The sequence below is a fragment of the Ottowia sp. genome (assembly GCF_016703145.1).
Classification (GTDB): Bacteria; Pseudomonadota; Gammaproteobacteria; order Burkholderiales; family Burkholderiaceae_C; genus Ottowia.
Map to the genome: position 1 here is coordinate 168,868 of NZ_JADJCO010000005.1, position 54,281 is coordinate 223,148.

The 54,281-nt window shown below is 69.1% G+C and carries 62 protein-coding genes (1 of these 62 running past the window's edge); 27 read left to right on the forward strand and 35 right to left on the reverse strand.

The window, feature by feature from the left end; genetic code table 11:
- Positions 1-1,183: the end of an alanine--tRNA ligase gene (gene alaS / locus IPG65_RS13865; protein ID WP_293192978.1), read on the forward strand. Its footprint begins 1,457 nt before the window's first position; only the last 1,183 of its 2,640 coding nucleotides appear in the window; its start codon lies beyond the left edge, outside the window; the stop codon is at positions 1,181-1,183.
- A gap of 200 nt (positions 1,184-1,383) precedes the next feature.
- Positions 1,384-2,412: a 2-dehydropantoate 2-reductase gene (locus tag IPG65_RS13870; protein WP_293190869.1), complete on the forward strand. Its 1,029-nt coding sequence runs from the start codon at positions 1,384-1,386 to the stop codon at positions 2,410-2,412.
- Positions 2,413-2,434: 22 nt separating this feature from the next.
- Here IPG65_RS13870 and IPG65_RS13875 read toward each other — a convergent pair whose 3' ends face one another.
- From IPG65_RS13875 to IPG65_RS13930, 12 genes are all read right to left on the reverse strand, one after another.
- Positions 2,435-3,376 carry an MBL fold metallo-hydrolase gene (locus IPG65_RS13875; RefSeq protein ID WP_293190871.1) on the reverse strand — a complete coding sequence of 314 codons (942 nt, stop codon included), beginning with the start codon at positions 3,374-3,376 and terminating at the stop codon, positions 2,435-2,437.
- Positions 3,369-4,361 (reverse strand): pseudouridine synthase, encoded by a 993-nt coding sequence (locus IPG65_RS13880; protein ID WP_293190873.1) that lies wholly within the window; start codon positions 4,359-4,361, stop codon positions 3,369-3,371. The genes IPG65_RS13875 and IPG65_RS13880 overlap by 8 nt, the downstream gene beginning before the upstream one ends.
- A gap of 5 nt (positions 4,362-4,366) precedes the next feature.
- The gene (trmB, locus tag IPG65_RS13885; protein WP_293190875.1) at positions 4,367-5,101 is read right to left on the reverse strand and encodes a tRNA (guanosine(46)-N7)-methyltransferase TrmB; all 735 of its coding nucleotides are present in this window, start codon (positions 5,099-5,101) and stop codon (positions 4,367-4,369) included.
- A complete protein-coding gene (locus IPG65_RS13890) occupies positions 5,098-6,057 on the reverse strand; it encodes an inositol monophosphatase family protein (RefSeq protein WP_293190877.1) in 960 nt (319 codons plus the stop codon). The genes trmB and IPG65_RS13890 overlap by 4 nt, the downstream gene beginning before the upstream one ends.
- 192 nt (positions 6,058-6,249) lie before the next feature.
- Complete coding sequence (gene asd, locus IPG65_RS13895; RefSeq protein ID WP_293192980.1) at positions 6,250-7,380, reverse strand: aspartate-semialdehyde dehydrogenase; 1,131 nt, start codon at positions 7,378-7,380, stop codon at positions 6,250-6,252.
- 299 nt (positions 7,381-7,679) lie between these two features.
- Entirely contained in the window at positions 7,680-10,292 is a 2,613-nt protein-coding gene (gene ligD, locus IPG65_RS13900) for a DNA ligase D (protein WP_293190879.1), read from the reverse strand.
- A gap of 7 nt (positions 10,293-10,299) precedes the next feature.
- Positions 10,300-11,178, reverse strand: a complete 879-nt coding sequence (locus tag IPG65_RS13905) for a Ku protein (RefSeq protein ID WP_293190881.1) — start codon at positions 11,176-11,178, stop codon at positions 10,300-10,302.
- Positions 11,179-11,306: 128 nt separating this feature from the next.
- Positions 11,307-12,377 (reverse strand): 3-isopropylmalate dehydrogenase, encoded by a 1,071-nt coding sequence (gene leuB, locus IPG65_RS13910; RefSeq protein WP_293190883.1) that lies wholly within the window; start codon positions 12,375-12,377, stop codon positions 11,307-11,309.
- Positions 12,378-12,449: 72 nt separating this feature from the next.
- Positions 12,450-13,100, reverse strand: a complete 651-nt coding sequence (gene leuD / locus IPG65_RS13915) for a 3-isopropylmalate dehydratase small subunit (RefSeq protein WP_293190885.1) — start codon at positions 13,098-13,100, stop codon at positions 12,450-12,452.
- 13 nt (positions 13,101-13,113) lie between these two features.
- Positions 13,114-13,239 (reverse strand): entericidin A/B family lipoprotein, encoded by a 126-nt coding sequence (locus tag IPG65_RS13920; protein WP_293190887.1) that lies wholly within the window; start codon positions 13,237-13,239, stop codon positions 13,114-13,116.
- Between the two features lie 12 nt (positions 13,240-13,251).
- Entirely contained in the window at positions 13,252-14,706 is a 1,455-nt protein-coding gene (gene leuC, locus IPG65_RS13925) for a 3-isopropylmalate dehydratase large subunit (protein ID WP_293190889.1), read from the reverse strand.
- Positions 14,707-14,739: 33 nt separating this feature from the next.
- Positions 14,740-15,675 (reverse strand): LysR family transcriptional regulator, encoded by a 936-nt coding sequence (locus IPG65_RS13930; RefSeq protein WP_293190891.1) that lies wholly within the window; start codon positions 15,673-15,675, stop codon positions 14,740-14,742.
- Between the two features lie 266 nt (positions 15,676-15,941).
- Between IPG65_RS13930 and IPG65_RS13935 the strand changes: the two genes are divergently transcribed.
- Complete coding sequence (locus IPG65_RS13935; RefSeq protein WP_293190894.1) at positions 15,942-16,445, forward strand: DUF3011 domain-containing protein; 504 nt, start codon at positions 15,942-15,944, stop codon at positions 16,443-16,445.
- 6 nt (positions 16,446-16,451) lie between these two features.
- Here IPG65_RS13935 and IPG65_RS13940 read toward each other — a convergent pair whose 3' ends face one another.
- The gene (locus IPG65_RS13940; RefSeq protein ID WP_293190897.1) at positions 16,452-17,045 is read right to left on the reverse strand and encodes a hypothetical protein; all 594 of its coding nucleotides are present in this window, start codon (positions 17,043-17,045) and stop codon (positions 16,452-16,454) included.
- 122 nt (positions 17,046-17,167) lie between these two features.
- On the opposite strand from IPG65_RS13940, the gene IPG65_RS13945 reads away from it, so the two are divergent.
- The gene (locus tag IPG65_RS13945) at positions 17,168-17,614 is read left to right on the forward strand and encodes a lysozyme inhibitor LprI family protein (protein ID WP_293190900.1); all 447 of its coding nucleotides are present in this window, start codon (positions 17,168-17,170) and stop codon (positions 17,612-17,614) included.
- Between the two features lie 4 nt (positions 17,615-17,618).
- Here the strand turns inward: IPG65_RS13945 and IPG65_RS13950 are convergent, their stop codons facing one another.
- Complete coding sequence (locus IPG65_RS13950) at positions 17,619-18,029, reverse strand: VOC family protein (RefSeq protein WP_293190903.1); 411 nt, start codon at positions 18,027-18,029, stop codon at positions 17,619-17,621.
- 229 nt (positions 18,030-18,258) lie between these two features.
- Here IPG65_RS13950 and IPG65_RS13955 point away from each other — a divergent pair, with 229 nt between their 5' ends.
- On the forward strand, positions 18,259-18,699 hold the full coding sequence (locus IPG65_RS13955; protein ID WP_293190906.1) for a thermonuclease family protein: 441 nt from the start codon (positions 18,259-18,261) through the stop codon (positions 18,697-18,699).
- A gap of 63 nt (positions 18,700-18,762) precedes the next feature.
- Here the strand turns inward: IPG65_RS13955 and IPG65_RS13960 are convergent, their stop codons facing one another.
- On the reverse strand, positions 18,763-18,924 hold the full coding sequence (locus IPG65_RS13960) for a hypothetical protein (protein ID WP_293190908.1): 162 nt from the start codon (positions 18,922-18,924) through the stop codon (positions 18,763-18,765).
- Positions 18,925-19,057: 133 nt separating this feature from the next.
- Between IPG65_RS13960 and IPG65_RS13965 the strand changes: the two genes are divergently transcribed.
- Positions 19,058-19,969 carry a hypothetical protein gene (locus IPG65_RS13965; protein WP_293190910.1) on the forward strand — a complete coding sequence of 304 codons (912 nt, stop codon included), beginning with the start codon at positions 19,058-19,060 and terminating at the stop codon, positions 19,967-19,969.
- Between the two features lie 23 nt (positions 19,970-19,992).
- Here IPG65_RS13965 and IPG65_RS13970 read toward each other — a convergent pair whose 3' ends face one another.
- Entirely contained in the window at positions 19,993-20,139 is a 147-nt protein-coding gene (locus IPG65_RS13970; RefSeq protein ID WP_293190912.1) for a hypothetical protein, read from the reverse strand.
- Between the two features lie 535 nt (positions 20,140-20,674).
- On the opposite strand from IPG65_RS13970, the gene IPG65_RS13975 reads away from it, so the two are divergent.
- Genes IPG65_RS13975 through IPG65_RS13990 form a run of 4 tightly spaced genes read left to right on the forward strand, consistent with a single transcriptional unit; the run spans position 20,675 to position 22,272 of the window.
- Entirely contained in the window at positions 20,675-21,391 is a 717-nt protein-coding gene (locus IPG65_RS13975; RefSeq protein WP_293190914.1) for a DUF1566 domain-containing protein, read from the forward strand.
- Between the two features lie 34 nt (positions 21,392-21,425).
- On the forward strand, positions 21,426-21,599 hold the full coding sequence (locus IPG65_RS13980; protein WP_293190916.1) for a hypothetical protein: 174 nt from the start codon (positions 21,426-21,428) through the stop codon (positions 21,597-21,599).
- A complete protein-coding gene (locus IPG65_RS13985; protein ID WP_293190918.1) occupies positions 21,596-21,970 on the forward strand; it encodes a DUF1566 domain-containing protein in 375 nt (124 codons plus the stop codon). Before IPG65_RS13980 ends, IPG65_RS13985 begins: the two co-directional genes overlap by 4 nt.
- Before the next feature lie 2 nt (positions 21,971-21,972).
- Positions 21,973-22,272, forward strand: a complete 300-nt coding sequence (locus IPG65_RS13990) for an IPTL-CTERM sorting domain-containing protein (RefSeq protein WP_293190920.1) — start codon at positions 21,973-21,975, stop codon at positions 22,270-22,272.
- Between the two features lie 435 nt (positions 22,273-22,707).
- On the opposite strand, the gene IPG65_RS13995 is transcribed toward IPG65_RS13990, so the two are convergent.
- From IPG65_RS13995 to IPG65_RS14025, 7 genes are all read right to left on the reverse strand, one after another.
- Complete coding sequence (locus tag IPG65_RS13995) at positions 22,708-24,003, reverse strand: citrate synthase (RefSeq protein WP_293190922.1); 1,296 nt, start codon at positions 24,001-24,003, stop codon at positions 22,708-22,710.
- Between the two features lie 10 nt (positions 24,004-24,013).
- Positions 24,014-24,322: a succinate dehydrogenase assembly factor 2 gene (locus IPG65_RS14000; RefSeq protein WP_293190924.1), complete on the reverse strand. Its 309-nt coding sequence runs from the start codon at positions 24,320-24,322 to the stop codon at positions 24,014-24,016.
- A 25-nt stretch (positions 24,323-24,347) separates the two neighbouring features.
- Positions 24,348-25,052 (reverse strand): succinate dehydrogenase iron-sulfur subunit, encoded by a 705-nt coding sequence (locus IPG65_RS14005; protein ID WP_293190926.1) that lies wholly within the window; start codon positions 25,050-25,052, stop codon positions 24,348-24,350.
- Positions 25,053-25,079: 27 nt separating this feature from the next.
- Positions 25,080-26,885: a succinate dehydrogenase flavoprotein subunit gene (gene sdhA, locus IPG65_RS14010; protein ID WP_293190928.1), complete on the reverse strand. Its 1,806-nt coding sequence runs from the start codon at positions 26,883-26,885 to the stop codon at positions 25,080-25,082.
- A 49-nt stretch (positions 26,886-26,934) separates the two neighbouring features.
- Entirely contained in the window at positions 26,935-27,300 is a 366-nt protein-coding gene (sdhD, locus tag IPG65_RS14015) for a succinate dehydrogenase, hydrophobic membrane anchor protein (RefSeq protein ID WP_293190930.1), read from the reverse strand.
- Between the two features lie 22 nt (positions 27,301-27,322).
- Positions 27,323-27,754 (reverse strand): succinate dehydrogenase, cytochrome b556 subunit, encoded by a 432-nt coding sequence (gene sdhC, locus IPG65_RS14020; RefSeq protein WP_293190932.1) that lies wholly within the window; start codon positions 27,752-27,754, stop codon positions 27,323-27,325.
- 200 nt (positions 27,755-27,954) lie between these two features.
- Complete coding sequence (locus IPG65_RS14025; RefSeq protein ID WP_293190934.1) at positions 27,955-28,737, reverse strand: GntR family transcriptional regulator; 783 nt, start codon at positions 28,735-28,737, stop codon at positions 27,955-27,957.
- A 209-nt stretch (positions 28,738-28,946) separates the two neighbouring features.
- On the opposite strand from IPG65_RS14025, the gene IPG65_RS14030 reads away from it, so the two are divergent.
- The 13 genes from IPG65_RS14030 (at position 28,947) to IPG65_RS14090 (ending at position 38,902) form a co-directional block, all read left to right on the forward strand.
- Complete coding sequence (locus IPG65_RS14030) at positions 28,947-29,933, forward strand: malate dehydrogenase (RefSeq protein ID WP_293190936.1); 987 nt, start codon at positions 28,947-28,949, stop codon at positions 29,931-29,933.
- A gap of 14 nt (positions 29,934-29,947) precedes the next feature.
- Positions 29,948-30,742 (forward strand): trans-aconitate 2-methyltransferase, encoded by a 795-nt coding sequence (gene tam / locus IPG65_RS14035; protein ID WP_293190938.1) that lies wholly within the window; start codon positions 29,948-29,950, stop codon positions 30,740-30,742.
- Positions 30,739-31,740 (forward strand): aldolase/citrate lyase family protein, encoded by a 1,002-nt coding sequence (locus tag IPG65_RS14040; protein WP_293190940.1) that lies wholly within the window; start codon positions 30,739-30,741, stop codon positions 31,738-31,740. The genes tam and IPG65_RS14040 overlap by 4 nt, the downstream gene beginning before the upstream one ends.
- Positions 31,741-31,796: 56 nt before the next feature.
- The gene (locus IPG65_RS14045) at positions 31,797-32,357 is read left to right on the forward strand and encodes a hypothetical protein (RefSeq protein ID WP_293190942.1); all 561 of its coding nucleotides are present in this window, start codon (positions 31,797-31,799) and stop codon (positions 32,355-32,357) included.
- A gap of 85 nt (positions 32,358-32,442) precedes the next feature.
- Positions 32,443-35,034, forward strand: a complete 2,592-nt coding sequence (acnB, locus tag IPG65_RS14050; RefSeq protein WP_293190944.1) for a bifunctional aconitate hydratase 2/2-methylisocitrate dehydratase — start codon at positions 32,443-32,445, stop codon at positions 35,032-35,034.
- A gap of 107 nt (positions 35,035-35,141) precedes the next feature.
- Complete coding sequence (locus IPG65_RS14055; RefSeq protein WP_366819844.1) at positions 35,142-35,381, forward strand: AbrB/MazE/SpoVT family DNA-binding domain-containing protein; 240 nt, start codon at positions 35,142-35,144, stop codon at positions 35,379-35,381.
- Between the two features lie 3 nt (positions 35,382-35,384).
- Positions 35,385-35,807, forward strand: coding sequence for a type II toxin-antitoxin system VapC family toxin (locus IPG65_RS14060; protein ID WP_293190947.1), 423 nt, complete (start codon positions 35,385-35,387; stop codon positions 35,805-35,807).
- 75 nt (positions 35,808-35,882) lie between these two features.
- Positions 35,883-36,143, forward strand: coding sequence for a hypothetical protein (locus IPG65_RS14065; protein ID WP_293190948.1), 261 nt, complete (start codon positions 35,883-35,885; stop codon positions 36,141-36,143).
- 47 nt (positions 36,144-36,190) lie between these two features.
- Positions 36,191-36,502: a hypothetical protein gene (locus tag IPG65_RS14070; protein ID WP_293190950.1), complete on the forward strand. Its 312-nt coding sequence runs from the start codon at positions 36,191-36,193 to the stop codon at positions 36,500-36,502.
- Positions 36,474-36,662, forward strand: coding sequence for a YlcI/YnfO family protein (locus IPG65_RS14075; RefSeq protein ID WP_293190952.1), 189 nt, complete (start codon positions 36,474-36,476; stop codon positions 36,660-36,662). Before IPG65_RS14070 ends, IPG65_RS14075 begins: the two co-directional genes overlap by 29 nt.
- A 52-nt stretch (positions 36,663-36,714) precedes the next feature.
- On the forward strand, positions 36,715-38,256 hold the full coding sequence (locus IPG65_RS14080; RefSeq protein ID WP_293190954.1) for a transposase: 1,542 nt from the start codon (positions 36,715-36,717) through the stop codon (positions 38,254-38,256).
- 14 nt (positions 38,257-38,270) lie between these two features.
- Complete coding sequence (locus tag IPG65_RS14085) at positions 38,271-38,408, forward strand: DUF1778 domain-containing protein (protein ID WP_293190956.1); 138 nt, start codon at positions 38,271-38,273, stop codon at positions 38,406-38,408.
- 137 nt (positions 38,409-38,545) lie between these two features.
- Positions 38,546-38,902, forward strand: a complete 357-nt coding sequence (locus tag IPG65_RS14090; RefSeq protein ID WP_293190958.1) for a GNAT family N-acetyltransferase — start codon at positions 38,546-38,548, stop codon at positions 38,900-38,902.
- A 223-nt stretch (positions 38,903-39,125) separates the two neighbouring features.
- Here the strand turns inward: IPG65_RS14090 and IPG65_RS14095 are convergent, their stop codons facing one another.
- Positions 39,126-39,551: a putative toxin-antitoxin system toxin component, PIN family gene (locus IPG65_RS14095; RefSeq protein ID WP_293190960.1), complete on the reverse strand. Its 426-nt coding sequence runs from the start codon at positions 39,549-39,551 to the stop codon at positions 39,126-39,128.
- Complete coding sequence (locus IPG65_RS14100; protein WP_293190962.1) at positions 39,541-39,792, reverse strand: type II toxin-antitoxin system prevent-host-death family antitoxin; 252 nt, start codon at positions 39,790-39,792, stop codon at positions 39,541-39,543. The genes IPG65_RS14095 and IPG65_RS14100 overlap by 11 nt, the downstream gene beginning before the upstream one ends.
- An 80-nt stretch (positions 39,793-39,872) precedes the next feature.
- Between IPG65_RS14100 and IPG65_RS14105 the strand changes: the two genes are divergently transcribed.
- A complete protein-coding gene (locus IPG65_RS14105) occupies positions 39,873-43,178 on the forward strand; it encodes a DEAD/DEAH box helicase (protein WP_293190965.1) in 3,306 nt (1,101 codons plus the stop codon).
- 17 nt (positions 43,179-43,195) lie between these two features.
- On the opposite strand, the gene IPG65_RS14110 is transcribed toward IPG65_RS14105, so the two are convergent.
- Entirely contained in the window at positions 43,196-43,399 is a 204-nt protein-coding gene (locus IPG65_RS14110; protein ID WP_293190968.1) for a hypothetical protein, read from the reverse strand.
- An 82-nt stretch (positions 43,400-43,481) separates the two neighbouring features.
- Here IPG65_RS14110 and IPG65_RS14115 point away from each other — a divergent pair, with 82 nt between their 5' ends.
- Positions 43,482-44,384, forward strand: a complete 903-nt coding sequence (locus IPG65_RS14115) for an EamA family transporter (RefSeq protein WP_293190970.1) — start codon at positions 43,482-43,484, stop codon at positions 44,382-44,384.
- A gap of 158 nt (positions 44,385-44,542) precedes the next feature.
- Here IPG65_RS14115 and IPG65_RS14120 read toward each other — a convergent pair whose 3' ends face one another.
- The 8 genes from IPG65_RS14120 to IPG65_RS14155 form a co-directional block, all read right to left on the reverse strand.
- Positions 44,543-45,259 (reverse strand): YafY family protein, encoded by a 717-nt coding sequence (locus IPG65_RS14120; protein ID WP_293190973.1) that lies wholly within the window; start codon positions 45,257-45,259, stop codon positions 44,543-44,545.
- 65 nt (positions 45,260-45,324) lie between these two features.
- Entirely contained in the window at positions 45,325-45,765 is a 441-nt protein-coding gene (locus tag IPG65_RS14125; protein ID WP_293190976.1) for a PaaI family thioesterase, read from the reverse strand.
- A gap of 13 nt (positions 45,766-45,778) precedes the next feature.
- Positions 45,779-46,150: a VOC family protein gene (locus IPG65_RS14130; protein ID WP_293190978.1), complete on the reverse strand. Its 372-nt coding sequence runs from the start codon at positions 46,148-46,150 to the stop codon at positions 45,779-45,781.
- Between the two features lie 171 nt (positions 46,151-46,321).
- Positions 46,322-47,761, reverse strand: coding sequence for a nucleobase:cation symporter-2 family protein (locus IPG65_RS14135; protein WP_293192982.1), 1,440 nt, complete (start codon positions 47,759-47,761; stop codon positions 46,322-46,324).
- Positions 47,762-49,033, reverse strand: a complete 1,272-nt coding sequence (locus tag IPG65_RS14140; protein ID WP_293190980.1) for a M20/M25/M40 family metallo-hydrolase — start codon at positions 49,031-49,033, stop codon at positions 47,762-47,764.
- A 53-nt stretch (positions 49,034-49,086) separates the two neighbouring features.
- The gene (gene uraD / locus IPG65_RS14145; protein WP_293190982.1) at positions 49,087-50,877 is read right to left on the reverse strand and encodes a 2-oxo-4-hydroxy-4-carboxy-5-ureidoimidazoline decarboxylase; all 1,791 of its coding nucleotides are present in this window, start codon (positions 50,875-50,877) and stop codon (positions 49,087-49,089) included.
- Between the two features lie 75 nt (positions 50,878-50,952).
- A complete protein-coding gene (gene puuE, locus IPG65_RS14150; RefSeq protein WP_293190984.1) occupies positions 50,953-51,954 on the reverse strand; it encodes an allantoinase PuuE in 1,002 nt (333 codons plus the stop codon).
- Between the two features lie 5 nt (positions 51,955-51,959).
- A complete protein-coding gene (locus IPG65_RS14155) occupies positions 51,960-52,655 on the reverse strand; it encodes a GntR family transcriptional regulator (RefSeq protein ID WP_293190986.1) in 696 nt (231 codons plus the stop codon).
- Positions 52,656-52,728: 73 nt separating this feature from the next.
- Between IPG65_RS14155 and uraH the strand changes: the two genes are divergently transcribed.
- Together uraH and xdhC are read left to right on the forward strand one after the other, a co-directional pair.
- Positions 52,729-53,082, forward strand: coding sequence for a hydroxyisourate hydrolase (uraH, locus tag IPG65_RS14160; protein ID WP_293190988.1), 354 nt, complete (start codon positions 52,729-52,731; stop codon positions 53,080-53,082).
- A gap of 16 nt (positions 53,083-53,098) precedes the next feature.
- A complete protein-coding gene (gene xdhC, locus IPG65_RS14165; RefSeq protein ID WP_293190990.1) occupies positions 53,099-53,908 on the forward strand; it encodes a xanthine dehydrogenase accessory protein XdhC in 810 nt (269 codons plus the stop codon).
- Between the two features lie 62 nt (positions 53,909-53,970).
- Here the strand turns inward: xdhC and IPG65_RS14170 are convergent, their stop codons facing one another.
- Positions 53,971-54,129: a hypothetical protein gene (locus tag IPG65_RS14170; protein ID WP_293190991.1), complete on the reverse strand. Its 159-nt coding sequence runs from the start codon at positions 54,127-54,129 to the stop codon at positions 53,971-53,973.
- Between the last annotated feature and the right edge of the window lie 152 nt (positions 54,130-54,281).

Genomic DNA, 54,281 nt, shown 5'->3' on the forward strand with positions numbered 1-54,281 from the left:
GAAAGCCGGCCAAAGCGGCGTGGTGGTGCTGGGCGTGACGCCTTTCTACGCCGAAAGCGGCGGCCAGGTGGGCGATGCCGGCACCCTCGGCGCCGAGGGCGTGCTGTTCAACGTCGAGGACACGCAGAAAATCAAGGCCGACGTGTTCGGCCACCACGGCGCGCTGGCGCAAGGCACGCTGAAGGTGGGCGACACCGTGCGCGCGGCGGTCGACGGCGCGCGCCGCGCCGCCACCATGCGCAACCACAGCGCCACGCACCTGATGCACAAGGCGCTGCGCGAGGTGCTGGGCGGCCACGTGCAGCAAAAAGGCTCGCTGGTCGATGCCGACAAGACGCGCTTCGACTTCGCGCACCACGCGCCCGTCACGGCGGCGCAGATCGCCGAGATCGAGCGCCTGGTCAACGCCGAGGTGCTGGCCAACACGCCCACCCAGGCGCGCGTGATGGGCATGGAAGACGCGCAGAAGACCGGCGCCATGATGCTGTTCGGCGAGAAGTACGGCGAGAGCGTGCGCGTGCTCGACATCGGCAGCAGCCGCGAGCTGTGCGGCGGCACCCACGTGCAGCGCACGGGCGACATCGGTCTGTTCAAGATCGTGGGCGAGGGCGGCGTGGCCGCCGGCGTGCGCCGCGTCGAGGCCATCACGGGTGCCAATGCGCTGCGCTACCTGCAGGACCTGGAAGGCACCGTGCACGGCGTGGCCGCCACCCTGAAGAGCCCCGCCGCCGAGCTGCAGCCGCGCCTGGCGCAGGTGCTCGACCAGGTGCGCGCGCTGGAGAAGGAGATCGGCGCGCTCAAGGGCCGGCTGGCCTCGTCGCAGGGCGACGAGCTGATGAGCCAGGCCGTGGATGTGAAAGGCATCAAGGTGCTGGCCGCCCGGCTCGACGGCGCCGACGCCAAGACCCTGCGCGACACCCTGGACAAGCTCAAGGACAAGCTCAAGAGCGCCGCCATCGTGCTCGCCACGGTCGATGGCGACAAGGTGCAGATCGCCGCCGGCGTGACCAAGGACCACACGGCCAAGATCAAGGCCGTCGAGCTGGTCAACTTCGTCGCCCAGCAGGTGGGCGGCAAGGGCGGCGGCAAGCCCGACATGGCCATGGCCGGCGGCACGGATGCCAGCGGCCTGCCCAAGGCGCTGGCGGGCGTGCAAGCCTGGGTGGCCGAGCGCGTGGAATGAGCCACCCCCGTGTCTGCACTCGCTGCGCGATGTTTCGCCTCCCCCCTTGAAGGGGGCGCACCCACTGGCATGGCTTGCTCCGCAGCCATTCGAGCCATTGGTGTTTCATGCGTTGCGGGTGGCGTGGGATGTTACGGATAATGGGATTGCTCCTATAAAAATAGCTGCTGGCGCATATTCCGAGCCGGCTGGAGACTGATATGACCCTGAATTCATCCGACGTGCCCGGCCCCGTGCTGGTGATGGGCGCCGGCGCCGTGGGCTGCTACATCGGCGGCTGCCTGGCGGCCGCTGGCGTGCCGGTGACCTTCGTCGGGCGTCCGCGCGTGCTGCAGGCGCTGGCCGGGCACGGCCTGACCCTCACCGACCTCGACGGCGCGCGGCGCGTGGTGCCGGCGGCCCAGCTGTCGTTGTCCGAGGCCGTGCCCGCCGGCATGCGGCCGGCGCTGGTGCTGCTGTGCGTCAAGGGCGGGGCCACCGGCGACGCGGCGCGGCAACTGGCCGCCGCGCTGCCCGCCGGCATGGTGGTGCTGTCGCTGCAGAACGGCGTGGGCAACGCCGACACGGCCGGCCAGGCCGCGCCGGCCTTGCGCGCGCTGCCGGGCATGGTGCCCTACAACGTGGCCGAGCTGAGCCCCGGCGCCTGGCACCGCGGCACCGACGGCGAGCTGGCCGCGCCGCAGGACGCCGCGCTGGCGCCCTGGGTGCCGGTGTTCGCCAAGGCCGGCGTGCCGCTGGCGCTGGTGCCCGACATCAAGGCCGTGCAGTGGGGCAAGCTGCTCATCAACCTCAACAACCCGGTCAACGCGCTGTCGCGCCTGCCGCTGCAGGGCGAGTTCATGCACGCCGGCTGGCGCCGCTGCTTCGCCGGGCTGATGGAGGAGGGCCTGGAGGTGCTGGAGGCCGCCGGCATCCAGCCCGCGCAGTTCGGCGCCCTGCCGCAGCGCCGCCTGATGGCGCTGCTGCGCCTGCCCGACGAGCAGTTCGCCACCGTCGGCGCGCCCCTGCTGCGCATCGACCCCCAGGCACGCTCCAGCATGGCGGACGACCTGGCGCTGGGCCGCCGCACCGAGGTGGACATGCTCTGCGGCGAGGTGGTGCGCCTGGCCCGGCGCCACGGCGTGCAGGCGCCGCGCAACGCCAGGATGGTCGAGCTGCTGGACGGCGGCTGGCCCGCGCCGCCACCGGTGCTGACGGCCGACGAAGTGCTCGGCGCGCTGGGGTTGTAGGCTCGGCTGGCGACGGCCGCCGTCACCGGCCGTCGCGGACGTGGGTGGCATCCTGCCGCAGCACGCCCTTGTCGAACATCGGCGCCAGGACCACGTCGCGCACCCAGCGCTCGGGCGCCAGGTCGGGCCGGTGCTGCCGGTGCAGCAGGCGCAACAGGGGCGCGCCAGCCAGCCAGGCGTCGAATTCGGCGCGCGGCAACTGCCCGAAATCCATCATCTGGTACTTGATCAGCACCTTGGCCGCGTACAGCGCGTGCTGCGCCGGGTGGGCCTGGAAGTGGCGGATGCGCTCGCGCGCCTGCGCCAGCGCGGCCTCCAGCGCACCGCCGGCGCGGACGATGGCCGGGCCGTGGCCGGGGATCACCCAGTCGGGCCGCAGCGCCTCGACGGCCTGCAGCGTGCGCTCGAACGCGTCGAAGCCGCCCGAGCCGTCGATGTGCGGAAAGATCACGCCCACGCCGTGTTCCCACAGGGCGTCGCCGGCGACCAGGATGCGCCGCGCGGGCTCGAACAGCAGCACCGCCAGCGCGTCGTGCCCCGGCGCGGCGTGCACCTGCCAGTCGCGCGCGCCCAGGCGCACCGTCTCGCCCGGCCGCAGCGCGTGCCCGGCGGCAAAGCGCTCGCAGCGCTGCCCGGACGCGCCGAAGGTCAGCGCCGCCTCGTCCCAATCGCGCACGTGCGGCAGCGAGGGCTCGGGCACCCAGGTGGCCGTCTCGGGCCAGGCGGCCTGCAGGGCCTGGGTGCCGCCGCAGTGGTCGCTGTGCAGATGGGTGTGGGCGATGCGCGCCAGCGGCTGGCCGCCCAGGGCCTCGCGCACCAGGGCCACGGTCCGCGCGGCGTGCTTGGCGTGGCCGGTGTCGATGAGCGCCGGCGCCTCGCCCAGGCACAGCACGTTGGTGGACGAGAGCCAGCCGCGGTCGAACACTCGCAGGTCGGCCGGCAGCGGGTGCGCGGGTTCACCCATGGCCGCTGACCGATGTGTCGCCGCTGGGCGAGGGCTGAAGTCCCGCGTCGTCCGGGGCGGGCCAGCGCCCCTCGGCCGCCGCCAGGCGGCGCGTGGACTCGAAATGGCGCGCCTGCCCGGTCACCGGGTCGGTGAAGGCGATGCCGCGCGCCAGCAGTTGCAGCGGCCGCCGCCAGTCGTCGGTGCCGGCGGCGTGGCGCACCTCGGGGTAGAAGGCGTCGCCCAGGATCGGCAGGCCCAGCGCCGCCATGTGCAGGCGAAGCTGGTGGCGCTGGCCGGTGACGGGGTGCAGGCGGTACAGCGCGTGCTCGCCGTGCACGGCGAGCCGCTTCAGGTCGGTCAGGCTGTTGGGCGCGCCCGGCACCTCGCGGCTGACGAAGAAGCGGTCGGGGTCGGGCTCCAGACGGCTGGCGTGGCGGCGTGGAAAGTCCAGCGCCGGCCGGTGCGCCGCCACGGCCTCGTAGACCTTGCGCACGGCGCGGTCGCGGAACAGCGCCTGGTAGGCGCCGCGCGTGCGCGGCTGCACGGCGAAGACGACCAGCCCGGCGGTGTCGCGGTCGATGCGGTGCACGGGGCTGAGCGCGTCCAACCCCAGCCGGCGCCGCAGCCGCGCCAGCAGGCTCTGCCGCGCGAAGCGGCCGGCGGGCGTGACGGGCATGAAGTGCGGCTTGTCGGCCACCACCAGCCACTCGTCCTGGTGGACCACGTGCTCGTCTTGCGGCAGCGCGGGTTCGTCGGCGTGCCAGCGGTAGTAGTGCAGGTGCTGGCCGGCCGGGCAGGGCGCGTGCGGCGCCAGGGGCCGGGCGTCATCGCCGAACACCTCGCCGGCCTGCAGGCGGGCCTGCCAGCCGGCGCGGCCGAGCACCGGCAGGCGCTCGGCCAGGAAGTCCAGCACCGTCGGCCACGGGCCGGCCGGGACGGCGACCGCGCTGGCGCCGATGCCGTCGCGCAAGGGCAGGGCGATGGCGCGTGGCGGCCGGGCCATGGGGATCAGACGCGCCGGAAGACCAGGTCCCACACGCCATGGCCCAGGCGCAGGCCGCGCAGCTCGAACTTGGTGAGCGGGCGGTAGGCCGGGCGCGGGGCGTAGCCGCCGGTGGTGTTGGCCAGCAGGGGCTCGGCGCCCAGCACGGCCAGCATCTGCTCGGCGTAGGGCTGCCAGTCGGTGGCGCAGTGCAGATAGCCGCCGGGCTTGAGGCGTTCGGCCAGCTCGCGCACGAAAGGGGGCTGGATCAGCCGGCGCTTGTGGTGGCGCTTCTTGTGCCAGGGATCGGGGAAGAAGACGTGCACGCCGTCCAGGGAGGCGGGGGCGATCATGTGGCGCAGCACCTCGACCGCGTCGTGCTGCACGAGGCGGATGTTGCGCAGCTCCAGCGCGCCGGCCAGCTTGAGCAGCGCGCCCACGCCGGGCTCGTGCACCTCGCAGCCGATGAACAGCGTGTCGGGCATCAGCCCCGCGATGTGCGCCGTGGCCTGGCCCATGCCGAAGCCGATCTCCAGCACGGTTTTTGAATAATTTTGGCCTCTGACCCACGCCGAATCTGCGCAGGCAGCTACCAAATCAGGAGTATCCGGGTCGAAGGGCAGCAGATGGGCGGGGCCCAGGTCGGCCAGCGCGCGGGCCTGCCCGGCGGTCATGCGGCCGGCGCGGGTGACGAAGCTGCGGATAGCGCGCGGGTGTGCCACGCCGGCGGGGGTGGCCGGCGGCGGGTCGGCGGCGGTCATGGCTGGGCGTCGTCGGGGGCGGCGGCCTTGGCGGCGTCGGCGGCCGCTTCGTCGGCGGCGTAGGCGGCGCCGACCTCGTGCCTGCGCAGCGACATGGCGCCCTTGCGCTCGCCCGGCTCGCGCGGCGCGGTGTCCGTCAGCGGCGCCGTGGCGAAGCGCGAGTGGGGGCGCAGCACCGCCACCAGCTGCGCGTAGATGCGTGGGTTGGCGGCCAGGCACTCGGCCTGCTCCAGGTGGCCGGCCTCGCCGGTGAAGTTGCCGATCAGCCCGCCGGCCTCGGTCACCAGCAGCGAGCCGGCGGCCACGTCCCAGGGCTTGAGGCCGGTCTCGAAGAAGCCGTCGGTGAAGCCGGCGGCGACGTAGGCCAGGTCCAGCGCGGCGGCGCCGGGGCGGCGCAGGCCGGCGGTGCGCTGCATCACGTCGCCCATCATCTTCAGGTAGGTGGGGAAGTCGTCGCCCTTGCGGAACGGGAAGCCGGTGGAGACCAGGCATTCGGGCAGGTGCGTGCGCTTGCTGACGCGGATGCGCCGCTCGTTCATGTAGGCGCCGCGCCCGCGCGTGGCGGTGAACAGGTCGTTGCGCGAGGGGTCGTAGATGACGGCCTGCTCGATGCGGCCCTTGACGCTGAGCGCGATGCTCACGCAATAGACCGGAAAGCCGTGGATGAAGTTGGTGGTGCCGTCCAGCGGGTCGATGATCCAGACGTGGTCGGAGCGGGGGTCGCCGTGCGCGCGGCCCGATTCCTCGGCGTGGATGCCGTGCCGCGGGTAGGCGGTCAGCAGGGTGTCGATGATGGCCGCTTCGCTGGCGTGGTCGACCTCGGTGACGAAGTCGTTGACCTGCTTCTGCGAGATGCGCACGGCCTCGACGTCGAGCGCGGCGCGGTTGATGATGGCGCCAGCGGCGCGTGCGGCCCGGATGGCCACGTTGAGCATGGGGTGCAGGGTGGACGACATGGATTGTGCGAAGAACGCGGTGTCAGGGCGCGCCCGATGGCGGCGTGGACCGTATTGTCTCCTATGCGTGTGCCCGGCCGTGGTGGGTGGTTTTTTGGCCGGGCTGCCACCGGGTTCGGTCCTTGTCAGGCTATTGCCCCGTGACCACGGGCGGCCCCACTCGCGCCGCCCGCCGCTGGGGAAGGCCGGCCCTCAGGCCTGCAGCAGGATGCGCAGCATGCGGCGCAGCGGTTCGGCCGCGCCCCAGAGCAACTGGTCGCCGATCGTGAAGGCGCCGACGTATTCCGGCCCCATGGCCAGCTTGCGGATGCGGCCCACGGGGATGGCCATGGTGCCGGTCACGGCCACGGGGGTCAGGTCGCGCACCGTCGCGTCCCTGGTGTTGGGCACCACCTTGACCCATTCGTTGTCGGCGGCGATCAGGGCCTCGATGTCGGCCACGGGCACGTCCTTCTTCAGCTTGAAGGTGAGCGCCTGGCTGTGGCAGCGCATCGCGCCCACGCGCACGCAGAAGCCATCGACCGGCACGGCGGGGGTGCCGAAACCCTCGCCCAGGCCCATGATCTTGTTGGTCTCGGCCATGCCTTTCCATTCCTCGCGCGAGGTGCCGTCGCCCAGGTCCTTGTCGATCCAGGGGATGAGCGAGCCGCCCAGCGGCACGCCGAAGTGGGCCACCTCGTCGCCGCCCAGCGCGCGCTGGCGGGCGATCACCCTGCGGTCGATCTCCAGGATCGCGCTCCGGGGATCGGCCAGCAGCTCGCGCACCTCGGCATGCAGCGTGCCGTACTGCGTCAGCAACTCGCGCATGTGCTGCGCGCCGCCGCCGCTGGCGGCCTGGTAAGTCTGGGTGCTCATCCATTCCACCAAGCCGGCCTTGTACAGCGCGCCCACGCCCATCAGCATGCAACTGACGGTGCAGTTGCCGCCGATCCAGTTGTTGCCGCCCTGGGCCAGGGCGTTCTGGATCACGGGCATGTTCACCGGGTCCAGCACGATGACCGCGTCGTCCTGCATGCGCAGGGCGGAGGCGGCGTCGATCCAGTGGCCCTTCCAGCCGGCGGCGCGCAGCTTGGGAAACACCTCGTGGGTGTAGTCGCCGCCCTGGCAGGTGAGGATGATGTCGCACTGGCGCAGCGCGTCGATGTCGTGCGCGTCCTTGAGCGTGGTCTCGTTCCGGGCCATCGCCGGCGCCGCGCCGCCGGCGTTGCTGGTGGAGAAGAAGAGGGGCTCGATCAGGTCGAAGTCGTTTTCAGCCTGCATGCGGTCCATGAGGACCGAGCCGACCATGCCGCGCCAGCCGACGAGGCCTACCGTGTTGCCGATGTTCATTTTCTTTCGCGCCTTTCAAACAAATGGAATTGTCTGACCTGCCGGGCTCGTCTGGCTCCGGAAGGCGCGCACGACGAACCCGAGCTGGATCAGCCCTTTTGGGTGGTCGTGGTAATGAGGGGGGCGATGAACGCGCCCGCACCCGGCGCGGGGGCCGACGTGGAGGGATCGAAGCGATCTGGCGTGTTCATGGTGCGCACGATTGTAAGGCAGCACGGGCGTGCAAGCGGTGCGCCATGCCGTGTCCCTGCCCTCCGACTGGACAAGCGCGCCGTTTCCACGAGAAAAAGCACTCAGGCCAAGGAGGATATTGCGCCAGCCGCTATGAAAACAGGATGGAAGGCGCAGCCGCTCGCGCGTTCGATCTGGCGCAGGGCCGGGCCGATGGACCGCGCCGCGCCGCCGTAGTCCTTCCACACCGAGTTGCCCACGCGCAGCCGTTCGCCGATGTTGCCCAGGTGCCACTGCGCGGCGCTGGCGACGTCGCCCAGCTCATCCCACGCCAGCGGCACCGACACGCCCATGCCCGGCCGGGCGCGCGCCGACCAGGCGCACACGGTGGTGGCGCCGCGGCCGTTGCGCAGGTAGTCGGCGTAGATCTTTCCCACGCGGTTCCTGGGGCCGCTCACCGCCACGAAGCGCGCGGGAATCACGCGCGCCAAGTGCTCGCACAGCGCCTTGCTGAACGACTTGACCGCGTCCCAGCCGTGCAGCCGCTTGATCGGCACCACCACGTGCAGGCCCTTGCCGCCGCTGGTCTTGAGGAAGGGCACCAGCTCCAGCTCGGCCAGCAGGGTGCGCGCCAGCAGCGCGGCTTCCCGCACCTGCGGCCAGGCCACGCCCTCGCCGGGGTCGAGGTCGAGCACGAAGCGGTCGGGTCTTTCGATGCGGTCGGTGCGGGCGTTCCAGGTGTGCAGCTCCACGGTGTTCATCTGCGCGGCGCCCAGCAGGCCGGCCTCGTCGGCGATTTCCAGCAGGCCGGCGTGGCCGGGGTCCAGCGCCCGGTCCAGCACCCGCACGCCCGGGATCCGGCGGCCTTCGATGTGCTTCTGGAAGAACTGCTCGCCCGCGATGCCGTCCGGCGCGCGCAGCAGGGCCACGGGGCGCCCCGCCAGATGCGGCAGGACCAGCGGCGCGACGGTGGCGTAGTAGCGCGCCAGGTCGAGCTTGGTGCGGCCGGTGCCGGGGTCGATGACGCGTCCGGGGTGCGTGATGGACTGGTCGGCCAGGGCCTTGATTTCCATGGATTTCATAGCGGATACAGATTGCTGGACGCGGGCTTCAGCCAGATCTGGCGTTGAACCGGCATCGGCGCGCAGGTCGTCCGGGGTCTTGTCCTGGCGCAGGCCGCGAAACACCGCGTGGCGCAGGCGGCCCTCGCGCGTGGTGCCTGCGTACGTCACCTGCGCCACCAGCTCCGGCCGCACCCAGGCCACGGGCGCGGGCGCCTGGACCTGCGCCGCGTCGGCCAGCGCGCTGCGCGGCGTGGCCAGCGCGGACAGGCGCTTTTTCAGGCGGGCCAGCGTCGCGCCGTCGAAGCCGCTGCCCACGTTGCCGGCCCAGCGCAGCCGGCCCTGGGCGTCGGGCGTGGCCAGCACCAGCGCGCCGACGTCCGCCGTCGCCGCGCGCGCCCCCCGGCCGGCCGTGTAGCCGGCGACGATGAATTCGCCGCCCTGCCCGCACTTGAGCTTGATCCAGTCGCCCGAGCGCCCGCTGCGGTAGCCGGCGTCGGCGCGCTTGCCGATGATGCCCTCCAGGCCCAGCTGGCAGGCGCTGGCCAGTAGGCGGGTCGGGTCGGCCTCCAGCGGCTCGGACAGGCGCAGCAACGGTGAATCCACGCCCCGCAGCAGTTCGGCCAGGCGCGCGCGGCGCGCCCGCAGGGGCTGGCCGCGCCAGTCGTGGCTGTCCAGATGCAGCAGGTCGAACAGGTAGTAGAGGGGCGCGGTCGCCGCGCCGCCCTCGAACGCGGCCTGCAGCGCGCCGAAGTCGGGCAGGCCGTCCGGGCCCGGCATCACCACTTCGCCGTCCAGCCAGGCGCCTTGCACTGGCAGCGCGGCCAGCGCGCGCGCCAGCGCCGGCAGACGCCCGGTCCAGTCGAGCCCGTTGCGCGTGAACAGGTGCGCCCGGCCGCCCTCCAGGCGCGCCAGCAGGCGGTAGCCGTCCAGCTTCAGCTCCCAGATCCAGCCGTCGGCGGGCGAGGGCGGGGCGTCCGCCAGCGTGGCCAGTTGCGGTGCCAGGGTGTCGGGCAGCGGCGACGCCGCAGGCGCGGCGCGCGGGCCGGCGGGGCCGACCGAATCGGGCAGCGCCTCGGTCACCTCGAACTCGGACGCGGGCCGCGCGGCGGCGTCCTTTTCCTTGATCAGCAGCCAGTTCTTGCGGCCGCCGTCCTTCAGCCGCACCAGCGCCCAGCCGCCGTTTAGCTTCAGGCCGTGCAGGGTGAACTTGAAGTTGCCCGCCGACAGCCCCTGGTCGGTGTCGTGCCCCGGCGTGGGCGACCAGGTGCCGCGGTCCCAGATGATGACGCGCCCGCCGCCGTACTGGCCGGCCGGGATCTGGCCCTCGAAGTCGTTGTAGTCGATAGGGTGGTCTTCCACCTGCACCGCCAGGCGCTTGTCGCGCGGGTCCAGGCTGGGGCCCTTGGGCACGGCCCAGCTGCGCATGGCGCCCGCCACTTCCAGCCGCAGGTCGTAGTGCAGGCGGCTGGCCCAGTGCTTGTGGATGACGTAGCGAAAGCCCGCCTGCCCCACGGGGGCGCCGCCCACGGGCTCGGGCGTCCGGCTGAAGTCGCGCTTGGCGCGGTAGCGGGCCAGCGGGGCGTCGGCGGCGCGCTTTGCTTCTGGTTTGATAGCTGACCGTGCACGGCCGGCGGTCGTTGCGGCCTGTTCTGGCTTTGAACGGGAGGCCACGCGCACCTCAGGCGCGCTGGCGGCCGGGCCTGGCTTTGGCGGGCGCCTTGCCGCCGCCTTGCAGGCTGCGCTTGAGCAGCTCGGTCAGGTCGATCACCTCGGCGTCGGCGTCGGCGTGGGCGCTGGGGGCGTCGGCCTTCTCCACGCTCCGCACCTCGCCGGCGTCGGCCTTTTGCCGCACCAGGCGCATGATCTCGTCCTTGAACGAGTCGCGGAAGTCGTCCGCGTCCCAGGGCGAGGACATTTCCTCGATCAGCTGGCGCGCCATCTTCAGCTCGCCCTCCTTCAGGCCGGCCGCCTTGGCGCCGGCCGGCGGCAGCTTCAGCGCCTCGAACGACTTGATGTCGCCGCCCCAGCGCAGCAGGTTCAGGATCAGCGCCGGCCCGCTGGGCACCAGCACCGCCAGGTGCTGCCGGGTGTTGATGACCACGCGCGCCACGCCCACGCGGCCGGTCTCCAGCAGCGCCTCGCGCAGCAGCGCGTACACCTTCTCGCCCCGGTTGATCGGCGCCAGGTAGTACGGCCGCTCCAGGTAGACGAACGGGATCTCCGCGGCCGTGATGAAGCTCTCGATCTCGATCGTCTGCGTGGTCTTGGGAAACGCTGCCTTGATCTCGTCGGCGGTCAGCACCACGTAGTGGCCGTCCTCCACCTCCACGCCCTTCACGATGTCGGCCGCGGCGATCTCCTGGCCGGTCTTCTTGTTGACGCGCTTGTAGCCCACCGGCTCCATGCTGCGCCGGTCCAGCCAGTCGAAGTCCACGCCCGAAGCCTGCGTGGCCGTGTACAGCGCCACCGGGATGTGCACCAGCCCGAAGCTGATGGCGCCCTTCCACACCACGCGGGCGGGGGCGGCGGCTTCTTCTTGGTCAGGGGCTTCGGCCATGGGGTCTCCCGCGGGACGGAGGAGCCAGCTTACGCCACGCAAGCGGGCGCGCGGTGTAGGACGCTGCCCGCGGCGCGCCGGCGAAAAAAAGCGGCGCCGCCGCCGCTTTTCGTCAAGCGCGCCGGACTTTAGCCCAGCGCCTTCAGCACCGCCTCGCCCATTTCCCGCGTGCCCACCCGGGTGGTGCCCGGGCTGTGGATGTCGGGCGTGCGCAGCCCCTGCGCCAGCACCGCCTTGACGGCGGCCTCGATGCGGTCGGCGGCCTCGGGCTGGTTCAGCGAGAAGCGCAACATCATCGCCGCGCTCAGGATGGTGGCCAGCGGGTTGGCCACGCCTTGCCCGGCGATGTCGGGCGCGCTGCCGTGGCTGGGCTCGTACAGGCCCTGCTTCTTGTCGTTCAGGCTGGCCGAGGGCAGCATGCCGATGGAGCCGGTGAGCATGGAAGCCTCGTCCGACAGGATGTCGCCGAACATGTTGCCGGTGACCACCACGTCGAAGCGCTTGGGCGCCTTGACGAGCTGCATGGCGGCGTTGTCCACGTACATGTGGTCGAGCGCCACGTCGGGGTACTGCTGGCCGACCTCGGTGACCACGTCCTTCCAGAACTGGAAGGTTTCCAGCACGTTGGCCTTGTCCACGCTGGTGACCTTCTTGCCTCGCTTTTGCGCCGCCTGGAAGGCGACGTGGGCGATGCGCTCGATCTCGGGGCGGGTGTAGCGCATGGTGTCGAAGGCTTCCTCGGCGCCGGGGAAGTGCCCGTCCACCGCCGTGCGGCGCCCGCGCGGCTGGCCGAAGTAGATGTCGCCGGTCAGCTCGCGGATGATGAGGATGTCCAGGCCTGCCACCAGCTCGGGCTTGAGGCTGGAGGCGTGCGTGAGCTGCTCGTAGCAGATGGCGGGGCGGAAGTTGGCGAACAGGCCCAGGTGCTTGCGCAGGCCCAGGATGGCCTGCTCGGGGCGCAGCGGGCGGTCGAGCTTGTCGTACTTCCAGTCGCCGACGGCGCCGAAGAGGATGGCGTCGGCGGACTGCGCCAGCCTGAGCGTGGTCTCGGGCAGCGGGTGCCCCGAGGCTTCGTAGGCGGCGCCGCCGACGGGCGCTTCTTCCAGCTCGAATTTCAGGTCCAGGGCCTTCAGGACCTTGACGGCCTCGGCGGTGATCTCGGGACCGATGCCGTCGCCGGGCAGGACTGCGATGTTCATTTTTGCTTCTGAATTAATAGCTACCGGCGCAACAGGGGTGCCGGCTGGAGCCTGTTTTTGCTTGAAATGGCCTCACCCGTTCAGGGTGTGCGCCAGCCAGGGCTTCGCCGCCAGGCGCTCGGCCTCGAAGGCCTTGATCTTGTCCTGCTGGCGCAGCGTCAGCCCGATGTCGTCGAAGCCACCCTGCAGGCAATACTTGCGGAACGGCTGCACGTCGAAGGCGATCTCCTCGCCACCGGGCTGGACGATGGCCTGCCGCTCCAGATCGACGGTGAGCTGGTAGCCGGGAAAGGCCGCCACCTCGTCGAACAGCCGCGAGATCGTCGATTCGGGCAGCACGATGGGCAGCAGCCCGTTCTTGAAGCAGTTGTTGAAGAAGATGTCGGCGAAGCTGGGCGCCAGGATGGCGCGAAAGCCGTACTGGTCCAGCGCCCAGGGCGCATGCTCGCGGCTCGATCCGCAGCCGAAGTTCTTGCGCGTCAGCAGGATGGAGGCGCCGGCGTAGCGCGGCTGGTTCAGCACGAAGTCCGGGTTGGGCCTGCGGCTGGCCGGGTCCATGCCCGGCTCGCCGTGGTCGAGGTAGCGCCACTCGTCGAACAGGTTGGGACCGAAGCCGGAGCGGTGAATGGACTTCAGGAACTGCTTCGGGATGATCGCGTCGGTGTCGACGTTCTCGCGGTCCATCGGGGCGACGAGGCCCTGGTGCACGGTGAATTTCTGCATCGCGGTCTTCAGGTTACTTGGCGGCGCGCTCGATGGCGCCGCCGGCCCGCTGCACGTCCTGCCCCACGCCCTTGACGGTGTTGCAGCCGGCCAGCACGAAGGCCAGCGCGAGGGTGACGAGTGCGAAAGTCTTGCTCATGGTGATGCTCCTTCAGGCGAATTGGCGGATGTCCACGAAGTGGCCGTGCACGGCGGCGGCGGCGGCCATGGCGGGGCTGACCAGGTGGGTGCGGCCGCCGTTGCCCTGGCGGCCCTCGAAGTTGCGGTTGCTGGTGGAGGCGCAGCGCTCGCCGGGCTCCAGCCGGTCGGCGTTCATGGCCAGGCACATGCTGCAACCGGGCTCGCGCCATTCGAAGCCGGCGGCGGTGAAGATCTTGTCCAGGCCCTCGGCCTCGGCCTGCCGCTTCACCAGGCCGGAGCCGGGCACCACCAGCGCCAGCCTGACGCCCGGCGCCACCTTGCGGCCCAACCGCTTGACCACGGCGGCGGCCTCGCGCATGTCCTCGATGCGGCTGTTGGTGCAACTGCCGATGAAGACCTTGTCGATGGCGATGTCGTCCATCGCCTTGCCCGGCTGCAGGCCCATGTAAATCAGCGCGCGCTCGATGGCGCCGCGCTTGCTGGCGTCCTTCTCCTTGTCGGGGTCGGGCACGCGGCCGTCGATGCCCAGCACCATCTCGGGGCTGGTGCCCCAGGTGACCTGCGGCACGATCCGGGCGGCGTCCAGCTCGACCACGGTGTCGAAGCGCGCGCCCGCGTCGGAATGCAGCGTGCGCCAGTAGGCCGCGGCCTGGTCCCACTCGGGGCCGCCGACGAAGCGGCCGCTGGCCGCGTCGGTGCCGGGCGCCAGCAGGCGGCCCTTGACGTACTCGATGGTCTTGTCGTCCACCGCCACCAGCCCGGCGCGCGCGCCGGCCTCGATGGCCATGTTGCACACGGTCATGCGGCCTTCCATGCTGAGCGCGCGGATGGCGCTGCCGGCGAACTCGATGGTGTAGCCCGTGCCGCCAGCGGTGCCGATGCGGCCGATGATGGCCAGCACGATGTCCTTGGCCGTCACGCCGGGGGCGGCGCGGCCCTCCACCTTGATCAGCATGTTCCTGGCCTTCTTGGCCAGCAGGGTCTGCGTGGCCAGCACGTGCTCGACCTCGCTGGTGCCGATGCCATGCGCCAGCGCGCCGAAGGCGCCGTGCGTGCTGGTGTGGCTGTCGCCACAGACCACCGTCATGCCGGGCAGGGTGGCGCCGTTCTCGGGGCCGATCACGTGCACGATGCCCTGGCGCTTGTGCAGGAAGGGGAAGAACGCCGCCGCGCCGTTGGCCCGGATGTTGGCGTCCAGCGTGGTCACCTGCAGCTTGCTGATGGGGTCGTCGATGCCGTCGTAGCCGCGGTCCCAGCCGGTGGTGGGCGTGTTGTGGTCGGCGGTGGCGACGACCGAGCTGACGCGCCAGACCTTGCGGCCGGCTTGGCGCAGGCCCTCGAAGGCCTGCGGGCTGGTCACCTCGTGCACCAGGTGGCGGTCGATGTAGAGGATGGCGGTGCCGTCCTCCTCGGTGTGGACGACGTGCTCGTCCCAGATTTTGTCGTACAGCGTGCGTGCGGTCATGGCGGGTGAAGCTCTCTCGTGGTGTCTCAAATTTTATGTCGATGGCGCCTGCGGCGCCGGGTACTCGACCAGGTGCTCAACCAGAGCACGCGCGGTCGGCGGCAGGGTGTCGAAGTCGCGCGCCACCAGGCTGATCCGGCGCGCCGCCCAGGCGTCGCGCAGCGGCACGCAGCGCAGGTTGCCGGTGCCGTGCATCAGGCGGAAGGCGCGCTCGGGCATCACGCCCACGCCCAGGCCGTTGTCGATCATGCGGCACATGGCGTCCAGCCCGGTGACGCGGATGCGCAGCCGCACCGCCCGCCCGGCCCGCGCGGCGGCCTGGTGCAGCGCCAGCGAGATCGAGCTGTTGGCGTGCAGCCCGACGTGGTCGAAGTCCAGCGTATCTATGAAATCGATAGCTGCAAGCGCAGATTCGGTGCGGGCTGCGGGCAGGATCAATGCCAAACGATCGTGCCGGTACGGCCGCACCTGCAACCGCGGCGCGGCGCCGCTGGCGTTGCACAGTCCCAGGTCGGCCGCGCCCTCGGCCACGGCGCGCTCGACCTCCGACGACAGGTGCTCCTCCAGGTCGATCTTGACCCGCGGATGCCGCCCGATGAAGCGCCCCAGGTCCTCCGGCAGGAACTGCACGATCGCCGACATGCTGGCATGCACCCGCACGTGGCCGCGCACGCCGTCGGCGTACTCGCTCAGCTCGCCCTGCATCTTCTCCAGCCCATAGAGCACGCTGCGCGCGTGGTGCAGCAGGCTCTGCCCGGCGGGGGTCAGCTCGACGCCGCGCGCATGGCGGTAGAGCAGGGCCGTGCCCAGCGTGCTCTCCAGGTCCGCCACGCGCTTGCTGACGGCCGAGGCGGCGATGAACTCGCGCTCGGCCGCGCGCCCGATGCTGCCTTCCTCGCCCACGGCCACGAAGAGCTGCAGCGAGGTCAGGTCGATGCGGCGGGCGAAGCTGCGTTCGGTGGGTTTCATGAAGACGAATGAACCATCACGATAGGAGATGGATGATGGATATTTTCCTTCAGAAGTAGATGCTTTGCATCGTGAATGGAGATGGGTGACCTGCGGCATCGGGATGGCTCGGTGCGGGCCGGAAGCGCTGAAACCGGATTCAGGTTCGAAATCGATTCCAGCCGGTGCCAGTATTGCGTGGGAAGCTATTAATTTAATAGTGTTCAATCACCTGCCATCTGCCTAGAATGAAACCGGCTCCTCACCATCCCACGAAAGGATTTCCCATGCGCCATTCCCTCACCGCCGCCGCGCTGCTCGCCGGGTCGTTCGGTTTCGTGGCCGAAGCCGCGGCCCAGGCCACGGTCGAATGCCGATCACGCGACTACCAGTACACCGAGTGCTACGCCGGCGATTTGTCGCGCCCGCAGCTGATCCATCAGATTTCCAGTAGCGCCTGCATCCTCAACCGCAGTTGGGGCTACAACCCCGGCAGCGGCTACGTCTGGGTGTCGCAAGGGTGCGCCGGCACCTTCGCCGACGTGGGCGGCTACCACCACGGCCGCGGCGACACCTACGACTCGGGCGCGCGCCACTACGACGATCGGGGCCGCGATGCCGGCGCCGTCATCGGCGGGCTGGTGCTCGGGGCGATCCTGGAGGGCGCGGCCTCGGGCGGCCATCGGCACAACCGGTCCAGCGACGGCGGCTACGACGGCTGCCATGGCAGCGGCTGCCTGGTCACCAACCCGGACGGTCCGCCGGAGCCGGGCCAGACCGAGATGCGGTGAATCAGGTCAGTTCAGGGTATCGAACAGCCTGAAAATCCACGACAACTGATAGGCCAGCGCCGCCGCGACGAAGGCGACGTGAAACCGCACCGAGGCCGTCCGCGCCGCCACCACGCACAGGGCCACGAGGATGGGCGTGCGGATCAGGTATTCCTGGGCGAAGCGCGAAAAATGCGCTTCGCCCTTGATCAGCGTATCGACGACGTCGAGCAGGTAGGTGACCGCCAGCAGCCCGAAGAACCAGGCGCGGCGCGCGTGGAAGTAGTCCTCGTAGCCCGCGTAGTCGTGCATGCTGTCGGGAAACAGCAGCGCGCACAGCAGGAACAGCACGATCGCGTAGCCGATGATGAAGAGGTAGGTGCCGAAGGTCCAGTTCTCGACTTGGTACAGGCCGATCTGCCACCACCAGAAATGCACCAGCGCCAGCAGCAGCGAGGCCGCCCAGGCCAGGTGCACGGGATAGAGCCGGTACTGGGCCGGGTGTTGCACGATGCGCGCGACGCCCGACAGCAGCCGCGTCACGCCCAGCCCGATGACCATGCCCATCACCACGCGGATGTGCGGAAAGATGTCGTGGGCGGAAAGAGCGTGTTCTTGCATGTGGGAGTGTCAGCCGCCGTGCGGCCCGGGTGTCGCTGCGCGCCGATGGTACGGCTCCTTCAGTAGGTGGCCCTGTAGACTGTCTTTCGGTTTTCCCCATTCGGATTCGGCAAAGGATGATCATGCAGATCCCACTCAAGCGTTCTGCCCTGGTTCTGGGCGCCGTCGCCCTGATGTCGTCGCTGCCCGCGCAGGCCGCCGACGACATGTGCTTCGAGAAAGCCCAGAACCAGAGCCAGATGACCGAATGCGCCGTCAACGCCTGGAAGCGCGCCGATGGCGAGTTGAACACGCTTTATCGGCAGATGCAGGCGCGCCTGAAGGACGACCGCAAGGCAAGCGGCCTGCTGGTGGATGCCCAGCGCAAATGGCTGGCCTATCGCGATGCCGAATGCGCCTTTCAGACCGTGGGGACGGCCGGAGGCAGCATCAACGCCATGAACCTCAACAACTGCCTGGCCGAGGTGACCCGCGGCCGCGTCACCGACTTCCACAACGCGCTGGCCTGCGGCCAGGCGTCGGGCGAGCAGGGCGCCAGCGAATGCGCCGTCCCCCGCGCGGGCCGGTGACGGGTCAGCCCGCCGCGCCGGTCTCCCGGCGCTCGTAGCTGCGGGTGAGGACCTCCCACACGTGGCCGTCCGGCTCGCCCCAGTACACCAGGCGGCCACCGAAGGCCGGGTTGACCTGCCCATCGTCCGGCCCGTGCGGCGTGCCGCGGCAGGCAATGCCAGCCGCGCGCAGGCGGCTGAGAATGGCGTCGAAGCGCGCGTCGTCCACCCGAAAGCAGAAATGCAGCCGGGGCAGGGCGGCGCCGGGCTCGTACTGGTCGAAGTCCAGCGTCAGCCCGTCGGTCACGTACACCGGCGAGAACGGCCCGACGGGGCCTTGCGCCGCCCAGGGCACGTCGAGCAGCGACGCCAGCAGGCGGGCCGCCGCCGCGCGGTCGCGGGACGGGACGATGGCGTGGTCCAGTTCCAGGGGCATGGCGATCCTCCTTGCGCGGGGTTGATAAGGCCCGACTTATACCCGCCCGCTGTGGGCTGACCTGTGGACAATCCCCAGGACAACTCCGGCAAGCCGCGCCAGCCCTGGCTGGGCGGCCGATGCCCATTTTTTGGGCAGGGCATCACGGGCCGCGCCTGGCGGGCGCGGCTATAGTGTGCGCCCGCCCGGCCACGGGCCGATGTCCTCCTGTTTTCCGGATTCTCTCCGCTTGCCAGCCGCTGTCCTGCTCTGCCTCGTCGTCGCCATCGCCGACGGCGACACCCTCACCGCCCGCTGCGGCCCACCCGGCGCGTACCACCAGCTTCAGGTGCGCGTCGCCGCCATCGACGCGCCCGAGCGCCGCCAGGCCTTCGGCCAGCGCGCCTGCCAGCAGTTGGCAACACTGTGCTTCAGGCAGCAGGCCCGCATCCAGCCGCTGAGCCAGGACGCCTACGGCCGCGCCGTGGCCGACGTGCAGTGCCGCGGCCAGGACGCGGGCCAGAGCCAGGTCCGCGCCGGCATGGCCTGGGTCTACACCGCCTACGCGCAAGGGCACCCGCGGCTCGCGCCGCTGCAGCGGCAGGCGCGCGCCCAGCGCCTGGGCCTGTGGTCGCAGCCCAGGCCGGTGGCGCCGTGGGTGTATCGGCACCGGTACGCCACGGCGCGCTGAGCGCGACCCTCTCCCCGATCTCCATCCGCCTTCGGTGGCCAGGTGCCCGACGCCACTTGGTCTTCATTGATGCAGGGCCTGCAACGCCTCGGCCAATGTCTTGCCATCCGTGGTGCCGGGCTTGCTGACGTCGATTTCCAGCGCTCCGGCCACCTTGACCTGGCCGGGCGGAGAATCAGGGTATTTACTTACCTCGCTTGCAGGATGGCGTTTTGGGCGTGTCATTGCGAATATCGGCGCCAGGTGCCGACAATGAAATGGCGAGAACCACATTCTGGGTGCAGTCGGCTCAACCCAAGTTCAGCCGCGCTGCGGTCCTGCACTGGAATCCCTCGCGTTACACGAATGGAGACACGTCATGAAACCCCTTGTCTACCCCGCGGACTGGATTGCCCGCCCCGACCCGCCACCGCTGTCCGACTTTGGCCGCCGGCTGCTGGCCGAGGGGGATTCATGGTTCACCATCGGCACGCTGAATCTGATGGCCGCGTCCAACGTGCTGTTCAAGATGCAGGTGAGCCAGACGACGGCCATCGTCAACTGCGCCTATCCCGGCGATACCTTGCAGCACGTGGTGGAGTGGTTCGACGATCCGTTCTTCGATCGCATGCTGTGCCAGCCGAGATTCCAGCGCTACTGGGAAGGCATCCTGATCTCGGGCGGGGGCAACGATCTGATCGACGCGGCGCAGGTGCCGCCGCAAGACGCGCAGGGCGCCCCGGTTGCGCCCCACAAGCGCCTGCTGCTCACCGCGCATGAAGCCGCCGCCCAGCCTGTCATGGGGCCGGCGCGCTTCATCAGCGAGCCGGGCTGGGACACCCTGGCCTCGTACCTGCTCGCCAACTTTGCCGAACTGGTGGCGCACCGCGACCGGGGGATCAACAAGGCGCGGCCGATCTTTGTGCACACGTATGCGATGCCGATGGTGCGCCCGTCGGGCACGGTGGGCGCGCCGCAGGGGTGGCTGTATCCGGCCATGCAGGGCTACGGCCTGGCTGGCGCTGATGCCCAGGCCGTGAGCGACCTGCTGTTCGGCCGCCTGCGCGCCCTGTTGCTGGCGCTGGACCAGGACAGCGGCCAGCCCGAAGCGTTGCCGCACGTGCACGTGTTCGATTCGGCGGCGCTGCCGGACATCGTGCCCGCCAGCGCCGGTGCCACCGGCGCTTCAGGCGACTGGGTGAATGAAATCCACCTGACCCCGGCCGGCTACGGCAAGCTGGGACAAGCGTTCGGGCCCTGGATGGAAGGCTGGCTGGCAAGGTATCCCTGAATACCAGGGCCAGGTGCTGGCGGTCACGCGGCCCAGGGGTCGAGGACAGGCACCCCAAGACCTTCGAAGTCTTTGGTATGGCGCGTGACCAGCGTCAGATCGTGCTGCAAGGCCGTGGCAGCCGGCAGGCCGTCGATGACCGGCAGCGTGCGTCCGGCGCGGGCCTGCACGCAACAGCGCCGTATTTCACCTTGCATCTGGCGTTGCCCGTGGCGCCAGCCGGCGCGGGCAGGGCGGCGGGGCCTTGGGGCCGATCGCGGCCAAGGCCGCATCCGCAAACCAAGGGTTAAAACGAACAAAAAAACAGAGGCATTGCCTTTACATTTCGACGCCATACGCATCGTAAAAAAATACGTCGTCCTGCAACTTAATGCTTGACACGCGCACCCTCACGGCCACGCTTGCAGCCGAGCCGAGCCGAGCCGAGCCGAGCCGAGCCGAGCCGAGCCGAGCCGAGCCGAGCCGAGCCGATGACGTTGCGTTCAGCGTAGCGGCCCTTCCTTCTTTTTCTCATCACGCAGCAAAAAGCGCCTGCCGGGCAAGCCCGGCAGGCGCTTTTTGCTGCGCCGCGCTGGCGCGCGGGAAATTTCATCCGACCCCATTTATTGCCACGCAACGGTATTTGCTATGAAAATGAGAGCTTCCATCACACGCCCAGCCAACGATGGAGCCAGAAAACACCTCAATAAACACAACCCCGCCGCCATGCTGGCGGCCGCCGTCGCCCTGGCCCTGTTGCTGCCGGCCTTGGCCGCCGCGCAAACCGCCCCGCTCAACGACACGGGCCAAACCCTGTGCTACGACGGCAGCGCGCTGGTCGCCTGCACCGCCGGCAACACCGGCAACGCTGCCACGCACCCCGGCCAGGACGGGCGCTTCGGCCGCGATGCCGCCCAGGCCGCCGGGGCGCTGCCGCCCAAGACCGGCGGCGGCGCAGCGGGCTTTGACTTCACCCGCCTCTGCTGGAACGGCCATCCCCAGGGCCATGCCCAATGCGCCGGCACTCTGGTCGCCAACACCACGGGCACCGTCAGCGCTCCCCCCGCCACCGACTGGACCTGCACGCGCGACAACGTCACCGGCCTGGTCTGGTCGCTGCAAACGCAATCCGCCACCTGGAACGCGGCCACGGCATCCACCTATCCCGATGCTGGCCACAACACCCCGACGCGCTGCGGCTACGACACCGGCTGGCGCTTGCCCACGCGGCGCGAGCTGCTGTCCATCGTCCACAACGGCGCCTACAGCCCCGCCATCGACCAGACGTACTTTCCTGGCACGGCATCCAGTTGGTACTGGTCGTCGGATACCTACGCACCCGATCCAGCCGTTGCGTGGGGCGTCTTCTTCTACGACGGCTTCGCCGGCGCCGACGGCAAGGCCGGCACCAACTCGACTCGCCTGGTGCGAAGCGGACAGTGATTTTTCCCTTTTTTGTCCCTCTACCGTAACGGCCATGGCCTACGCCCGCCAACTGCCCCTGTGGAGGGCCGCCATGGATCTGGCCGTGCACCTGGAGCAGGCCGTTCGCCGCTTTCCGCGCCACCACAAGTACACCCTGGGCAACCGACCTGCGCCGCTGCGCAGCGGCTGTGCCGCCTGCCCACGCCTTCATCGCCTACACCCATGACCAGCACGACCACCCTTCGCACCGTCCTGCGCGCCTGCGGGGCTTCCTGGAGCCTGGCCGCCGCGCTGCTGGCACCCGCCGCCTGGGCCGCGCCCTTCACCGTCGATACCGTCAATGGCACCGTGACCGACGCGGCCACCGGCCTGATGTGGGACCGCTGCGCCTGGGGCCAGACGGGGACCAGTTGCTCCGGCAGTCCCGCCGCCAGCACCTGGGCGCAGGCGCTCACCGCCGCGCAAACGGCCAATACCACTGCCCACAAGGGCTATACCGACTGGCGCCTGCCCAACAAGAACGAGCTCGAATCGCTGGTGAAGATCGATGCGGTCTGCTGGACTTCGTGCTGTCGGGCTGCGACCAGAGCGATGTGACGATGACGGTGACCTACCCGCAGGCGCTGGCGCAGGGCACGCAGTACTGGAAGCTGCACGCCGGCGACTGGGGGCAGTACCCGGCGCAGGTGGACGAGGCGGCGGGCACGGTGATGTTCACGCTGCGCGACGGCGGCGCGGGCGACGACGACGGCCTGGAGAACGGCCGCATCGTCGATCCCTCGGGCGCGGCGCACCGGGTGGCCGCCAGTGCCGCCGCGCCGGTGCCCGCGCTGGGGCCGTGGGCCTTGGCGGTGCTCGGCCTGGGGCTGGGGCTGCTGGGCTGGCGCCGGCGGGGGTGAGCCTGGGCCGGGCGGTTCGTCAGCGCTTTGCTGTCATCCGACCGGCTTGGGCCTTCTGCTGTGATTCTTGACTGAGAACTACAAAAATGAGAGCTGTTGCCGTTTGTCCAGCACTGGGCGAGGGGGCGCCGGGGCTGCTGTCCGCGCTGCTGGCTGGCGCGGCGACGCGGCGGCGAACCATCAAATTTGATAGCTGCCTGCGCAGTATTCATGCAGGCCACTACCCAATCCGGCATGAAAATCAAGCCGCCGCCGGTCTCCACTGAACGTCAGCAGTCTGCTGCTCATGCCCTCTGAATTGCTATCTAGATGATAGCTATACAGGTATATTCAGAGCGGGCCAGAGGCTGATTTCTTGTGAGATCCCGTCCCGGGCGGAGAACCACCAGCAGAAGCCGCCCGAAGGCGGCTTCTGCTTTTGGCGCGGACGACGGATCAGGGCACGTCGCGGCGCGGGGCGCCGGTGTAGAGCTGGCGGGGGCGGCCGATCTTGTACTCGGGGTCGCCGATCATCTCGTTGAGCTGAGCGATCCAGCCCACGGTGCGGGCCAGGGCGAAGATGCCGGTGAACAGCTTGACGGGGATGCCGATGGCGCGCTGCACGATGCCGGAGTAGAAGTCCACGTTGGGGTAGAGCTTGCGCTGCACGAAGTAGTCGTCCTCGAGCGCGATCCTTTCGAGCTCCTTGGCCAGCTTGAACAGCGGGTCGTTCTCGAGGCCCATCTCGGCCAGCACTTCGTTGCAGGTTTCCTGCATGAGCTTGGCGCGCGGGTCGTAGTTCTTGTAGACGCGGTGGCCGAAGCCCATGAGCTTGACGCCGCTGTTCTTGTCCTTGACCTTCTCCATGAACTCGCCGACCTTGGCCACGCCGCCGTTGCGCTGGATGTCTTCCAGCATGTTCAGGCAGGCCTCGTTGGCGCCGCCGTGGGACGGGCCCCACAGGCAGGCGACGCCGGCGGCGATGGCGGCGAAGGGGTTGGTGCCGGAGCTGCCGCACAGGCGCACGGTGGAGGTGGAGGCGTTCTGCTCGTGGTCGGCGTGCAGGATGAAGATGCGGTCCATCGCCTTTTCGAGCACGGGGCTGACCACGTAGTCCTCGCACGGCGTGCCGAACATCATGCGCAGGAAGTTGCCGGCGTAGCTGAGGTCGTTCTGGGGGTACATGAAAGGCTGGCCGACGCCGTACTTGTAGGCCATGGCGACCAGCGTGGGCATCTTGGCGATCAGGCGGATCGCGGCGATGTCACGGTGCTCGGCGTTGTGCACGTCGGTGCTGTCGTGGTAGAAGGCCGACAGCGCGCCGACCAGGCCCGTCAGCACGGCCATCGGGTGCGCGTCGCGGCGGAAGCCCCGCAGGAAGAACTGCATCTGCTCGTTGACCATCGTGTGGTTGATGACGAGCTTGTGGAAGGCCTCGCGCTGGTTGCCACTGGGCAGATCGCCCTTGAGCAGCAGGTAGCAGGTGTCGAGGAAGTCGCACTTTTGCGCCAACTGCTCGATGGGGTAGCCGCGGTAAAGCAGTTCGCCCTTGTCGCCGTCGATGTAGGTGATGGCCGATTCGCACGACGCTGTCGACAGGAAGCCTGGGTCGTAAGTGAACATCCCCGTCTGGGCGTAAAGCTTGCGGATGTCGATGACGTCCGGACCGATCGAGCCCTTGTACACCGGCAGCGCGACTTCGGGGCTGCCATTGGAGAACGACAGGGTGGCTTTGATGTCGGAGAGGTTCATGTCCAGGTTCCTAGAGGTTGGCGGGCGAGTGAATGTGCGACGGGCTGGCTTGCGGCGGGGTCCGCAACAGGCCGAGCACCTGGCGCACGTCGGGTGAGTCGAGATCGTCTCCAGGCTCTTTCCGCCGCAGCAGCAGATCGAGCAGGTCGTTGTCCGAGAGGTCCATCAGCCGCGTCAGCGCCTCGGCCTGGCCGATGGTGAGCTGGTCTTCATGGCGGGCGAAGAAGCGCTCGATGAACAGGTCGTTCTCGAGCAGGCCCCGGCGGCAGCGCCACTTGAGCTTGCTGAGCGCGCGTTCGTCGATGCGTTCGGTCACCATGCGGCGCAACCCGTGGATGGCTCGGTCAGACAGCGCGGCGCACCATCAGCTCCTTGATCTTGCCGATGGCCTTGGTGGGGTTCAGGCCCTTGGGGCACACGTCCACGCAGTTCATGATGGTGTGGCAGCGGAACAGGCGGTACGGGTCTTCGAGGTTGTCGAGCCGCTCGCCCGTGGCGGTGTCGCGGCTGTCGGCGATGAAGCGGTAGGCCTGCAGCAGCCCGGCCGGGCCGACGAACTTGTCGGGGTTCCACCAGAAGCTGGGGCAGCTGGTGGAGCAGCTGGCGCACAGGATGCATTCGTACAGGCCGTTCAGCTCCTCGCGCTCCTCGGGCGACTGCAGGCGCTCGGTCTCGGGCGGCGGCGTGTCGTTGACGAGGTAGGGCTTGATCGAGTTGTATTGCTTGAAGAACTGCGTCATGTCGACGATCAGGTCGCGCACTACCGGCAGGCCGGGCAGGGGCCGGAGCACGATCGGGTCCTTGAGCGTGCGCATGTTGGTCAGGCAGGCCAGGCCGTTCTTGCCGTTGATGTTCATCGCGTCGGAGCCGCACACGCCTTCGCGGCAGGAGCGGCGGAAGGCGATGGTGGGGTCCACTTCCTTGAGCTTGATCAGCGCGTCGAGCAGCATGCGTTCATGCCCCTCGAGCTCCAGCTCGATGGTCTGCATGTAGGGCTTGGCGTCCTTGTCCGGGTCGTAGCGGTAGATCTTGAAAGTACGTTTTTGCATGTTGGTTGTCCTCGAGACCCGTTGTACTTAGAACGTGCGCACCTTCGGCGGCACCATATCGACCGTCAGCGGCTTCAGGCGCACCGGCTTGTAGGTGAGGCTGTTGCTGGCCGAGTGCCACAGGGTGTGCTTCATCCAGTTGGCGTCGTCGCGGCCCAGCGGCGCGACCGGGTCGTCGGCGGGGCGTTCGTAGTCGAGCACCGTGTGGGCGCCGCGGCATTCCTGGCGGGCGGCGGCGGAGACCATGGTGGCCTGGGCGACTTCGATCAGGTTGTCCACTTCCAGCGCCTCGATGCGGGCGGTGTTGAACACCTTGGAGGTGTCTGTCAGGCCCACGCTCCTGGCGCGCCCGCGCAGCTCGGCGATCTTGGCCACGCCCTCGTTCATGCTGACCTGGGTGCGGAACACGCCGGCGTGCGCCTGCATGGTGGCGCGGATGTCGTTGGCGACGGCCTGCGCGTATTCGCCGTCCCGGGCGTTGTCCAGGCGGTTCAGGCGGGCGAGGGTAGTGTCGACGGCGTCGGCGGGCAGCGGCTTGTGCGTGGTCTGGCGGTGATAGTCGACGATGTGGTTGCCGGCGGCGCGGCCGAACACCAGCAGGTCGAGCAGCGAGTTGGTGCCCAGGCGGTTGGCGCCGTGAACGCTGACGCAGGAGCACTCGCCCACGGCGTACAGGCCGTTGACCACCTTGTTGTGCTCGGCGCCGTCCGGCACCACGACCTGGCCGTTGATGTTGGTGGGGATGCCGCCCATCTGGTAGTGGATGGTGGGCACCACGGGAATCGGCTCCTTGGTGATGTCCACGTTGGCGAAGTTGTGGCCGATTTCCTCCACCGAAGGCAGGCGCTTGCGGATGGTTTCGGCGCCCAGGTGGTCGAGCTTGAGCAGGATGTAATCCTTGTTGGGACCGCACCCCCGGCCCTCCTTGATTTCCTGGTCCATGGAGCGCGAGACGAAGTCACGCGGCGCCAGGTCCTTCAGCGTGGGGGCATAGCGCTCCATGAAGCGCTCGCCGTTGCTGTTGAGCAGGATGGCGCCTTCGCCGCGGCAGCCCTCGGTGAGCAGCACGCCCGCGCCTGCCACGCCGGTGGGGTGGAACTGCCAGAACTCCATGTCCTGCAGCGGGATGCCGGCGCGCGCCGCCATGCCCAGGCCGTCGCCGGTGTTGATGAAGGCGTTGGTCGAAGCAGCGAAGATGCGGCCCGCGCCGCCCGTGGCCAGCAGCACGGTCTTGGCGTGCAGCACGTACAGGTCGCCCGTCTCCATCTCCAGCGCCGTCACGCCCACGACGTCGCCCGCGGCGTCGCGAATCAGGTCCAGCGCCATCCACTCGACGAAGAAGGTGGTGTTGGCGGCGACGTTCTGCTGGTACAGCGTGTGCAGCATGGCGTGGCCCGTCCGGTCGGCGGCGGCGCAGGCGCGCTGCACCGGCTTTTCACCGTAGTTGGCGGTGTGCCCGCCGAAGGGGCGCTGGTAGATCGTGCCGTCCGGGTTGCGGTCGAAGGGCATGCCCATGTGCTCGAGCTCGTAGACCACGTGCGGCGCCTCGCGGCACATGAACTCGATGGCGTCCTGGTCACCCAGCCAGTCGGAGCCCTTGATCGTGTCGTAGAAGTGGTAATGCCAGTTGTCCTCGCTCATGTTGCCCAGCGAGGCGCCAACGCCGCCCTGGGCGGCCACGGTGTGCGAACGGGTCGGAAAGACCTTGGATAGCACGGCGACGTTCAGGCCGGCGCGCGCCAACTGCAGCGAGGCGCGCATGCCGGAGCCGCCCGCGCCGACGATCACCACGTCGAACTTGCGGACGGCAATTTGATCTTTGGTGTAGCTCATGGTCGTGGTTGATTTCGTTCTAGTCGTTCTAAACGTTGAAAAGCGCGGCTCAGAGGCGCCACAGCACCTGCAGGGCCCAGCCGCCGCAGCCCACCAGCCAGATGATCGAGAGCACCTGCAGCAGCAGGCGCGTACCCACCGGCTGCACGTAGTCCATCCAGATGTCGCGCACGCCGACCCAGGCGTGCCAGATCAGCGCCACGATGACGGCGAAAGTCAGCACCTTCATCCATTGCGACGCGAAGACGCCGGCCCAGGTGTCGTACCCGATGGGGCCCTTGGCGAACAGCACCTGGGCCAGCACGACCAAAGTGAAGACCGCCATCAGACCCCCGGTGAAGCGCTGCACCAGCCAGTCGCGCAAGCCGTAGTGCGCACCGACGACGATGCGTTTGGAACCGTAATTCACAGCCATGTTGTGCTCCTACTCCTGAAATTCAGTACAGCCCGAACAGCTTGGCGCCCAGGATCACCGTCAGGGCGATGCTGACCACCAGCGTGACCACGGCGGAGGACTTGCCGAACTCCTTGGTGACCGAGTGCGTGGCGTCCATGTACAGGTGGCGCACGCCGGCGATCAGGTGGTGCAGATAAGCCCAGATGAGCGCCAGCACGACCAGTTTGACGAACCAGCCGGGGAAGAACCACAGGCCGGCGGTGAAGGCGGACGTGAACTGGCCGAACGAGATTTCCGACGACACGGACTTGTCGAACAGCCAGATGATGAAGGGCAGCAGCACGAACATCAGGGCGCCGCTGACGCGATGCAGGATCGACACCAGGGCCGCCACCGGCATGCGGTAGGTGCGGACGTCGTTGAAGATGTTGATGTTGCGGAATTCAGGCCGGGGTTTTGCGGCTTCGCTCATGGGCAGTCTCTCGTGGAAGGTGTTACGGCGTTGTAATTCTTGGCGGGACAACCGGCAAATTCTATTGCAATGAAGCACGCCATCCGGGGAGTGGAGCGCAAAAGCCGACTCGCATCGTCCGCTTTCGCGCTTCGGACGCGCGCCAGGCGCCGATGCATTGGGCCATGGTCGGGTTTGGCGAGGCGTTTCATGTCCGCTTCTCAGCCGAGCTGGTTGCGGTAGTGGTGCGTGTCGGTTCGGTACAGGCCGCGCCGCAGTTCCATCGGCGCGTCGTTGTAGGTGTAGGCGGTGCGCTCGACGCTGAGCAGAGGGGTGCCGAGCGTCACGTCGAGCAGGGACGCCTGCCCTTCATCGGGCAGCACGGCGCGGATTTTCTCGTCGGCGCGCACCATGCGCACGCCGAATTCCGATTCGAACAGCGCGTACATCGGCCCGTGGTACTGCATCAGGCGTTCCGCGGTCAGACCCTTGAAGGGGCCGCCGGGCAGCCACAGGTCTTCCAGGATGGTGGGCACGCCGGCAAAGCGCAGCAGCCGGCGCGACTGCAGCACCGGATCGCCGGCGCGCAAGCCCAGCGCGCGGGCCACGTCGGCGCTGGCCCGCTGGCGGCGGCAGTCCACGAAATCACGCTGCGCGGGGCCTTCGTTGTCCACGGTGCCGCTGTCCGGGTGCAGGCGCAGGAAGCGGTATTGCACATGCTGCTCGGCGTGGGTGGCGACGAAAGTGCCGCGGCCCTGGCGACGCACCAGCAGATGGTCCGCCGCCAGTTCGTCCACCGCCTTGCGCACCGTGCCCTGGCTGACCTTGTAGCGCGCGGCCAGATCGAACTCGCTCGGAATGACTTCACCCGGCTTCCATTCGCCTTGCTGCAGGCTTTGCAGGATCAGGCCCTTGATCTGCTGGTACAGCGGACTGAAGGCGGGCGCGGCCAAGCCCGCCGGTTCGGCATCGGTCGGGGGGGCGGGGCGGCCGGGGGAGACCATGTCGGTGGTCGGGGTCGATAAGGGCAGGAAGGGTGGTGGGCTGGCAGGGCAATGGTATCTTATATAAGACACAAGACAAATTGACCTTTCGAGGGTTTTCGCGGGTACACTTCACAGTTGATCGCGACAGCCGTGGCGCCCGGCCGTGTGGGGCCGGCGAGGGCCATCGCCCGTCATCCTTTTCATCACAACCATCCGGAGAAAATTTCATGAGCAAGAAGCCTGTTCGCGTCGCTGTCACCGGTGCCGCTGGCCAGATCGGCTATGCCCTGCTGTTTCGCATCGCTTCCGGCGAGATGCTGGGCAAGGACCAGCCGGTGATTCTTCAGTTGCTCGAGATTCCCGATGAGAAGGCCCAGAAGGCGCTCAAGGGCGTGATGATGGAGCTGGACGATTGCGCCTTCCCGCTGCTGGTTGAAATGACCGCCCACAGCGATCCGATGACCGCCTTCAAGGACACCGACTACGCGTTGCTGGTCGGTTCGCGTCCCCGCGGCCCCGGCATGGAGCGCGCCGAGCTGCTCGCCATCAACGGCGCCATCTTCACCGCCCAGGGCAAGGCCCTGAACGCCGTCGCCAGCCGCGACGTCAAGGTGCTGGTGGTCGGCAACCCGGCCAACACCAACGCCTACATCGCCATGAAGAGCGCGCCCAGCCTGCCGCGCGAGAACTTCACCGCCATGCTGCGCCTGGACCACAACCGCGCCGCCAGCCAGATCGCCGCCAAGACCGGCGGCAAGGTCGGCGAGATCGAGAAGCTCACGGTCTGGGGCAACCACTCGCCCACCATGTACGCCGACTACCGCTTCGCCACCATCGGCGGCAAGGCGGTCAAGGACATGATCAACGACCAGGTCTGGAACGCCGACGTGTTCCTGCCCACCGTGGGCAAGCGCGGCGCCGCCATCATCGAAGCGCGCGGCTTGTCGTCTGCCGCCTCGGCCGCCAACGCCGCCATCGACCACATGCGCGACTGGGCCCTGGGCACCAACGGCAAGTGGGTCACGATGGGCGTGCCCTCCAACGGCGAGTACGGCATTCCCAAGGACGTGATCTTCGGCTTCCCGGTCACCACCGAGAACGGCAAGTACAAGATCATCGAAGGCCTGGAGATCGACGCCTTCTCGCGAGAGCGCATCAACAAGACCCTCGCCGAGCTGCAGGGCGAACAAGACGGCGTCAAGCACCTGCTGTAATTTCCGGGCCCTTCATGCTCGACTGGAATCCCGCGCTCTATCTGCGCTTTGCCAGTGAGCGTACGCGCCCCGCAGCCGAGTTGCTGGCGCGCGTGCCGCTGGCCCATGCCCGCCATGCGGTGGATCTGGGCTGCGGGCCGGGCAATTCCACCGAGCTGCTGGTGCAGCGCTTTGCCGGCGCGCAGGTCACCGGCATCGACAATTCCCAGGCCATGCTGGCCACCGCGCGCCAGCAACTGCCGCAGGCCCGCTTCGCGCTGGCCGACATCGCCGAATGGGCGCCCGCCGCGGGCGACCCGGCGCCCGACCTGATCTATGCCAACGCCGCCCTGCAATGGGTGGGGGCGCATGAAACGCTGATTCCCCGCTTGTTCGCCCAACTGGCTCCTGGGGGCGTGCTGGCGATCCAGATGCCCGACAACCGCGAGGAGCCCTCGCACCGCCTGATGCGCGAAGTCGCGGGCCTGCCGCCCTTCGCCCCGCACATCGGCGATGCGGCCAAGCTGCGAACCGACCTCCTGAACATCGGCCGCTACTACGACCTGCTGGCCGCGCCGCGGGCCCGCGCCGCATCGGTCGATGTCTGGCACACCGTCTACCAGCACCCGATGGAGTCGGCGGCCGCCATCGTGCAGTGGCTGCGCGGCACCGGCCTCAAGCCCTTCGTCGAAGGGCTGCCCGAGGCGCTGCAGGCCGACTTCCTGGCCGAGTACGAGCGCCGCGTGGATGCGGCCTACGGTGTGCGCGCCGACGGCCGGCGGCTGCTGGCCTTTCCGCGTCTCTTCATCGTTGCCCAGCGCCAGCCATGACCGCCGCTCCAGCCACATCCTTTGGCGTGCATCCTGCCCAGGTGCTGCTCGGTGCCCAGGGCTGCGCCCTGCAACTGCCCGTCTGCGACCACTACAGCGGCGTCGAGGCTCGCATGCGCAAAAGCCTGCAACTGCAGGCCGAGATGGCGCAGGAGTTCGGCACCTGTGTGTTTGACGTCACGCTGGATTGCGAGGACGGCGCGCCGGTGGGCGGCGAGGCCGAGCACGCCGCCCTGGTGGCCGAGTTGGCGCTGGCTGCGGCGCCGGGCATGCGCGTGGCGGCGCGCGCCCACCCGGTGGACCACCCGGCGTTTCCGGACGACGTGGCCACCCTGGTGGGGCGCGCTGGCCGGCGCCTGTGCCATCTCATGATTCCCAAGGTCGAGTCGGTGGCCGACGTGCAGGCGGCGGTGGCCGCCGTCGATGCGGCGGGCGGCGCGGCGCTGCCGCTGCACGTGCTCATCGAATCGCCGCTGGCGGTGCACCGTGCCTTCGACATCGCCGCGCACCCGCGGGTGCAGTCGCTCAGCTTCGGGCTGATGGACTTCGTGTCGGCCCATGCGGGGGCCATTCCGGCCGAGGGCATGGGGGCGCAGGGCCAGTTCACCCACCCCCTGGTGCTGCGGGCCAAGCTGGACCTGACCTCCGCGGCGCACGCGTTCGGCAAGGTGCCTTCGCACTGCGTCGTGACCGAGTTCAGCCGCGCCGACGCCGTGCGCGACGCCGCGCGCCGCGCCGCCCGCGAGCTGGGCTACACGCGCATGTGGAGCATCCACCCGAGCCAGATCCGTCCCATCCTGGAGGCGTTCGCGCCCGACGAGCGGCAGATCGACACCGCCAGCGCCATTCTGCTGGCCGCCGCCCGGGCCGACTGGGCGCCGATCAGCCACCAGAACACCTTGCACGACCGCGCCAGCTACCGCCATTTCTGGCACGTGCTGCAGCGCGCCCACGCCACGGGCCGGGCCCTGCCGGCGGACGTGACCCCATGGTTTTGACGGGTCGTCCGTGTCATCATTGCCATTTCCGCATACTTCACGAAAATGATCGCTGTATGAAAATGCTTGCCCTTGTCGCCGCCGCCGCCGCGCTGGCTCTGCTGATGGGCGTGGCCCAGGCCCAATCGTCCGCGCCCGCCAAGGCCAAGACCGTGAAGAAGGCGCCGGTGAAGAAAGTCACCAGCACGGCCAAGAAGCCCGTGCCCTCCCGCACGGCCAAGGCCGTGGAATCCGCGACCCCAGTGCAAACCCCGTCGCAACGCCTGACCGATGCGGAGCGGGCCATCGCGGGGAACGTGCACACCGGCAGGATTCAGTGCGAGCTGGGCGCCAACGTGACGGTGACGCCGGACGAGAAGAACCCTGGCTTCTTCCACATCACCACCGGCAAGCAGAGCTACTACATGCACCCGGTCGAAAGCCGCACCGGCGCGATCCGCATGGAGGACACGCGCGCCGGCGCCATGTGGCTGCAGCTGGGCAACAAGTCGATGCTGTTGAACCAGAAGCTGGGCCAGCGCGTGGCCGACGAATGCGCGGCACCGGCGCAGGTGGAATTCGCCGCGCGCATGAAGACGCAGCCGCCGACCGATCTGCTGGGCACCGTCAAGAATTGACGTTGTCCCTGGCGCGCGGCGCGACAAGCCGCCAGACCCACGACTGGCGCAAAAGAGTGAAAAGTTTGTTTTCCAGGAGATGAAAATGCTGAAAGCCTACCGTGACCACGTCGCCGAGCGCGCCGCGCTTGGCATTCCCCCGCTGCCACTCGACGCCAAGCAGGTGGCCGAGTTGATCGAGCTGATCAAGAGCCCGCCTGCGGGCGGGGAAGCGTTCCTGCTCGACCTACTGACCCACCGCGTGCCGCCGGGCGTGGATGATGCGGCCAAGGTCAAGGCATCGTTCCTGGCCGCCGTGGCGCACGGCGACATCCAGGTCGGCCTCATCAGCAAGGCCAAGGCCACCGAGCTGCTGGGCACCATGGTGGGCGGCTACAACGTGCACCCGCTGATCGAACTGCTGGACGACCCTGAAGTGGCCGCCGTGGCCGCCGAGGCGCTGAAGAAGACGCTGCTCATGTTCGACTTCTTCAACGACGTCGCCGCCAAGGCCAAGGCCGGCAACGCCAAGGCCCAGGAAGTGATGCAGTCGTGGGCCGATGCCGAGTGGTTCACCTCGCGCCCCGAAGTCGACAAGAAGATCACCGTCACCGTCTTCAAGGTGCCCGGCGAGACCAACACCGACGACCTCTCGCCCGCGCCCGACGCCTGGAGCCGCCCCGACATCCCGCTGCACTACCTGGCCATGCTGAAGAACACCCGCCCCGACGCGGCCTTCAAGCCCGAGGAAGATGGCAAGCGCGGACCGATGCAGTTCATCGACGACCTGAAGAAGAAGGGCCACCTGGTGGCCTACGTGGGCGACGTGGTCGGCACGGGTTCTTCGCGCAAGTCGGCTACCAACAGCATCGTCTGGGCCACGGGCCAGGACATTCCCTTCGTGCCCAACAAGCGCTTTGGCGGCGTCACGCTGGGCGGCAAGATCGCCCCCATCTTCTTCAACACGCAGGAAGACTCCGGCTCGCTGCCCATCGAGGTGGACGTGTCCAAGCTCGAAATGGGCGACGTGATCGACGTGCTGCCCTACGACGGCAAGCTGGTCAAGAACGGCGAGACCGTGGCCGAGTTCCAGCTCAAGAGCGACGTGCTGTTCGACGAAGTGCGCGCCGGCGGCCGCATCAACCTGATCATTGGCCGCTCGCTCACCGCCAAGGCGCGCGAGTTCCTGGGCCTGCCGGCCTCCACCGCGTTCCGCCTGCCGCAGGCGCCCGCCGAAACCAAGGCCGGTTTCACGCTGGCGCAAAAAATGGTCGGCCGCGCCGTCGGCCTGCCCGAAGGCCAGGGCATCCGCCCCGGCACCTACTGCGAGCCGCGCATGACCACCGTGGGCAGTCAGGACACCACCGGCCCCATGACGCGTGACGAACTGAAGGACCTGGCCTGCCTGGGCTTCTCGGCCGACATGGTGATGCAGTCCTTCTGCCACACGGCGGCGTATCCGAAGCCCGTGGACGTGAAAACCCACCGCGAGTTGCCCGCTTTCATCAGCAACCGCGGCGGCGTGGCCTTGCGCCCCGGTGACGGCGTGATCCACTCGTGGCTCAACCGCCTGCTGCTGCCCGACACCGTGGGCACGGGCGGCGACTCGCACACGCGCTTCCCCATCGGCATTTCGTTCCCTGCGGGCTCCGGCCTCGTGGCCTTCGGCGCCGCCACCGGCGTCATGCCGCTCGATATGCCCGAATCCATCCTGGTGCGCTTCAAAGGCGAAATGCAGCCCGGGGTGACCCTGCGCGACCTGGTGCACGCGATCCCACTGTACGCCATCAAGGCGGGCCTGCTCACCGTGGCCAAGGCCGGCAAGATCAACGCCTTCTCTGGCAAGATCCTCGAAATCGAGGGCCTGCCTGACCTGAAGGTGGAGCAGGCGTTCGAGCTGTCCGACGCGTCGGCCGAGCGCTCCGCCGCCGGCTGCACCATCAAGCTCAACCCCGCGCCGATCAAGGAATACCTCACCAGCAACATCGTGCTGATGAAGAACATGATCGCCGACGGTTACGCCGACGCCAAGACCCTGCAACGCCGCATCGAGAAGGTGGAAGCCTGGCTGGCCAACCCGAGCCTGCTCGAAGCGGACAAGGACGCCGAGTACGCCGCCGTCATCGAGATCGACCTGGCCGACATCAAGGAACCCATCGTCTGCTGCCCTAACGACCCGGACGACGCCAAGTTCCTGTCCGAAGTGGCTGGCACCTCGATCGACGAAGCCTTCATCGGCTCGTGCATGACCAACATCGGCCACTTCCGCGCGGCGGCCAAGCTGCTGGGCGGCCAGCGCGACATCCCCGTCAAGCTGTGGGTTGCGCCGCCGACCAAGATGGACGAGAGCGAACTGATCAAGGAAGGCCACTACGCCGCCTTCGGCACCGCCGGCGCGCGCACCGAGATGCCCGGCTGCTCGCTGTGCATGGGCAACCAGGCGCAGGTGCGCGAGGGAGCGACGGTGATCAGCACCAGCACCCGCAACTTTCCCAACCGCCTGGGCAAGAACACCAACGTGTTCCTGGGCTCGGCCGAACTGGCCGCCATCGCCTCGCGCCTCGGCAGGCTGCCCACCAAGGAGGAATATCTCAAGGAGATGGGCGTCATCGACGCGGACAAGGCCAGCGTGTACCGCTACATGAACTTCGACCAGATCGAGGAATACGCGGACGTGGCGAAGGGCGTTGCCGCCTGATCGGCTGAACGCTTGAGCAAAACCCCCGCTGGCGGAAGCTGGCGGGGGTTTTGTTTTCTAACTGTGTCTACGATAATGTAGATACATAGGGAGAAAATGCCATGCATCTGCAAATAGCCAAGTGGGGCAACAGCCTGGCGATGCGCCTGCCAGCGGAAGTGGTGCGCAGCTTCGGATGGCGAGAAGGCGACAGCGTCGATGCGCGGCTGGCGCTGGATGGCGCGTTCACCATTCGCCCGGCTGCATGGAGTCGTCGCGCCTTCGCCGCCGAACTGGCCGCCGCGCGCGAAGCGCTGCCGATGGGGCAGTCCGTGCTCGAACAACTGCGCGGCGATGCCCGGTACTGAAAGATGATCTACGTGGATACCAGCGTCATCGTGGCGCTGATCGTCAACGAGACCGGCAGTGCAGGGGTGGCTGCCTGGTACGCCGCCACCCGCAGCGAACTGGTGTCTGCTGCATGGTGTGTGACGGAGTTCGCCAGCGTGCTGGGCCTGAAGCAGCGCACGGCGCAGATCGATGCGGCGCAGGCGCGCGCGGCCTGGGGGCGGTTTGAGCGCTTGGCGAGCAACGACCTGCGGCTGCTGTCTGTCGAGCCTGTGGATTTTCATCGCGCCGCGCAATGGACCATGGACGCCGCCAGTGGCGTGCGTGCCGGCGATGCGCTGCACCTGGCCTGTGCCGAGCGGGCTGCCACCAAAAGCATCGCCACGTTGGACGTGGCCATGGCGCGCCATGCGCGGCGACTCAAAATCAAGCCGATGGCGTTGTAGGCGGTTGGGCCATGCCATTCCTGTCCACAGTCTCCATGCGCGCCTGCCTGTGCGCCTGCCGCGCAGGATGCCCCCATGCGCTACCGCGTGTTCTGGCCTTGCGCCGGTTCCGCCAGCTTTTGCGCGTCGCAGGTGCTTGCACAAGGGCGCGTTCAGCCGGATTCGGCACAGCGCCTGCAGGCGTTTTTGCAAGCTGCCCGCCAAAACTCCCAGCGCGCGGGCGCAGAGCTGCGGCCGTTCCCGGTCATTGCCTTCGACAGCGGCGGCGGCAGCCTGCCGGGGGCGATGGCGCCCCCGGCGTGCTGGGCGGCGCCGCACCGCCGCCTATGTGGCTGAAATGGGTCTGCGTCTGCCAGCCGCACGGTTGTGATGACGCTGCCCCTTTGGCCGATGGGCAGGCGGCCGTGGCCGTGCGGCTGGAGGTGACGTGGCACGCGGGCAACGCCGCGCGGCTGCGGCTGTACCCGGTGGGCGTGCCGGCGCGGATCGTGCTGGACGTGGGCGGCGCCTGGCTGCACGCCCGCCCGGCCCAGCCCTGGCGGCGTCTGCGCGAGGGCGGGCGCACGGTGTTCACGGCGTCGGGCATCCTGATCGCGCCGCAGGTGCGGCAACTGGCGCAGGCGCGCACGCTGCGCGTGTCGGACGAATTGGGCGGCGCCTTGGCCGATGTGTCGTTGGCCAACCGCATCGCTTGATCGCGGTCGCATCACGGCCCGGGTGCCGCTGGCCGTGCAGGAAACGCTGGAGCTGGCCGCCAGCCTGCCGGGGGCGACCCTGAACCAGTTCATCGTCCAGACCGCTTTGCGCGAGGCCGAGCGGGTGAACCTAAATCCAGCAGTTCCCCCGTCCGAATAGCCCGCAGAACCATCACTGGTGAGGTCTTGCGGTGATTTGGCAGACTCACTCCATGGGTGAATCGACAAACAAGGCCCGAGTGGCCGAGATGGGCGGCGAGCAGATGACACAGCCACAGGTGGTGGACACACTGGGCGGGCGCATGCACGTGCGCTGGGAAGAAGGTGCGGCGGCCACGCCACACGGCCAGTTGGTGTTCTTTGCCGAATTTCTTGCCGCCACCGGTGTGTTCGATCGCTGGGTGTCGACGTGCCCTTTGGAATACCGCAGCGGCAACGCTCCCCACAAGCGCGACGTGCTGGGCACCCTGATGCTCGGGCTGCTGGCCGGCCACCGGCGCTACGCGCACATCACGGCACTGAGAGGCGATGCGCTGGCTGCCCAGACCCTGGGCATGCACAAAATCGTCAGCGAAGATGCCCTGCGCCGGGCGCTCGCGCGCATCGACGAGCCATCAAGTACGAGCTGGATGCGAGCGGCGCTCATGCACTCGGTGCGCCCGGCGCTGAACAAGCCCTGGGTGCTGGACATCGACGCCAGCATCAAGCCCCTGTACGGGCGCCAGGAAGGCGCCCAACTGGGCGACAACCCGGCCAAGCCGGGGCGTCCCGGCCACGTGCTGCACACCTTCTGGGTGGGCAACCTGCGCCTGGTGCTGGACGTGCAGGTCAGCGCGGGCAAGCAGCACACCAGCTTGCATGCCAAGGCGGCCCTGGGCCGCCTGCTCGACGAGTTGGAGGCGCAACGCCCGACGCTGGTGCGCGGCGACTCGGGCTACGGCAACGAAGGCATCCTGCTGGAGCTGGAGCAGCGCAATCAACCCTACCTCTTGCGCCTGCGCCAGACGGCCAACGTGCAGCGCCTGGTGGCACGCCAGTTCGAGCGCCAGGACTGGAGCCGCGCCGACAGCCACGGCTGCCAGATGACCGAGGACTGGCTGCAGCTGCACGGCTGGAGCAAAAAGCGCCGGATGGTTATCGTGCGCCAGCGTGTGCGAGGAGGCGTTGCGCGCGAGCGGCGCATGGAGGATGGGCAATTGCGTCTGGATCCGCAGGCCAGCGTCTGCGAGGGCGAGCGGCTGTGGGAGTACGCGGTGCTGGTCACCGATGTGGCCCATCCAATCGAGGCCATCGGCCAGCTCTATCGCGACCGGGCTGACTGCGAAAACGGCTTCGACGAGTTGAAGAACCAGTGGGGCCTGTCGGGCTTCACCACGCAGGACATCAACCGCTGCCAGAGTACGGCACGCGCTTGCGCGCTGGTCTACAACTGGTGGAGTTGGTACTGCCGCTCAGCCAACCCAACGCAGCGCATGGAGGCGATCACCAGTCGCCCGCTGTTGCTCGCCGCGGTGGGCCGGGCTGCACCTAGCGGCGGGCAGACCATGCTGTACCTGACGCCGCTGCACGGCAAGGCCACGCTGCTCAAATCGCTGATCGCCAACATCCGTGCGGCCTTGAAGCACGTCAAGGCAACTGCGGAGCAGCTCAAGGCAGCCGATCCCTGGAGCCTGCTGCTGCACTACGTCAGTGACCGCATCGCCCCCGTGATCGGCCCGTTCAGGCCTCCAACAGGGCTGGTAGGGGCGGGGTAACTGCCGGATTTAGGGTGAATGAGCAGGAGCGTTTCATTCGCCTGAGCGCCGAGGAGACCGTGGCGTTTCTGGCGGCGCTCAATGCGCCGTTCCAGCCCAATGAGCGTCTCAAGAAGGCGATGGAAGACGCTGCCAGGCTGGCGCAGCGCTGACGCATGGCACTGGCATTTACCGTATTGGATGGCCGGCTGCATGACCGGGCCGGGTTTTCATGCGGCGTGGCCGTGTTGGACGATTACCTGCGCAGCCGTGCAGGGAGCACCATCGCGATGGCATTGCGACCGATCATGTGCTGGTCGATGACGCGCGGCCCGTCCAGATTCTGGGCTATTGCGCCTTGTCCGCCGCCCAGCTTGGCCTGCACGAGTTGAGTGGGCAAGACCGCAAACGCCTGCCGGCCTATTCGGTGCCTGCCATGCGCCTGGGGCGGCTGGCCGTGTCGGCGCAGGCGAAAGGAAAAGGGTACGGGCAATTGCTGCTTGGCCATGCCGCCAACCTTGCCGTGGCACTGCGGCAGACCCTGGGCATCAGGGTCTTGATTGTCGATGTCAAGGATGCGCGGGCTGCCGCGTTTTATGCCGCGCATAGATTCCGTCATATCGACAGCGATGCGCTGACGCTGTATTTGCCTGTCTCTGTCCGCTGAATTTTCCCCATGAACGTTCGGCCGCGGGCTGGCGAAGGTTTTGGGGTGTTTTTGGCCTCAGGTCGGTGCCGATACTGCGCAGGATGCTCTTTTTTTGATAGTGAGTGGCTCCACTTGCTGGAAGAACAGTCCGCAGGCACGTGCGGCGATTCAAGCAGCGATTGACTTGGCGCGGTCACGGCAGGGAGCATGTTGTATCTCGTGCGTTTCGCGGAGGATGGGTTCACCCCAGCCGCCACTGCTCCAATGCCTGCGCGGGCGACAGAATTTCAACGCCGAGGCCATATGGCAGTTCCAGCAAATCCCGGTCACCGCTGATGAGCCATTGGGCACTGCCATGCAGGGCCGTGTGGACGAACACATCGTCATCGGGATCGCGGCTGTACTGTTCTCGGGGGGGCGCAGGCAGTTCCACCCAGAGCGCCGCCGCCGCAAAGTCGTGCAGCAGCAAACGCCTGCGTTCCATGTCCAGATAGCGGTCGAATTTGGGGCGCCAGAGCCTGGTCTCCAACGCCTCGAAAGTCTCGCGCGAAAACATCAGCGTGGCGTGCTCCAGCAAACCGTCGACGATGTGCGTGGGCGCGGAGCGTGGCGATAGTGCGGCGCTGATCAGGACATTGGTGTCGATGACGGCGCGCTCAACTCTCATCGGTCAGCAACTGTTCCAGCGTTTCGTCTGTCAAGCCCTGTGCGGCGGCGTCGCTGGCGCTTTGTTTCAGGTGGTGCCGCAGCCGGTTGGCATAGAACGCGCGCATGGCTTCATAGTCCTCGGCGGAAACCATGACCCCGACGACGCGGTTGCGCCGGGTGACGCGCACAGGTTCGCGCTGCACCCGGTCAATCAGTTCGCCAAACCGGGTTTTGGCTTCATTGGCGGTGAATGTCTGCATGGCGGTTCCTCGCACGTGGCTTCGCGTATATTGTGTGCGAATCGTTCGATTCGTTCAATTCAATCGAAAACTCTTCGCTGATGCCCTTTCTTTCCGACGCCGACGATCTGCGCGGCTTTGTGTCCTCCACCACCCTCGACCGGGGCCGCGCCCTGTTCCGGGGCCGCAAGGTGCTGGAATGCATCGTGGCCGAAGACGGCGATGATGCCTGGGTGGCCGATGGCAGCGTGCAGGGCAGCCAGTGGGAGCCTTACGACACGACGGTGCGCGTGGAGTTTTCCGAAGCGGGCGAACTGGAGACGTTCGAGGGCGACTGCACTTGTCCGGTGGAAGTGGACTGCAAGCACTCGGTGGCCTTGGCGCTGAAGCTGGGTGAATATTTACAAAGCACCGCTCAGCGCCAGGCGCCATCCGTGCGCGGGCCATCCGTTACGGATTCATCCGCCATGGCCCGCGTGGACCAGTGGCTGGCCCGGTTCGAGAGTGGTGCGGCGGCGCCAGCGCCAGGGCAGGGCGATGAGCCGGTGTACCTGCTGCGCGAAAAAGCCCAAGGCCCCGGCGGCATGCCAGGGCTGGAACTGGCGTGGCAATCGGCGCGGCGGCTCAAGCGCGGCGGTTGGTCCAAGCCGCGCCAGCCCGCGTACGGCGTGGACATGCACTGGGCCGAGCAGCCGCTCGATGGCGACGCCATTCGGCTGGTGCGAGCCTTGGTCGACCTGCGCTACGGCTATGTGTCGAATACGCAGTGCTGGGTGCGCGGCGCGGTGGGCGCGCTGGCGCTGCAGGCGTGCGCCCGCACGGGCCGCCTGTTTTTGACCGATGCCCAGGGCGCCATCGACGGCGACGCCCTGCGCTGGGGCGAGCCGCGCACCGTGGATTGGTCGTGGCGCGAGCACGCGACCCTGGCCGGGCAAGCGCCGCTGTGGGAGCTGGCGCCGGCCACCGATGCCCGCATCTACCCCGGCCCGCCCGCGCTGTATCTCGACAGGCACACCCGCACCTGCGGCCCGGCCACGGCGCCGGGCCTGGCCGATGCGCACCTGGCCCTGCTGCTGACCGCGCCGCCTCTGCCCGCGCCGGCCTTTACCGATCCACGGAATCGCCTGCTCACCCGCCTGGCCGCCGTGCCGCTGCCGCCGGGCATGCAGGCCCCCGCGCGCTGGCCCGAGGTGACGCCCATGCGCCGGCTGGCCCTGGCGCTGACCCCGCGCCATGACCGCGCCGCGCTGGGCCTGGTGACGGCGGATCTGCGCTTTGACTACGGCGGTTTGCAGGGCTGGTGGCCGCAGCCCGATGCGCTGGTGCTGGCCGAACACGATGGCCAGCGCGTCTTTCTCCTGCGCGACTTGGCCCTGGAAGACACCGCCCTGGCCAGCCTCGACGCGCTGGGCTTGCGCGGCGGCGGGCCGCTGGGCCGCTTTCACCAACCCGACGCCACCCGGTGGCTGGACTGGGCCGCGCAGGACTGGGCGCCGCTGCGCAACGCGGGTTTCGAATTGGACGTGACCCCCGAACTCGCCGCGCTGGTGCAGTCCGCCGACACGCTGGACGTGTCCGTCGCCGAACCCGAAGACCATGCCAATGGCCGCTCGTGGTTCGACCTGTCCCTGGGCCTGGAGATCGCAGGCGAGCGCCTCAACGTCCTGCCCTGGTTGCCCGGCTGGCTGGGCCGCGTGCAGTGGACGCCCGACGGCCCGCAACTGCCCCCGTGGCTGTGGCAAGAGCGCGAAGACGGCCGCTGGCTGCGCGTGCCCTCGGCCCCGCTGCTGCCCTGGCTGCGCGTGCTGCTGGAGCTGGTGGGCGACCACGCCACCGACGGCGACAGCCTGCGCCTGTCGCGCCTGGAAGCCCTGCGCCTGGCCGCATCGCTGGGCGATGGCGTGGCCTGGAGCGGTGCCGCGCAGCTGCGCGACATGCTGGGCCAATTGACCGGCGCGGGCGCGCTGCCCGACGTGGCCGTGCCCGCCAGCCTGCAAGCCGAGCTGCGCCCCTACCAGCGCCAGGGCCTGAACTGGCTGCAGTTCCTGCGCGCTCACCACCTGGGCGGCGTGCTGGCCGACGACATGGGCCTGGGCAAAACCGTGCAAACCCTGGCCCACCTGCTGCGCGAGCAAGAAGACGGACGGCTCGACCGGCCCTGCCTCGTCATCGCCCCCGTCAGCCTGCTGGGCAACTGGCGCGCCGAGGCCGCGCGCTTCGCCCCCAGCCTGCGCACCCGCGTGTGGCACGGCCAGGGCCGCCACGGCACGGCGTTTGCCGAAGACTGCGACCTGCTCATCGCCCCGTACTCCCTGCTGCAGCGCGACAAGGAGCGCTGGCTGGCGCAGCCCTGGCACATCGTCGTGCTGGACGAAGCCCAGCACATCAAGAACGCCACCACCCACGCGGCCCAGGTCGTCAGCGCGCTCGACGCACGCCAGCGCCTGGCGCTGACCGGCACCCCGCTCGAAAACCACCTGGGCGAGCTGTGGAGCCTGTACCACTTCCTCATGCCCGGCTTTCTGGGCAGCCACAAGCGCTTTGGCGAACTGTTCCGCACGCCCATCGAGAAATTGGGCGACACCGACGCCCTGGCCCGGCTGCGCCAGCGCGTCACCCCCTTCATGCTGCGGCGCACCAAGGACGTGGTGGCCCAGGAGCTGCCGCCGCTGATCGAGAGCGTCACCCGCGTCACGCTGGCCAGCAAGCAGGCCGACCTGTACGAAACCATCCGCCTGGCCACCGAAAAAGCCGTGCGCGAAGCGCTGGCCGCCAAGGGCCTGGCGCGCTCGCAGATCCAGGTGCTCGATGCGCTGCTGAAACTGCGCCAGGTCTGCTGCGACCCGCGCCTGGTCAAGACCCTGCCGGCCACCGCCAAGGCCCCTGCATCGGCCAAGCTCGGCCTGCTGATGGAACTGTTGCCCGAACTGCTGGCCGGAGGGCGGCGCGTGCTGCTGTTCTCGCAGTTCACCAGCATGCTCACGCTGATCGAGGCCGAGCTGCAGGCCGCGGGCCTTGCCTGGACCAAGCTCACCGGCCAGACGCAAAAGCGCGACGAGGCCATCGCGCGCTTCACCAGCGGCGAGGTGCCGCTGTTCCTCATCAGCCTGAAGGCGGGCGGCACCGGGCTGAACCTGCCCCAGGCCGACACCGTCATCCACTACGACCCGTGGTGGAACCCCGCCGTCGAAGCCCAGGCCACGGGCCGCGCCCACCGCATGGGGCAGACGCGCCAGGTCATGGCCTACAAGCTGGTGGCCGAGGGCACGATAGAGGAGCGCATCCTGGCACTGCAGGAGCGCAAGGCCGCGCTGGCGCAGGGACTGTTGACGGGCGCCGCCGCGCGCGAGCAGCCGCTGTTCACGGAAGGCGACGTGGCCGAACTGCTGCGCCCGCTGGGCGGTTGAGCTGGCACTGTCCAAAGTCAGGTGGTCTGTTCAGCTTCGATCAACTCGTGCAGCGGCGCAGCCGACAACGCCAGTCCGTTGGGCCAGCATGGGGCGCCGGCGTCAATGAAGCAACGGGCGAAGTAGGCCGGGGTGCGCAGGGCTTCGAGCAGGGGGCCCTGGCGGCTGGAGAGATAGGCGGCGCCGTCAAAAATGCCGCGTGCGTGGTCGCTGAAGGTCAACTCCAGCCGATGGCTTGCAGGAGAGGCAACCAGGATCGACTACGCCTGCGCTGCAGCACGGCGCCCAGCTACATTTTTGCGCATGAGTGCTTCCCGTCTCCAACGATTCACCCCCTTCCTGGCCGTCCTGGGCTCCGTCACGGCGCTGGGCGTGGGCACGTCCTGGGCCAAGCAACTGCTGTTTCCGGCGGTGGGCGCGCAGGGCACCACGGCCGTGCGCGTGGGCTTGTCCGCCGTGCTGCTGCTGCTGCTGTGGCGCCCCTGGCGCTGGCGGCTCTCGCGCGCGGACGCCACCGCCATTGCCTGCTACGGCGCGGCGCTGGGCGGCATGAACCTGATGTTCTACCTGTCGCTGCGCACGCTGCCGTTCGGCCTGGCCGTGGCCATCGAGTTCGCCGGGCCGCTGGCGGTGGCCATTTGGTCGTCCCGCCGCGCGGTGGACTTCGCCTGGGTGGCGCTGGCCATCGCCGGGCTGGGCCTGCTGCTGCCCCTGGGCCTGAACGGCAGCACGCTGGACCCGGTGGGCGTGCTCCATGCGCTGGCCGCCGCCGTGTTCTGGGCGCTGTACATCGTGTTCGGCAAGCGCGCCGGGCACCTGCACGCGGGCCATTCCGTCTCGCTGGGCCTGCTGGTGGCCGCGCTGGTGGTGGTGCCGGTGGGCGTGGCCCACGCGGGCGCCTCGCTGCTGTCGCCCAGCGTGCTGCTGGCGGGCCTGCTGGTGGCGGCCGTCTCCAGCGCCATCCCGATTTCGCTGGAGATGATGGCGCTGAAGCGCCTGCCCAAGGAGGCGTTCGGCATCATGATCAGCATGGAACCCGCCGTGGCCGCCGTGCTGGCCATGGGCTTGCTGGGCGAGCACCTGAGCCCTGCGCAGTGGCTGGCCATCGCGTGCATCGTGGCGGCATCGATGGGGAGCGCGCTCACTGCCGGAAGGCCGGTGGGCGAAACCGCTGGTGCTTCCAAAAGATTAGCTTCCGGCGCTTGATGGGCGAGCGCTGGAGCCACGTCTTGCTGACCACCATCGGCCACTTCCGCGTACGCCGCTGCCCTTGCAAGCCTCGCGGCCGGAAGGCGCGGCGCTTCGTTTTGCTGTTCTGGATGAAATCGACCAGAAGCACTCATGGGATAAGCGTTAGAAGCTATTTATTCAATAGCATCCTGCGCTGGATCGGGCGGCGGCCGGCGCTCCCGCAGGCGGCGCAGCAGGTCGGCCAGCGTCCTGCCGGGCTCGTCGGCGAAGCGCTCCGGCAGCACCTGCGCCGCGTCGATGCGGTCGACCCGGAAGCTGCGAAAGTCCTGCCGCAGCTCGCACCACGCGGCCAGCGTCCACACCTTGCCCCAGTAGAAGCAGCCCAGTGGGCGCACCGTGCGCCGGGTGGCTGCTTCGTTCACGTCGCGGTAGTCCAGGCGCAGCTTGTGGCGCGACTGCACCGCCTCGCGCAGGGTTTGCAGGCGCTCGCGCGTGGCGGCGTCCCGCGACACCGGCAGGGCGAACAGGGCCAGGGCCTCGGCGGCGGCGCGCGCCGACGGTGGCAGCACCGACAGAATCTTGCCCAGCGCGCTTTCCACGTCGCCGGCCATGCCGGGGTCCAGCCAGCTCTGCGCCAGCCGCGCGGCGGCGGCCAGGGCGCGGGCCTCATCCTGCGTGAACATCATGGGCGGCAGATCGAAGCCGGCGCCCAGCCGGTAACCGATGCCGGCCTCGCCCTCGATCGGCACGCTCTGGCGCTGCAGGTCGGCCACGTCGCGGTAGATGGTGCGCTCCGACACCTCCAGCCGCCGCGCCAGGAAAGCCGCCGTGGTGAGCCGGCGGCCGCGGATGAGCTGCACGATCTGGAACAGGCGGTCGGCGCGGCGCATGGCGGGTGGGCTGGCAGCAGGCGAGGGCGGCGGTGAGGTGAATGTATCGCCCCGTGCGCGCCGGATCAGGACGCGGCCTGGCGCGGCCCGGCCTGACGCACCAGCGCCGTGGCCAGGGCCGACGCCACCACTTCGCCGTCCTGCCGCAGTTCACCGGCCAGGTGGCAGACCTCCCGGCCGCGCCGCAGCACGCGCCCGGTGCCGTGCAGCAGGCCGATCCTCGCGCTGCGCAGGAAGGTGACGGTCAATTGCAGCGTCGGCGCGAATTGGCCGCGCGCCAGGGTCGCGGCCAGCGCAGGCCCCAGGGTGTCGTCGAGCATGGCGGCCAGGAACCCGCCTTGGACGTGGCCCATCGGGTTGGCAAAGGCGTCCGGCGCCTGGAACGTCGTCTCCACGATGCCGGCCTCGGCGTCCACGCGCACGATCCGCCCGCCGAGGGTCTGGACGGCGCGGGGCGGCGGCAGCTCGCCGGCCATCACGCGCCAGAAGAAGGCTTGCGGGTCCATGGCGGCGCAGGCTTCATTCGGGCGCATGCAGGCCGACCAGGTTGCCGTCGATGTCCTCGACATGGGCGAAGTAGCCGATGCCCGGCGCGATCAGCGTGCGCGGCGTGGCCACCCGGCCGCCGGCGGCTTGGGCGCGGTCGAGCGCGGTCTGCACGCTGGGCGCGCTGTCCAGGTAGACCAGCGTGCCGCCGTGCACGGCGCGGTGGCCGTCGCGCTGCACCAGGCAGCCGCCGGCGCCAGGCTGGTCGTGCGCGAACACGGCCATGTGTTCGCCGCCGAGGTCCTCGGCACCGCGCATGGGCCGGCCGAGCAGGGTTTCGTAAAAGCGCTGGGCGGCGGCCAGGTCGCGGACCGGAATCTCGAACCAGGTGTTGGCGTTCTGCATGAGGGGCTCCTTGAAGGGTTGAAGAGCCCCGATGCTGCGCGCCCCCTCCTGACAGCGTGCTGTCAGGAGATCGAGGTTCGGGGTTGCGGCACCCCGTGATGCTATTTAATAAATAGCTGGAAACGCAATATCCATAAAGGCTAGAGGCCAAAAACGATTGCAACAGACGTTTCAGTGCGCCTCGGCCTGCCGCGCCGCGCGGATGGCGCCCTCGGCGTCGCCCTGTGTGCCGTTGAAGAGCAGGTTCAGCAGCACGGCGGCGATGGAGGCCAGCAGGATGCCCGATTCGATCAGCGGGTGGATGGCGTGCGGCATCCACTGCGAGTAGCTGGGCGCCAGCAGCGGGATCATGCCGATGCCGATGGACAGGGCCACGATCAGCGCGTTGTGCCGGTTGGTGGCGAAGTTGACGCCGCCCAGGATGCGGATGCCGGTGGCCGCCACCATGCCGAACATCACCAGCCCGGCGGCGCCCAGCACCACGGTGGGCAGCGACTCGACCAGCGCCGCCATCTTGGGCAGCAGGCCCAACACGATCAGGATCACGCCGCCGGCCACGCGGACGAAGCGGCTCTTGACGCCCGTCACCGCCATCAGGCCCACGTTCTGCGAGAAGCTGGTGTAGGGGAAGGTGTTGAAGATGCCGCCGATCAGCGTGCCCAGGCCGTCGGTGCGCAGGCCGCGCGCCAGCATGGGTTGGTCCACGGCGCGGTCGGTCATCTGGCCCAGGGCCAGGAACATGCCGGTCGATTCGATCATCACCACCACCATGATCAGCGTCATCGTCAGGACCATGACCGGCTCGAAGATCGGCGCGCCGAAGTGGAACGGCAGCACCACGTCCACCCAGGACGCCTTGCCGACCTTGTCGAAGGTCATCATGCCGGCGGCGGTGGCGACGATGCCGCCCACCACGATGCCGACCAGCACCGAGATGTTGGCCAGGCAGCCCTTGGCGAACTTGGCGATCAGCAGGATCGAGGCCAGCACGACGGCCGAGACGGCCACGCCCGGCAGCGCCGCGTAGCGCGGGTTGGGCACGGTGGGCGCCAGCGCCACGCCCGGGGGCACGGGCGGGAAGCCCGGCGTGCCGGCCGCCGCCGCGCTGCGCACGGTGCTCAGCCATTCGGTGTGGTCGGGCGGCACCATCAGCGGCGCCGTGGGGCCGACGGGGTTGCCGAAGATCCAGTTGATGCCCACGCGCATCAGGTTGATGCCGATCACGGCGATGATGGTGCCCGTCACCACGGGCGGGAAGAAGCGCAGCATCCGGCTGATCAGCGGCGCGATCAGGATCGAGATGACGCCGGCGCCGATGATGGCGCCGAACAGCATGCGCGCCCCGTCGGTGCCGGGGTTGCCGTTGGCGATGGCCACCATGGGGCCGACGGCGGCGAAGGTCACGCCCATCATCACCGGCAGGCGCACGCCGAACCACTGCGTCATGCCCAGCGATTGGATGAGCGTGGCGATGCCGCAGCAGAACAGGTCGGCCGAGATCAGCATGGCCACTTCGTCGGGGCTGAGCTTGAGGGCGCGGCCGACGATCAACGGCACGGCGACGGCGCCGGCGTACATCACCAGCACGTGCTGCAGGCCGAGCGCGGCCAGCTATGAAGACTGCAGCAGGTCGGCCAGGGTGCGGGCGATCACCTTGGTCGCGCGGCGCAGGTCCTGCAGGTCCACGCGCTCGTCGGCGCGCTTGGCGTGGCTCTCCAGCACGGTGCGCGGGCCGGCGCCGTAGATCACGCCGGGGATGCCGCGCTCCACGTACAGGCGCACGTCGGTGTACAGCGGCGTGCCGACGGCGGGCGGCCTGTCGCCGAACACGGCCTCGCCGTGCTTCTGGAGGGCGTCCACCAGCGGCGCGTTGCCGGGCAGCGGCGTCATCGCGCGGGCCAGCAGCAGGCGCCGGATGTCCACGCGCACCGCGTCGTCGCCCGACACGCCGCGCCACCGGTTGAAGCCGGCCGCGGCGTCGGCGATGACCTGGCGGAGGCGGGCCTCGACCTCGGCGGGCTGCTCCTCGGGGATCATGCGGCGGTCGAGCTTGAGCACCACCTTGCCGGGGATCACGTTGGTGTTGGTGCCGCCCTCGATGCGGCCGATGTTGAGGTAGGGGTGCCGGATGCCCGGCACGCCGGAGGTGACCTGCCGGTACGCCGTGTTCTCGGCGTACAGGGCGTTCATGACGTGCACCGCCGCCTGCAGCGCATCGACGCCGGTGTCGGGCACGGCGGCGTGGGCCATCTTGCCGTGCACGGTCACCTCCATCTGCAGGCAGCCGTTGTGGGCGGTGACCACCTCGTAGCTGAAGCCGGCGGCGATCATCAGGTCGGGCTTCGTCAGGCCGTGCTTCAGCAGCCAGCCGGGGCCCAGCTCGCCGCCGAATTCCTCGTCGTAGGTGAAGTGCAGCTCGACGGCGCCGTGGGTGGGCTTGGCCACGGCCTCCAGCGCGCGCACGGCGAAGGTGAAGGTGGAGAAGTCGCTTTTGCTGACGGCCGAGGCGCGGCCGTACAGCTGCCCGTCCTCGATCTGCGCGCCGTAGGGCTCGCGCGTCCAGCCCTCGCCGGGGGGCACCACGTCGCCGTGGGCGTTCAGCGCCACGGTGGGGCCGCCGTCGCCATAGGGGCGGCGCACGATCAGGTTGGTGATGCTCTGCATGCCGTAGTCCCGCACGTCCTGCGCGGGCACGGGGTGCCGCTCGGCCTCGAAACCCCAGGCGCGGATCAGCTCGGCTGTTGCTTCAGCGTGCGGCGCGTTGTCGCCGGGCGGGGTGTCGGTGGGCACCTGCACCAGTTGCTGCAGGAAGCGCACCTGCTCGTCGAAGTGCTGGTCGATCCAGGCGTCGAGCCGGGCGTGGGTGTCGGGGGTAGGCGGCATGGTTATTTTTGAACGAAAAATGGCTGTAGACCGCATGGATACTGCGCGAGCAGCTATGGTAATGGATGCAAGTCCCGCGCCACGCCCTCCAGCAGGTGCTGAAGGGCCTGCACGGCGAGCTGCATGTCCTCGGCGGTGGTCGATTCGAGCGGGTTGTGGCTGATGCCGCTGTTCTCGCCGCGCACGAACAGCATGGCCTGGGGCATGACCTCGTGCAGCTTCATGGCGTCGTGGCCGGCGCCGCTGGGCATGCGGAAGACGGGCAGGCCGGTGGATTCGACCGCGGCTTCCCAGCGCCGTTGCCAGGCGGGGGCGCTGGGGGCGGCGCTGGCGCGCATGGTTTCCTCCAGCGTGCAGGCCACGCCGCGGCGCTCGGCGATCTCGCGCGCCCGGGCCAGCACGTCGGCGGCCAGCGCGTCGCGCTGCGTGTCGGTGGTGGCGCGCAGGTCCAGGCTGAAGGCGCAGCGGCCGGGCACGACGTTGATCGAGCCGCCGGGGACTTGAAGCAGGCCCATGGTGGCGACCGAGTCGCCGTCGCGGGCGGCGCGCTGCTCCAGGACCAGCGCCAGCTCGGCCGCGGCGCAGGCCGCGTCGCGCCGGCGGTCCATGGGCGTGGTGCCGGCGTGGCTGGCCTGGCCGGCGTATTCGCCCAGGTAGCGCACGCTGCCGTTGATGGAGGTGACCACGCCCAGCGGCAGGTTCAGCTCGTTCAGCACCGGGCCCTGCTCGATGTGGACCTCGATGAAGCCCAGGTAGCGCGCCGGATCGCGCCGCAGCTTGGGAATGTCGTCCACGCACAGGCCGGCGTGCCGCATGGCCTGGCGCATGGTGATGCCGTCCGCGTCCTGCTGGTCGAGCCATTCGGCACGGAAGTCGCCGATCAGCGCGCCGGAGCCGAGGAAGGTGGCCTTGTAGCGCTGGCCTTCCTCCTCGGCGAAACCGATCACCTCGAAGTCGAAGGGCAGGCGCCGCCGGGCGCGCGCCAGCTCGCGCACGCAGGCGATGGGCACGAAGATGCCCAGCCGCCCGTCGTACTTGCCGCCGTTGCGCACCGTGTCGTAGTGGCTGCCGGTCATCAGCGTCCGGGGGTCGGGCACGGCGGGGTCGGCTTTGTAGCGGCCGACCACGTTGCCCACGGCGTCGACGTGCACCTCGTCGAAGCCGGCGTCGTGCATGGTCTGGCCGATGCGCTGGGCACAGGCGCGGTGCGCGTCGGTGAGGTAGGTGACGGTGAGCTGGCCCGCCTCGGCAAAGCCGGGGTCGCTGTGCCGGGCCAGCTTCTCGTGCCAGTCCCACACGTCGTTGCCCAGCGTGGGTTCGGCGCCGAAGCGGTCGGCCAGGCGGATCTCGGCGATGCGGTGGATCTGGCGCAGCGCCTCGGCGCGCTCGAAGTCGGGGTGGTGGCCCAGGCGGCGGGCGAAGGTGTCGATGATCCGCGCCTTGCCCAGCCCGGTGCCGCGCGGCCCGCGCACGGCCAGGATGAACGGGAAGCCGAACTTGGCGTTGTAGCCGGCGTTGAGCTGCTGGATGCGCGCGAATTCCTCGGGCGTGCACTCGGTCAGGCCGGCCCGGCCTTGCTCGTGGGTCGATTCGGCCGTCAGCGTCTTCGCGACCATGGCCTTGCCAGCCAGCTCGGGGTGGGCGCGGATCAGGGCCAGGTGCGCGTCCACGCCGCCCTGGTCGAGCGCGGCGACCAGGGCGTGCTTGAGGTGGGCCAGGGACTTGAACGGGCGCGCCTTCAGCGCCTCGGCGGCGATCCAGGGTGTGTGCTCGTAGATGCCGTCGAGCATGCGCCCGGCGTCCGGCAGGGCGGCGGTGTTGAGCTGGTCGAGCGTGAAAGCCATGGGGGTCAGTCCTTGAACCTAGAAACGGCAGTAGCGCGCTCACCCCGCAGGTGAGCGTCATCGAAGCTGCGAAAGTCAACGTTCATGCGGCTCTCCTGACGGTGACAAGCGGTCAACTGCCGTTTTTAGGTTTGGGTGCGTGGCGATCCAGTGCCGCGCGATGTCGATGCGGCGGCACACCCACACATCGGGGTGCGCGGCGACGTGGTCCAGGAAGCGCTGCAGCGCCCCGATGCGCCCGGGCCGGCCCAGCAGGCGGCAGTGCATGCCGATGCTGAGCATCTTGGGCCGGTCCAGCCCGGCGGGGTCGCCCTCGGCGTAGAGCGCGTCGAAGCTGTCCTTCATGTACTGGAAGAACGGCTCGGCGTGGCTGTAGCCCTGGGGCAGGGCGAAGCGCATGTCGTTGCAGTCCAGCGTGTAGGGCACCACCAGGTGGCGCGCGTCGCTGCCGTTGCTGCGGCGCACCTTCATCCAGAAGGGCAGGTCGTCGCCGTAGTAGTCGCTGTCGTACAGCAGCCGGCCGTCGTCCACCACCAGGCGGCGCGTGTGGGGGCTGTCGCGGCCGGTGTACCAGCCCAGCGGGCGCTCGCCGGTGAGCCGCTCGATGATGTCCAGCGCCTCGGCCATGTGCGCCCGCTCGGTGGCTTCGTCCATGTTCTGGTAGTGGATCCACTTCAGGCCGTGGCAGGCGATCTCGTCGCCGCGCCGCATGAACGCCCGCACCGCCTTGGGGTGGCGCGCCAGCGCGCTGGCGACGCCGAAGACGGTGAGCGGCCAGCCGCGCGCGTCGAACTCGCGCAGGATGCGCCACAGGCCGGCGCGCGAGCCGTATTCGTAGATGCCTTCCATCGACAGGTGGCGGTCGGGGTAGGCGGCCGGGTTGGACAGCTCGGAGAGGAACTGCTCGCTGCCCGCGTCGCCGTGCAGCACGCTGTTCTCGCCGCCTTCCTCGTAATTCAGCACGAACTGCACGGCGATGCGCGCGCCGCCCGGCCAGCGGGCATGTGGCACGTCGGGGCCGTAGCCGGCCAAGTCGCGCGGGTAGGGGGCGGTGCTGTCGTAGATGGGGGATGTCATGCTGTTCAAAGAGGAGCTGCCAACGTAGACAGGTTGCGGACCAGCGCCTGTTTCAGGTCATGGGTGGGGGCGGGGCGGCCGAGGTTCAGGCCGGCTTCCACGTGGTCCAGGTGCGCACGCATCAGCTTGACGGCCTGGGCGACGTTGCCGGCGGCGAAGCACTCCACCAGCTCGGCGTGCTCGGCCGCCGAGTCGTGCGCGGCGCTGGCGCTCTGGTACCTCAGCGTGGCGACGGCGCAGCGCGCCAGCAGGTCGCGCAGCACTTGTGCCAGCACGTCGTTGTCCAGCAGCTCGGCCATGCGCACGTGGAAGTCACCCAGCAGCTCGGTGCGGTCGGCCACGTCCTGGCGCGCCACGGCCGCCTGCTCCTGCGCCACGTGCTCGCGCAGGGCGTGGATGTGCTCGGGCGTGGCGGCGCGCACGAAGGCGCGCGTCAGCTCCAGCTCCAGCATGCGGCGCACGGCGAACACCTGCCGCGCCTCGCTCACCGAGGGGCTGGCGACGAAGGCGCCGCGTGCCGGCTCCATCGTCACCAGGCGCTTTTGCGACAGCAGGAACAGCGCTTGCCGCACCAGCGTGCGCGAGACGCCAAAATGGTCGGCCAGCGTCTGCTCCACCAGCTTGGCGCCCGGCTGCAGGCGATGGTCCACGATGGCGTGGGTGAGCGCCTGGACGATCAGGCCGGTGCTGGAGGCTTCCATGGGACGGGATGATAGTGCGGTTCCCCGAAATTGTATACACTTCAGTGGACAATCTTGAAGAAGGAGCGACGCGATGGGACTGAGCACGCACGTGCTGGACACCATGCACGGCACGCCGGCGGCGGGCATGCAGGTCACGCTGTACGAGACGAGGGGCGGCGGCGCCACGCTGGTCAAGCGCTTCCGCCTGAACGCGGACGGCCGCAACCCCGACGGCCCGCTGTATGACAACGCCAGTCTGCGGGCAGGCACCTACCGCCTGAGCTTCGAGGTGGCCGACTACTTCCGCGGCCGGGGCGTGCAACTGCCCGAGCCGCCCTTCCTGGACGTGGTGCACCTGGACTTCGGCATCGCGCACACGGACCAGCACTACCACGTGCCGCTGCTGGTCAGCCCCTGGAGCCACTCGACCTATCGAGGCTCCTGAAAGCGGCGCTCCGGCCATGCGCGAGTTGCGCGACTTCCTGCACCGGCTGCGGTGCGCGCCCGCCGTGCTGGTGACGGTGGCGCGCACCGAGGGCTCGGCGCCGCGCGAGGCGGGGGCGTGGATGGCGGTGTTCGGCGACGCGGTGATGGGCACCATCGGCGGCGGTCACCTGGAGTTCGAGGCCATTGCCCAGGCGCGCGGGTGCCTGGCGCGGCCATCGGCCGCCGCGACGCTGCGGCGCTACCCGCTGGGCCCCGGCCTGGGGCAATGCTGCGGCGGGGTGGTGCACCTGCGCTTCGAGCGGGTGGAGGCGTCGATGGCACCGGCGCTGGGCGCCCGTCTGGGCGTGGCGGGCGCGCCGCTGGCGCTGTTTGGCGGCGGGCACGTCGGCACGGCCTTGGTCCGGTTGCTGGGCGAGCTGCCGTTCGACGTGACCTGGATCGACAGCCGCGACGAGGTCTTTCCGCCCGAAGTGCCGCCCAACGTGCGTTGCGAGCATTCCGACCCCGTGCAGACGGCGGTGGTCGACCTGGCGCCCGGCAGCCGCGTCGTCATCATGAGCTTCAGCCACGCCGAGGACCTGGAGATCGTGGCCGCCTGCCTGGCGCGGCGCAGGCAGCGGGACGATCTGCCGTACGTCGGCCTGATCGGCAGCCACACCAAGTGGGCGGTGTTCGGCCACCGGCTGCGGGCGCGCGGGTTCGGCGCGGACGAACTGTCGGCGGTGGCCTGCCCCATCGGCCTGCCGGGCATCGAGGGCAAGCAGCCGGCGGTGGTGGCCGTGTCGGTGGCGGCGCAACTGCTGGCGGGTCTTTCGGAAAATTGAAACAACAATGGCGCCCAGTCGGCGCCATTGTTGCGTTGATAGCTACTAAAAATGTAGCGATCTCAACCCTGATGCGGGCGCTTGCCCGGATTCTTCTTGCTGCGCGTGTGCGAGCCGCGCTCCAGGCTCTTGCGCTGGCCGACGCCCTGCTTGGCGACGGTGGCGCCCGGCAGCGGGGGGGTGGCCTTGCGCATGGCCTCGGTGACGATCTTGTTGCCCATGGTGTGATCCTTTGTGAACGGTGTGTTGGCGGAAAAACCCGCTATTTTCACTGATTTGGCGGCGCCCGCGACCGGCGGGCCACGAGTCGCGCGCCGATCGCCGTTCCGCTGGCGTTTGCACACCATTCTGTATACAATTTAGGTCGATCGCA

Coding starts and splice junctions, on each gene's coding strand:
- IPG65_RS14030 (WP_293190936.1), top strand. CDS start 28,947: ATGAGCAAGAAGCCTGTTCGCGTCGCTGTCACCGGTGCCGCTGGCCAG.
- IPG65_RS14115 (WP_293190970.1), top strand. CDS start 43,482: ATGAGTGCTTCCCGTCTCCAACGATTCACCCCCTTCCTGGCCGTCCTG.
- IPG65_RS13990 (WP_293190920.1), top strand. CDS start 21,973: ATGACGGTGACCTACCCGCAGGCGCTGGCGCAGGGCACGCAGTACTGG.
- IPG65_RS13930 (WP_293190891.1), bottom strand. CDS start 15,675: ATGAAACCCACCGAACGCAGCTTCGCCCGCCGCATCGACCTGACCTCG.
- IPG65_RS13940 (WP_293190897.1), bottom strand. CDS start 17,045: ATGCAAGAACACGCTCTTTCCGCCCACGACATCTTTCCGCACATCCGC.
- IPG65_RS13880 (WP_293190873.1), bottom strand. CDS start 4,361: ATGGCCCGGCCGCCACGCGCCATCGCCCTGCCCTTGCGCGACGGCATC.
- puuE (WP_293190984.1), bottom strand. CDS start 51,954: ATGACATCCCCCATCTACGACAGCACCGCCCCCTACCCGCGCGACTTG.
- IPG65_RS14040 (WP_293190940.1), top strand. CDS start 30,739: ATGACCGCCGCTCCAGCCACATCCTTTGGCGTGCATCCTGCCCAGGTG.
- acnB (WP_293190944.1), top strand. CDS start 32,443: ATGCTGAAAGCCTACCGTGACCACGTCGCCGAGCGCGCCGCGCTTGGC.
- IPG65_RS14080 (WP_293190954.1), top strand. CDS start 36,715: ATGGGTGAATCGACAAACAAGGCCCGAGTGGCCGAGATGGGCGGCGAG.
- IPG65_RS13965 (WP_293190910.1), top strand. CDS start 19,058: ATGAAACCCCTTGTCTACCCCGCGGACTGGATTGCCCGCCCCGACCCG.
- IPG65_RS14125 (WP_293190976.1), bottom strand. CDS start 45,765: ATGGACCCGCAAGCCTTCTTCTGGCGCGTGATGGCCGGCGAGCTGCCG.
- xdhC (WP_293190990.1), top strand. CDS start 53,099: ATGCGCGAGTTGCGCGACTTCCTGCACCGGCTGCGGTGCGCGCCCGCC.
- IPG65_RS14045 (WP_293190942.1), top strand. CDS start 31,797: ATGAAAATGCTTGCCCTTGTCGCCGCCGCCGCCGCGCTGGCTCTGCTG.
- IPG65_RS14025 (WP_293190934.1), bottom strand. CDS start 28,737: ATGGTCTCCCCCGGCCGCCCCGCCCCCCCGACCGATGCCGAACCGGCG.
- IPG65_RS14130 (WP_293190978.1), bottom strand. CDS start 46,150: ATGCAGAACGCCAACACCTGGTTCGAGATTCCGGTCCGCGACCTGGCC.
- IPG65_RS13905 (WP_293190881.1), bottom strand. CDS start 11,178: ATGGCCGAAGCCCCTGACCAAGAAGAAGCCGCCGCCCCCGCCCGCGTG.
- IPG65_RS14155 (WP_293190986.1), bottom strand. CDS start 52,655: ATGGAAGCCTCCAGCACCGGCCTGATCGTCCAGGCGCTCACCCACGCC.
- IPG65_RS14095 (WP_293190960.1), bottom strand. CDS start 39,551: ATGAGAGTTGAGCGCGCCGTCATCGACACCAATGTCCTGATCAGCGCC.
- IPG65_RS14140 (WP_293190980.1), bottom strand. CDS start 49,033: ATGCCGCCTACCCCCGACACCCACGCCCGGCTCGACGCCTGGATCGAC.
- leuD (WP_293190885.1), bottom strand. CDS start 13,100: ATGCAGAAATTCACCGTGCACCAGGGCCTCGTCGCCCCGATGGACCGC.
- IPG65_RS14170 (WP_293190991.1), bottom strand. CDS start 54,129: ATGGGCAACAAGATCGTCACCGAGGCCATGCGCAAGGCCACCCCCCCG.
- IPG65_RS14120 (WP_293190973.1), bottom strand. CDS start 45,259: ATGCGCCGCGCCGACCGCCTGTTCCAGATCGTGCAGCTCATCCGCGGC.
- IPG65_RS14000 (WP_293190924.1), bottom strand. CDS start 24,322: ATGGTGACCGAACGCATCGACGAACGCGCGCTCAGCAAGCTCAAGTGG.
- IPG65_RS14065 (WP_293190948.1), top strand. CDS start 35,883: ATGCGCTACCGCGTGTTCTGGCCTTGCGCCGGTTCCGCCAGCTTTTGC.
- IPG65_RS13935 (WP_293190894.1), top strand. CDS start 15,942: ATGCGCCATTCCCTCACCGCCGCCGCGCTGCTCGCCGGGTCGTTCGGT.
- leuC (WP_293190889.1), bottom strand. CDS start 14,706: ATGACCGCACGCACGCTGTACGACAAAATCTGGGACGAGCACGTCGTC.
- sdhD (WP_293190930.1), bottom strand. CDS start 27,300: ATGGCTGTGAATTACGGTTCCAAACGCATCGTCGTCGGTGCGCACTAC.
- IPG65_RS13995 (WP_293190922.1), bottom strand. CDS start 24,003: ATGAACCTCTCCGACATCAAAGCCACCCTGTCGTTCTCCAATGGCAGC.
- sdhA (WP_293190928.1), bottom strand. CDS start 26,885: ATGAGCTACACCAAAGATCAAATTGCCGTCCGCAAGTTCGACGTGGTG.
- IPG65_RS13945 (WP_293190900.1), top strand. CDS start 17,168: ATGCAGATCCCACTCAAGCGTTCTGCCCTGGTTCTGGGCGCCGTCGCC.
- trmB (WP_293190875.1), bottom strand. CDS start 5,101: ATGACCGCCGCCGACCCGCCGCCGGCCACCCCCGCCGGCGTGGCACAC.
- IPG65_RS13890 (WP_293190877.1), bottom strand. CDS start 6,057: ATGTCGTCCACCCTGCACCCCATGCTCAACGTGGCCATCCGGGCCGCA.
- IPG65_RS13960 (WP_293190908.1), bottom strand. CDS start 18,924: ATGACACGCCCAAAACGCCATCCTGCAAGCGAGGTAAGTAAATACCCT.
- IPG65_RS13975 (WP_293190914.1), top strand. CDS start 20,675: ATGCTGGCGGCCGCCGTCGCCCTGGCCCTGTTGCTGCCGGCCTTGGCC.
- sdhC (WP_293190932.1), bottom strand. CDS start 27,754: ATGAGCGAAGCCGCAAAACCCCGGCCTGAATTCCGCAACATCAACATC.
- IPG65_RS14105 (WP_293190965.1), top strand. CDS start 39,873: ATGCCCTTTCTTTCCGACGCCGACGATCTGCGCGGCTTTGTGTCCTCC.
- uraH (WP_293190988.1), top strand. CDS start 52,729: ATGGGACTGAGCACGCACGTGCTGGACACCATGCACGGCACGCCGGCG.
- IPG65_RS14060 (WP_293190947.1), top strand. CDS start 35,385: ATGATCTACGTGGATACCAGCGTCATCGTGGCGCTGATCGTCAACGAG.
- IPG65_RS14075 (WP_293190952.1), top strand. CDS start 36,474: ATGTGTCGTTGGCCAACCGCATCGCTTGATCGCGGTCGCATCACGGCC.
- IPG65_RS13870 (WP_293190869.1), top strand. CDS start 1,384: ATGACCCTGAATTCATCCGACGTGCCCGGCCCCGTGCTGGTGATGGGC.
- IPG65_RS13980 (WP_293190916.1), top strand. CDS start 21,426: ATGGCCTACGCCCGCCAACTGCCCCTGTGGAGGGCCGCCATGGATCTG.
- IPG65_RS13950 (WP_293190903.1), bottom strand. CDS start 18,029: ATGCCCCTGGAACTGGACCACGCCATCGTCCCGTCCCGCGACCGCGCG.
- leuB (WP_293190883.1), bottom strand. CDS start 12,377: ATGAACATCGCAGTCCTGCCCGGCGACGGCATCGGTCCCGAGATCACC.
- IPG65_RS13920 (WP_293190887.1), bottom strand. CDS start 13,239: ATGAGCAAGACTTTCGCACTCGTCACCCTCGCGCTGGCCTTCGTGCTG.
- IPG65_RS13985 (WP_293190918.1), top strand. CDS start 21,596: ATGACCAGCACGACCACCCTTCGCACCGTCCTGCGCGCCTGCGGGGCT.
- uraD (WP_293190982.1), bottom strand. CDS start 50,877: ATGGCTTTCACGCTCGACCAGCTCAACACCGCCGCCCTGCCGGACGCC.
- IPG65_RS13875 (WP_293190871.1), bottom strand. CDS start 3,376: ATGGGTGAACCCGCGCACCCGCTGCCGGCCGACCTGCGAGTGTTCGAC.
- IPG65_RS14100 (WP_293190962.1), bottom strand. CDS start 39,792: ATGCAGACATTCACCGCCAATGAAGCCAAAACCCGGTTTGGCGAACTG.
- tam (WP_293190938.1), top strand. CDS start 29,948: ATGCTCGACTGGAATCCCGCGCTCTATCTGCGCTTTGCCAGTGAGCGT.
- IPG65_RS14005 (WP_293190926.1), bottom strand. CDS start 25,052: ATGCAAAAACGTACTTTCAAGATCTACCGCTACGACCCGGACAAGGAC.